49 protein-coding genes and 1 pseudogene (2 of these 50 running past the window's edge) are annotated in these 57671 nt (G+C 76.0%); 22 read left to right on the forward strand and 28 right to left on the reverse strand.

The window, feature by feature from the left end:
- The 4 genes in view from AC230_RS21710 to AC230_RS21725 are tightly spaced (at most 58 nt apart) and all read left to right on the forward strand, a layout consistent with a single transcriptional unit that may run on beyond the window.
- Positions 1-893, forward strand: the 3' portion of a protein-coding gene (locus AC230_RS21710; protein ID WP_049717989.1) for an FAD binding domain-containing protein. Its footprint begins 106 nt before the window's first position; 893 of the gene's 999 nt are visible here — the last part of the coding sequence; its start codon lies off the left edge, out of view; it ends in the stop codon at positions 891-893.
- On the forward strand, positions 890-3034 hold the full coding sequence (locus tag AC230_RS21715) for a xanthine dehydrogenase family protein molybdopterin-binding subunit (RefSeq protein WP_049717990.1): 2145 nt from the start codon (positions 890-892) through the stop codon (positions 3032-3034). The genes AC230_RS21710 and AC230_RS21715 overlap by 4 nt, the downstream gene beginning before the upstream one ends.
- Positions 3018-4157 carry an XdhC family protein gene (locus AC230_RS21720; RefSeq protein ID WP_049717991.1) on the forward strand — a complete coding sequence of 380 codons (1140 nt, stop codon included), beginning with the start codon at positions 3018-3020 and terminating at the stop codon, positions 4155-4157. The genes AC230_RS21715 and AC230_RS21720 overlap by 17 nt, the downstream gene beginning before the upstream one ends.
- A gap of 58 nt (positions 4158-4215) precedes the next feature.
- Complete coding sequence (locus AC230_RS21725) at positions 4216-4731, forward strand: GNAT family N-acetyltransferase (RefSeq protein ID WP_049718078.1); 516 nt, start codon at positions 4216-4218, stop codon at positions 4729-4731.
- 236 nt (positions 4732-4967) lie between these two features.
- Here AC230_RS21725 and AC230_RS21730 read toward each other — a convergent pair whose 3' ends face one another.
- The 3 genes from AC230_RS21730 to AC230_RS21740 form a co-directional block, all read right to left on the reverse strand.
- The gene (locus AC230_RS21730; protein ID WP_157868638.1) at positions 4968-5204 is read right to left on the reverse strand and encodes a hypothetical protein; all 237 of its coding nucleotides are present in this window, start codon (positions 5202-5204) and stop codon (positions 4968-4970) included.
- Positions 5205-5567: 363 nt separating this feature from the next.
- Entirely contained in the window at positions 5568-6638 is a 1071-nt protein-coding gene (locus AC230_RS21735; protein ID WP_049717993.1) for a cytochrome d ubiquinol oxidase subunit II, read from the reverse strand.
- A gap of 13 nt (positions 6639-6651) precedes the next feature.
- Entirely contained in the window at positions 6652-8055 is a 1404-nt protein-coding gene (locus AC230_RS21740; protein ID WP_049717994.1) for a cytochrome ubiquinol oxidase subunit I, read from the reverse strand.
- A 936-nt stretch (positions 8056-8991) separates the two neighbouring features.
- Between AC230_RS21740 and AC230_RS21745 the strand changes: the two genes are divergently transcribed.
- From AC230_RS21745 to AC230_RS21760, 4 genes are all read left to right on the forward strand, one after another.
- The gene (locus AC230_RS21745; RefSeq protein ID WP_049718079.1) at positions 8992-10407 is read left to right on the forward strand and encodes an erythromycin esterase family protein; all 1416 of its coding nucleotides are present in this window, start codon (positions 8992-8994) and stop codon (positions 10405-10407) included.
- Between the two features lie 53 nt (positions 10408-10460).
- Complete coding sequence (locus AC230_RS21750) at positions 10461-11246, forward strand: alpha/beta fold hydrolase (RefSeq protein ID WP_049717995.1); 786 nt, start codon at positions 10461-10463, stop codon at positions 11244-11246.
- Between the two features lie 695 nt (positions 11247-11941).
- Positions 11942-12133, forward strand: a complete 192-nt coding sequence (locus AC230_RS21755) for a hypothetical protein (RefSeq protein WP_049717996.1) — start codon at positions 11942-11944, stop codon at positions 12131-12133.
- Positions 12134-12329: 196 nt separating this feature from the next.
- Positions 12330-13163 carry an SAM-dependent methyltransferase gene (locus AC230_RS21760; RefSeq protein WP_049717997.1) on the forward strand — a complete coding sequence of 278 codons (834 nt, stop codon included), beginning with the start codon at positions 12330-12332 and terminating at the stop codon, positions 13161-13163.
- On the opposite strand, the gene AC230_RS21765 is transcribed toward AC230_RS21760, so the two are convergent.
- Positions 13160-14095, reverse strand: coding sequence for a helix-turn-helix domain-containing protein (locus tag AC230_RS21765; RefSeq protein ID WP_053161324.1), 936 nt, complete (start codon positions 14093-14095; stop codon positions 13160-13162). The two genes, AC230_RS21760 and AC230_RS21765, sit on opposite strands and share 4 nt — an antisense overlap.
- An 87-nt stretch (positions 14096-14182) precedes the next feature.
- Positions 14183-14416 (reverse strand): DUF397 domain-containing protein, encoded by a 234-nt coding sequence (locus AC230_RS21770; RefSeq protein WP_049717998.1) that lies wholly within the window; start codon positions 14414-14416, stop codon positions 14183-14185.
- A gap of 292 nt (positions 14417-14708) precedes the next feature.
- Here AC230_RS21770 and AC230_RS21775 point away from each other — a divergent pair, with 292 nt between their 5' ends.
- On the forward strand, positions 14709-15653 hold the full coding sequence (locus AC230_RS21775) for an NADP-dependent oxidoreductase (protein ID WP_049717999.1): 945 nt from the start codon (positions 14709-14711) through the stop codon (positions 15651-15653).
- Between the two features lie 278 nt (positions 15654-15931).
- On the opposite strand, the gene AC230_RS21780 is transcribed toward AC230_RS21775, so the two are convergent.
- Complete coding sequence (locus AC230_RS21780; protein ID WP_049718000.1) at positions 15932-16276, reverse strand: hypothetical protein; 345 nt, start codon at positions 16274-16276, stop codon at positions 15932-15934.
- Between the two features lie 434 nt (positions 16277-16710).
- The gene (locus AC230_RS21785) at positions 16711-17106 is read right to left on the reverse strand and encodes a rodlin (RefSeq protein ID WP_049718001.1); all 396 of its coding nucleotides are present in this window, start codon (positions 17104-17106) and stop codon (positions 16711-16713) included.
- Positions 17107-17339: 233 nt separating this feature from the next.
- Here AC230_RS21785 and AC230_RS21790 point away from each other — a divergent pair, with 233 nt between their 5' ends.
- The 5 genes from AC230_RS21790 to AC230_RS21810 all read left to right on the forward strand — a co-directional run bounded on the left by AC230_RS21790 (position 17340) and on the right by AC230_RS21810 (position 20931).
- Entirely contained in the window at positions 17340-18269 is a 930-nt protein-coding gene (locus AC230_RS21790) for an NAD-dependent epimerase/dehydratase family protein (RefSeq protein ID WP_049718002.1), read from the forward strand.
- Positions 18266-19111, forward strand: coding sequence for an RNA polymerase sigma factor SigJ (sigJ, locus tag AC230_RS21795; protein WP_078871475.1), 846 nt, complete (start codon positions 18266-18268; stop codon positions 19109-19111). Before AC230_RS21790 ends, sigJ begins: the two co-directional genes overlap by 4 nt.
- Before the next feature lie 147 nt (positions 19112-19258).
- The gene (locus tag AC230_RS21800) at positions 19259-19756 is read left to right on the forward strand and encodes an NUDIX domain-containing protein (protein ID WP_157868639.1); all 498 of its coding nucleotides are present in this window, start codon (positions 19259-19261) and stop codon (positions 19754-19756) included.
- Between the two features lie 70 nt (positions 19757-19826).
- On the forward strand, positions 19827-20105 hold the full coding sequence (locus AC230_RS21805) for a hypothetical protein (protein WP_049718005.1): 279 nt from the start codon (positions 19827-19829) through the stop codon (positions 20103-20105).
- 37 nt (positions 20106-20142) lie between these two features.
- Positions 20143-20931: a DNA-formamidopyrimidine glycosylase family protein gene (locus AC230_RS21810; protein ID WP_049718006.1), complete on the forward strand. Its 789-nt coding sequence runs from the start codon at positions 20143-20145 to the stop codon at positions 20929-20931.
- A gap of 23 nt (positions 20932-20954) precedes the next feature.
- Here the strand turns inward: AC230_RS21810 and AC230_RS21815 are convergent, their stop codons facing one another.
- A complete protein-coding gene (locus tag AC230_RS21815; protein ID WP_049718007.1) occupies positions 20955-21653 on the reverse strand; it encodes an alpha/beta fold hydrolase in 699 nt (232 codons plus the stop codon).
- A gap of 330 nt (positions 21654-21983) precedes the next feature.
- On the opposite strand from AC230_RS21815, the gene AC230_RS21820 reads away from it, so the two are divergent.
- Entirely contained in the window at positions 21984-22688 is a 705-nt protein-coding gene (locus AC230_RS21820; RefSeq protein WP_049718008.1) for an FAD binding domain-containing protein, read from the forward strand.
- Between the two features lie 17 nt (positions 22689-22705).
- Here the strand turns inward: AC230_RS21820 and AC230_RS21825 are convergent, their stop codons facing one another.
- Positions 22706-23272, reverse strand: coding sequence for a class I SAM-dependent methyltransferase (locus AC230_RS21825; protein WP_049718009.1), 567 nt, complete (start codon positions 23270-23272; stop codon positions 22706-22708).
- 186 nt (positions 23273-23458) lie between these two features.
- Between AC230_RS21825 and AC230_RS21830 the strand changes: the two are divergent.
- A pseudogene (locus tag AC230_RS21830) lies at positions 23459-24448 on the forward strand (serine hydrolase domain-containing protein); the annotation flags it as partial.
- A gap of 19 nt (positions 24449-24467) precedes the next feature.
- Entirely contained in the window at positions 24468-24680 is a 213-nt protein-coding gene (locus AC230_RS34720) for a hypothetical protein (protein ID WP_422125616.1), read from the forward strand.
- Here AC230_RS34720 and AC230_RS21835 read toward each other — a convergent pair.
- Together AC230_RS21835 and AC230_RS21840 are read right to left on the reverse strand one after the other, a co-directional pair.
- Positions 24677-25657 carry a 2-hydroxyacid dehydrogenase gene (locus AC230_RS21835; protein WP_049718010.1) on the reverse strand — a complete coding sequence of 327 codons (981 nt, stop codon included), beginning with the start codon at positions 25655-25657 and terminating at the stop codon, positions 24677-24679. The two genes, AC230_RS34720 and AC230_RS21835, sit on opposite strands and share 4 nt — an antisense overlap.
- Positions 25654-26829, reverse strand: a complete 1176-nt coding sequence (locus tag AC230_RS21840) for a lactate 2-monooxygenase (protein WP_049718011.1) — start codon at positions 26827-26829, stop codon at positions 25654-25656. Before AC230_RS21840 ends, AC230_RS21835 begins: the two co-directional genes overlap by 4 nt.
- A gap of 104 nt (positions 26830-26933) precedes the next feature.
- Between AC230_RS21840 and AC230_RS21845 the strand changes: the two genes are divergently transcribed.
- Both AC230_RS21845 and AC230_RS21850 read left to right on the forward strand, forming a co-directional pair.
- Positions 26934-28157, forward strand: coding sequence for a helix-turn-helix domain-containing protein (locus AC230_RS21845; protein WP_049718012.1), 1224 nt, complete (start codon positions 26934-26936; stop codon positions 28155-28157).
- Positions 28158-28171: 14 nt separating this feature from the next.
- Positions 28172-29107: an aminoglycoside phosphotransferase family protein gene (locus tag AC230_RS21850; protein ID WP_049718013.1), complete on the forward strand. Its 936-nt coding sequence runs from the start codon at positions 28172-28174 to the stop codon at positions 29105-29107.
- Here AC230_RS21850 and AC230_RS21855 read toward each other — a convergent pair.
- The gene (locus AC230_RS21855; RefSeq protein WP_049718014.1) at positions 29065-30210 is read right to left on the reverse strand and encodes a hypothetical protein; all 1146 of its coding nucleotides are present in this window, start codon (positions 30208-30210) and stop codon (positions 29065-29067) included. The genes AC230_RS21850 and AC230_RS21855 overlap by 43 nt on opposite strands.
- 60 nt (positions 30211-30270) lie before the next feature.
- Positions 30271-30813 (reverse strand): hypothetical protein, encoded by a 543-nt coding sequence (locus AC230_RS21860; RefSeq protein WP_049718081.1) that lies wholly within the window; start codon positions 30811-30813, stop codon positions 30271-30273.
- 102 nt (positions 30814-30915) lie between these two features.
- On the opposite strand from AC230_RS21860, the gene AC230_RS21865 reads away from it, so the two are divergent.
- A complete protein-coding gene (locus tag AC230_RS21865; RefSeq protein ID WP_049718015.1) occupies positions 30916-31851 on the forward strand; it encodes a hypothetical protein in 936 nt (311 codons plus the stop codon).
- Between the two features lie 31 nt (positions 31852-31882).
- Here the strand turns inward: AC230_RS21865 and AC230_RS21870 are convergent, their stop codons facing one another.
- Complete coding sequence (locus AC230_RS21870; protein ID WP_049718016.1) at positions 31883-32815, reverse strand: GNAT family N-acetyltransferase; 933 nt, start codon at positions 32813-32815, stop codon at positions 31883-31885.
- Positions 32816-32854: 39 nt separating this feature from the next.
- A complete protein-coding gene (locus AC230_RS21875; protein WP_107082207.1) occupies positions 32855-33451 on the reverse strand; it encodes a hypothetical protein in 597 nt (198 codons plus the stop codon).
- Between the two features lie 90 nt (positions 33452-33541).
- On the opposite strand from AC230_RS21875, the gene AC230_RS21880 reads away from it, so the two are divergent.
- The gene (locus AC230_RS21880) at positions 33542-33778 is read left to right on the forward strand and encodes a hypothetical protein (RefSeq protein WP_049718083.1); all 237 of its coding nucleotides are present in this window, start codon (positions 33542-33544) and stop codon (positions 33776-33778) included.
- 69 nt (positions 33779-33847) lie between these two features.
- Here the strand turns inward: AC230_RS21880 and AC230_RS21885 are convergent, their stop codons facing one another.
- The 8 genes from AC230_RS21885 to AC230_RS21925 form a co-directional block, all read right to left on the reverse strand.
- The gene (locus AC230_RS21885; RefSeq protein ID WP_049718017.1) at positions 33848-36445 is read right to left on the reverse strand and encodes a condensation domain-containing protein; all 2598 of its coding nucleotides are present in this window, start codon (positions 36443-36445) and stop codon (positions 33848-33850) included.
- Complete coding sequence (locus AC230_RS33950; RefSeq protein WP_241833327.1) at positions 36439-40176, reverse strand: amino acid adenylation domain-containing protein; 3738 nt, start codon at positions 40174-40176, stop codon at positions 36439-36441. Before AC230_RS33950 ends, AC230_RS21885 begins: the two co-directional genes overlap by 7 nt.
- Positions 40177-40254: 78 nt before the next feature.
- The gene (locus tag AC230_RS21900; protein WP_049718018.1) at positions 40255-41424 is read right to left on the reverse strand and encodes an acyl-CoA dehydrogenase family protein; all 1170 of its coding nucleotides are present in this window, start codon (positions 41422-41424) and stop codon (positions 40255-40257) included.
- Entirely contained in the window at positions 41421-44549 is a 3129-nt protein-coding gene (locus AC230_RS21905) for a non-ribosomal peptide synthetase (RefSeq protein WP_049718019.1), read from the reverse strand. Before AC230_RS21905 ends, AC230_RS21900 begins: the two co-directional genes overlap by 4 nt.
- 105 nt (positions 44550-44654) lie before the next feature.
- The gene (locus AC230_RS21910; protein ID WP_049718020.1) at positions 44655-45959 is read right to left on the reverse strand and encodes a non-ribosomal peptide synthetase; all 1305 of its coding nucleotides are present in this window, start codon (positions 45957-45959) and stop codon (positions 44655-44657) included.
- Positions 45960-46036: 77 nt separating this feature from the next.
- Complete coding sequence (locus tag AC230_RS21915) at positions 46037-47305, reverse strand: MFS transporter (RefSeq protein ID WP_049718021.1); 1269 nt, start codon at positions 47303-47305, stop codon at positions 46037-46039.
- 250 nt (positions 47306-47555) lie between these two features.
- Positions 47556-48590: a cytotoxin leucocidin gene (locus tag AC230_RS21920; protein ID WP_049718022.1), complete on the reverse strand. Its 1035-nt coding sequence runs from the start codon at positions 48588-48590 to the stop codon at positions 47556-47558.
- Positions 48591-48765: 175 nt separating this feature from the next.
- On the reverse strand, positions 48766-50088 hold the full coding sequence (locus tag AC230_RS21925; RefSeq protein WP_049718023.1) for an aminotransferase class I/II-fold pyridoxal phosphate-dependent enzyme: 1323 nt from the start codon (positions 50086-50088) through the stop codon (positions 48766-48768).
- A gap of 63 nt (positions 50089-50151) precedes the next feature.
- On the opposite strand from AC230_RS21925, the gene AC230_RS21930 reads away from it, so the two are divergent.
- The gene (locus AC230_RS21930) at positions 50152-51441 is read left to right on the forward strand and encodes an MFS transporter (RefSeq protein ID WP_277816927.1); all 1290 of its coding nucleotides are present in this window, start codon (positions 50152-50154) and stop codon (positions 51439-51441) included.
- A 219-nt stretch (positions 51442-51660) separates the two neighbouring features.
- Here AC230_RS21930 and AC230_RS21935 read toward each other — a convergent pair whose 3' ends face one another.
- The 5 genes from AC230_RS21935 to AC230_RS21955 form a co-directional block, all read right to left on the reverse strand.
- The gene (locus AC230_RS21935; protein WP_049718024.1) at positions 51661-52953 is read right to left on the reverse strand and encodes an MFS transporter; all 1293 of its coding nucleotides are present in this window, start codon (positions 52951-52953) and stop codon (positions 51661-51663) included.
- A 388-nt stretch (positions 52954-53341) separates the two neighbouring features.
- Positions 53342-54427: a macro domain-containing protein gene (locus tag AC230_RS21940; RefSeq protein WP_049718025.1), complete on the reverse strand. Its 1086-nt coding sequence runs from the start codon at positions 54425-54427 to the stop codon at positions 53342-53344.
- A gap of 62 nt (positions 54428-54489) precedes the next feature.
- Positions 54490-55155 carry an RES family NAD+ phosphorylase gene (locus AC230_RS21945; protein WP_241833328.1) on the reverse strand — a complete coding sequence of 222 codons (666 nt, stop codon included), beginning with the start codon at positions 55153-55155 and terminating at the stop codon, positions 54490-54492.
- Positions 55152-55832, reverse strand: coding sequence for a flagellar biosynthesis protein FlhF (locus tag AC230_RS21950; RefSeq protein WP_049718026.1), 681 nt, complete (start codon positions 55830-55832; stop codon positions 55152-55154). The genes AC230_RS21945 and AC230_RS21950 overlap by 4 nt, the downstream gene beginning before the upstream one ends.
- A gap of 310 nt (positions 55833-56142) precedes the next feature.
- Positions 56143-57671 carry the 3' portion of a TIGR03767 family metallophosphoesterase gene (locus AC230_RS21955; RefSeq protein WP_049718027.1) on the reverse strand. It continues 235 nt past the right edge of the window, so 1529 of the gene's 1764 nt are visible here — the last part of the coding sequence; the start codon falls outside the window, past its right edge; the stop codon is at positions 56143-56145.

The following is a 57671-nucleotide window of genomic DNA, read 5'->3' on the forward strand; positions in this document are numbered from 1 at the left end:
ACCTCATGAAGACCGGCGTCGAACGGCCCGCCCTCCTCGTCGACCTGCGCGACCTCCCCCTCGACCGCATCGAGGCCACCCCGGACGGCGGCCTGCGCATCGGCGCCACGGCCACCAACAGCGACCTCGCCGCCCACCCCGACGTGCGCCGCCGCTACCCCGCCCTGGCACAGGCCGTCCTCGCCGGCGCCTCCGGGCAGGTGCGCATCATGGCCACGGTCGGCGGCAACCTGCTCCAGCGCACCCGCTGCGGCTACTTCACCGCCCCCGCCACGACCACCGCCTGCAACAAGCGCGCCCCCGGCAGCGGTTGCGCCGCGATCGCCGGCGAACACCGCAACCACGCCGTCCTCGGAGCCACCGAGCACTGCGTCGCCGTGCACCCCTCCGACATGGCGGTCGCTCTGACCGCCTTCGACGCCACCGTCACCTACGAAACCGCCGACGGCACCGGCGAGTTGCCGCTCGCCGGCCTCTACCGGCCCGTGGGCGGCACCCCGCACCTGGAAACCGCGCTGCCCACCGGCGCGCTGATCACCGGCGTCGTCCTGCCGCCCGCCCCGGTCGCCGCCGCCTCCCGCTACCGCAAGGTCCGCGAACGCGCCTCCTACGCCTTCGCGATCGGCTCGCTCGCCGCCGCCCTCGACGTCCGGGACGGCACCGTGCGCGACGTACGCCTCGCCTTCGGCGCCGTCGCCTCCCACCCCTGGCGCGCCCGGCGGGCCGAGCGCGCCCTGACCGGAGGACCGGCCGACGCCACCGCCTTCGCGGCCGCCGCCGACGCCGAACTGGCCGCCGCCCGGCCCCTGCCCCACAACGGCCACAAACTGCCGCTGCTGCGCACCCTGGCCGTCGCCGTCCTGACGGAACTCGCCCAGGAGGCCGCCCGATGACCACCGCGACGACCCCGCCCCGCCCCGCCACCGGCGCCGTCGGCACCTCCCACATCCGCCTCGAGGGCCGCGACAAGGTCACCGGCGCCGCCCGCTACGCCGCCGACTTCCCGGCCGACGGCCTCGCCCACGGCTGGATCGTCGTCTCCACCGTCGCCCGCGGCCGCATACGCTCCGTCGCCGACACCCCCGTCCTCGCGATGCCCGGCGTCCTCGCCGTCCTGCACCACGGCAACGCCCCCCGCCTGAAGGAGGACTTCTCCGGCACCTTCGGACCCGACGCCACCACACAGATCCTCCAGCACGACCGCGTCCCGCACGCCGGCTGGCCGGTCGCCCTCGTCGTCGCCGAGACCCCCGAACAGGCCAGGGAGGCCGCCGAGTCGCTCACCGTCACCTACGCCACCGAACCGCACGACGTCGACTTCCGCCCCGGCCACCCCGCCGCCTACACCCCCGAGGCGCGGCCCGTCCGCCCCGCGGCCGCCGAGAAGGGCGACGTCGAGGCCGAACTCGCCGCCTCCGACGTCGTGGTGGACGCCCGCTACACCACCGCGGAGGAACACCACAACCCCATGGAACCACACGCCGCCCTCGCCCACTGGGACGGCGGACGGCTCGACGTCGTCGACACCACCCAGGGCGCCCACGCCACCGCCCAGGACCTCGCCCGGCTCTTCGGCCTCGACCCGGCCGCGGTGCGCCTGCGCTCCGAGCACGTCGGCGGCGGCTTCGGCTGCAAGGCCCAGGTCCGCGCGCACCTCGTCCTCGCCGTCATGGCGGCGACCCTGCTCGCCCGGCCCGTCCGCGTCGCGCTCACCCGGGCCCAGACCTTCACGCTCATCGGCCACCGCAGCGCCACCGCCCAGCGCGTCCGGCTCGGCGCCGGCGCCGACGGGCGGCTGCGCGCCCTGGAGCACACGGCGCTCAGCGCGACCTCCACGGTCCAGGAGTTCGTCGAGACCAGCGCCGCCTACGGGCGTTCCCTGTACGACGCGCGCGGCCACCGCACCGTCGACAGCGTGGTGCCCCTCGACATCCCCACCCCGACCTACATGCGCGCCCCCGGCGAGGCCCCCGGATCGTTCGCGCTGGAGTGCGCGCTCGACGAACTGGCCGAGCGCTGCGGCATCGACCCGATCGTCCTGCGCGGCCGCAACGAACCCGCCGTCGGCCCCGTCTCCGGGCTCCCGTTCGCCGGACGCCGCCTGCTCGACTGCTTCGCCGAAGGGGCCCGCCGCTTCGGGTGGGACGGGCGCGACCCGCGGCCCGGCGTCCGGCGCGACGGGCGCTGGCTCGTCGGCACCGGCACCGCGGCCGCCACCTTCTTCGCGGGCGCCTTCCCGGCGACCGCCTCCGCGACCGCCCACCCCGACGGCACCTTCACCGTGCGCATCGCCGCGGCGGACATCGGCACCGGGGCGCGCACCGCCCTGACCCAACTGGCCGCCGAAGCCCTGGAGGTGACGCCCGGCCGCGTGCGCCTGCTCATCGCCGACAGCGACTTCGGCGCCGCCTGGGTGGCCGGCGGCTCCATGGGCACCCGCTCCTGGGGCTGGGCGGTCACCCTCGCCGCCCGCGACCTGCGCGAACGCCTCGCCCTCGGCGGCGGCGTCCCGGCGGACGGGCTCACCGTGCGCTCCGACACCACACAGGCCGTCGGCGCCCTCGCCGCCCGCGAACGCCACTCCTACGGCGCGCAGTTCGCCGAGGTCGCCGTCGACCCGGGCACCGGCGAGATCCGCGTCCGGCGCATGCTCGGCGTCTTCGCCGCCGGCCGGATCGTCAACCCCCTCACCGCCCGCAGCCAGCTGACCGGCGGCATGATCTGGGGCCTGTCCATGGCCCTGCACGAGGAGGCCGTCCGCGACACCGCCTCCGGCACCCTGGTCAACGCCGACCTCGCGGGCTACCACATCGCCGCCCACGCCGACGTGCCCGCCGTCGAGGCGGACTGGCTGGACGACCCCGACCCCGAGGACCCCGTCGGCATCAAGGGCATCGGCGAGATCGGCGCCGTCGGCTCCGCCGCGGCGATCGCCAACGCCGTCTGGCACGCCACCGGCGTCCGCCACCGGAACCTGCCCATCCGGCCCGACCGGGTCCTGACGGCGGAGCGCGACCGTGCTGGACATCGCTGAGGAACTCGTCCAATGGGCCGCCGAGGGGCGGGACTTCGCCGTCGCCACCGTCGTGGCCGTGAGCGGCAGCGCCCCCCGCGGGCCCGGCGCCGCCCTCGCCGTGGACGGCGCCGGGCGGGCGGCCGGCTCGGTCTCCGGCGGCTGCATCGAAGCGGCCGTCCACGACCTGTGCGTCCGGGCCCTGGAGGACGGCACGGTCCTGCGCGAACGCTTCGGACCCAGCGACGACGACGCCTTCGCCGCCGGCCTCACCTGCGGCGGCACCATCGAGGTCGTGGCCGCGCCCTTCCCGGCGGCCGCACCGGGCCGGGACGTGCTCGTCCGCGCGCTCACGGCGGCCGCGCGCGGCGAGGCGGCCGCCCTGGCCCGGGCCGTCCGCGGCCCGGCCGGACTCCTCCACGGCGCCCTGCTCGTCCGGCCCGACGGCACGTACGACGGCGGCCTCGGCGGCCGGCCCGCCCTCGACCGCACGGCCGCGGCCGAGGCGCACGCCCTGCTCCGCGCCGGACGCACCGGCACCGTCGACCTGTCGCCGGACGGCACGCTCTGCCCCGGCGGGCTGACGCTCCTGGTCGAGTCCGTCCCCGAACCGCCCCGCCTGATCATCTTCGGCGCGGTCGACTTCACGGCGGCCCTGGTACGGATCGGCGCGTTCCTCGGCTACCACGTCACCGTCTGCGACGCGCGGCCCGTCTTCGCCACGGCCGCCCGCTTCCCCGGGGCGGACGAGGTCGTCGCCGACTGGCCGCACCGCTACCTCCGCGGCACCCCCACCGACGAACGGACCGTGCTGTGCGTCCTGACCCACGACGCCAAGTTCGACGTACCCCTGCTGCGGGTCGCCCTGCGGCTTCCCGTCGCGTTCGTCGGCGCGATGGGCTCGCGCCGCACCCACGAGGACCGGGTCCGGCGGCTGCGCGAAGCCGGCGTCGGCGACGGGGAACTGGCCCGGCTGCGCGCCCCCGTCGGCCTGGACCTCGGGGGACGCACGCCCGAGGAGACGGCCCTGTCCATCGCGGCGGAGATCGTCGCCGCCCGCCACGGCGGCACCGGCCTCCCGCTCACCGGCACCCGGACCGCGATCCACCGCACGCCCGCCGAACACCCTGCCGGGCAAAGGTAGTTGAGAGTGCTGGAAAAGTCGGATGCGCACCGCCGGGCCGCGTGGTACCCAGATGGCCATGAACGATCTTGAGACGGAAAGGCTCGTGCTCCACCCCCTGACCGCCGACGAGGCCCGGCGCCTCGTGGCCCGCCGCCCCGCGCCCGGCGACCACTGGGCGCCCGGCTACCCCACCGACGGCGACGTGGAGTCGGCCACGGACTTCCTCAACCACTGCGCCGCCACCGGCGATCCGCAGCCGTTCGGGGACTACGAGATCCGCCGGCGCCCCGACGGCCTCGTCATCGGCAGCCTCGGCTTCCACAGCCCGCCCGACGCGGACCGCACCGTGACCATCGGCTACGGCCTCGTCGAATCGGCCCGCGGCCGGGGCTACGCCACCGAGGCCCTGCGCGCCCTGCTCGCCCTCGCCCGCGACCACGGCGTCACCCGCGTCAAGGGCGACGCCGACCTCGACAACATCGCCTCCCAGCGGGTCATGGCGAGCGCGGGCATGCGGCCCGCGGGGGAGGACGACCGGGTCAAGTACTACGAGATCGCCTGGCCCGGCACCGTCCCGGCGGTCGGTGCCTGACACGCCCGCGAGCGGCCCGGGGCGCGGCACCGGGCCCCGCACCACCGCCGCGGCGGCCGGGGGCGGGCTCGGCTCGGGCCTCCCCCGCTCCGGAGCGGCGGGTTCGCCGGGGGGCGGCAGGTGCTCTGCGACGACCCCGCTCGGTGAGGCGGCGGACCGCTCGCGCGGCTCCCGCCGGGCCCGCGGCGGGAGGACGGGGCGGGCCCGGACCCGCGCCGCCCCCGGCCGGGCCGGCGTCACTTCTTCGGCGGCTTGATCCACCCCTTCTTCACCAGCTCGTCGCAGTGCCACTTCGCGTGGGCCGGCGTCTCGTGGTTCTTCTTCGCGGCGGCCAGGCAGTCCGCGTACGGGTAGGGCGGCTGGTCGCCGACCGGGGCCCGCCGGACCGGGGCCGCCGCGGCCGCCGCGACCGTCGTCGCCGCGACCGCGCCGAACGCCATCGCCGCGGCCATCATGAGCGTCGTCCAACGCACAGCATTCCTCCTGATGTGGTCGATTGATCCCTGCTCGTCCTCGTTCAACGAGCCCGGCCCGGCGAGGGAACGCCCGCGCCGCGGCCAGGTGGCCCGTCCCCGGGCCGCGCCCCCGCGCAACCGCTGTGGCGCCGCACCGACTTCGTCCCGCCCGCGGGTGCGGAGATCTACCGGCGCGCTCGAATCCCCGTGGTGCGCAAGGGCGGTTGCCCCGGTGGGGGGTGGCGGGCTCGCCGGGTCCGGCGGGCGGGACGGCCGTGCTGGGCGTGCCGGGCCCGCCGGGCGCGCGACCGTGCCGGCCGCCGGGGGAGTGCGGCGGGGGGACGTACGCGGGGACGTACGTGAGGACGTACGCACGCGGCGTCAGCCCGGCCCGTCCCGCCCGTCCCGCCCCTCCCACCCGCCCTGCTCGTCCCGCCCGCCCCCGGCGGCGCCCCTCCCCGCCCCCATGTCCTGCTGGAAGAGCCGGTACAGCCACCACAGCGACGGCACCAGCAGGAACGCGCCCACGCCCAGGCTCGCCAGACAGGCGGTCAGCACGGCCGGGTGCGAGGCCGTCGCCGCGACCGTCGTGTCCGGCACCAGCATCAGCGGATACTGCGCCGCGCCCCACGCCCACAGGACCGCCGCCACCGCCACCGCGGCACTCGCCCGCGCCACGATGTACCGCCGACGCACCAGCAGCACCATCCCCACCAGCCCGCCCACAGCACTCAACAGCACCAGCGGCAGCGCCCGGTGGGTGAGCCCGGTGAACAGCCGCGGCGCGTCCGCGTGCAGGACGGCGATGCCGGCCACCGCCACCACCCCGCAGGCGGCGCCCGAGGCCAGGGCCCGCCCGCGGAAGGCCCCGGCCAGCTCCGGCCGGCCCTCCCGCAGCGCGTCCGCGCACAGGTAGACGGCCGAGAGATGTGCACAGGCCAGCACCGCGAGCACGCCGCCGAGCGCCGAGGTGGGACTCACCCAGCTCGCCACGGGACCGCCGGCCGCCAGCCCGGGCGGGACGCGGCCCGACGCCACCGCCCCCGCCACCGTGCCCAGGAAGAACGGGGTGACGACCGACGAGACCGCGAAACACGCCCCGAACAGCCGGCGCGCCGCCAGTCCCGTACTCGCCTTGCGGAACGCGAACGCCGCGCCCCGGGCGATGATGCCCAGCGCGGTGAACGTCAACGGCAGGTACAGCGTGGAGAGGACGGCGGCGAAGACCGGGGAGAAGCCCGCCCACAGCAGCACCACCACGAAGATGATCCAGACGTGGTTGGCCTCCCAGACCGGCCCGATGACGTGTTCGATCAGCCGGCGCTGCGGCAGGCCGCGCCGGCTGCCCCCGGCCAGCAGGTCCCACAGGCCCGCCCCGAAGTCGGCCCCGCCGAAGAGCGCGTAGCACGTCAGGCCCAGCCACATCACGGCCAGCAGGGCGTCGGCGAGCATCGTCGGTCCCTCCTCACACCACCGGGTAGTCCTCGACGTCCCGCTCCTGCGGTGCGACGGGTACGGGCCGTTCGGTGGCCATCCGGCGCAGCACCACGACGGTCGCCGCCGTCATCGCCGCGTAGACCACCAGCACGAGCCACAGCCCGGTCATCAGTCCGGGCGCGGGGTTGACCGCCTCGCGGACGGTCATCAGCCCCTGGACGATCCACGGCTGGCGGCCGAGTTCGGTCACGCACCAGCCGCACTCCAGCGCGACGACGGCGGCCGGACCCGTGAGCACGGCCAGGAGCAGGAACGCCCGGCCGCCGCGCCCGGCCAGCGGGTCGCCGCCGCCCCTGCGCCGGGCCCGCCACCACGCGCACAGCAGCCAGACGCCCATGAGCAGCAGGAAGAACCCCGCCGCCACCATCAGGTCGAACGCCCAGTGCACCCCGGTCACCGCCGGCCGCCGCGCGGGCGGGACCAGGTCCAGACCGCGGACGACCGCGCCGGGGCTGTCCCCGATCAGCAGCGACAACCCGCTGGGGATCTCCAGCCCGTACCGCAGCCCGTCGGCCCCCGCCACGCCGCCCAGCGTCAGCGGCACATGGCCGCCGGTGCGGAAGACGCCCTCCATCGCGGCGAGTTTGACGGGCTGGTTGGCGGCGACGAAGCGGGCCGCCCAGTCGCCCACCACGATCTGGAACGGGGCGACGGCCGCGCCGAGCACGAAGGGCACGAGGAAACCCGCCCGCTGGTAGGCGGACCTCCGGCCGCGCAGCAGCGCGCAGGCGTGGACGCTCGCCGTCAGGAAGGCGGCGACCATCAGCGCGGCCAGGATCATGTGGACGGTCTGCGGCGGGGCCGCCGGGTTGAGCATCGCGGCCCACGGATCGACCGCGGTGATCCGCCCCGCGCGCACCGTGAAGCCGCTCGGCTGGTTCATCCAGGCGTTGGCGCAGACGACGAAGAACGCGGAGGCGACGCCCGCGACGACGACGGGCACGCCGGTCCACAGGTGGACGCGCGGCGGCAGCCGGTCCCAGGCGTACAGATAGATGCCCAGGAAGATCGCCTCGATGAAGAAGGCGATCCCCTCCAGGGCGAACGGCAGCCCGATGACCTGCCCGTAGCGCCCCATCAGCCCGGGCCACAGCAGGCCGAGTTCGAAACTGAGGATCGTGCCGGAGACGGCGCCCACCGCGAACAGCACCCCCATCGCCCGCGCCCACCGCCGGGCCAGCAGCCGCAGCACCGGATCGCCCGTGCGCAGCCCGCGCCACTCGGTGACCAGCGTCAGCAGCGGCAGCCCGACGCCCAGACACGCGACGACGATGTGCCAGGCCAGCGAGAAGCCCATCTGCGCCCGCGCCGCGGCGAGGTCGCCGGGCGACGCGGCCGCCGCGAGGAGCCGGTGAACGGCGTCGGTGAGCATGGCGCCTGAGGTACCCCGCGGGCGCGCGGCGGTAACGACGCGCCGGGCAACAGGGTGCCGCGACCGGCGCGGAAAAGGCGTCGCGGGGCCGGTGAGGCGTCCCTAGGCTGTGACGCATGGGTTCTCTGTGACAGCCGGGCGCGCAGCCGCGTCGGGCCCCCGACTCCGCCGCTGACGCCTTCCTCCACGCACCTCCGCACCCGCCGCCGATTCCCACACCACGGGTCCGGTGCCGGTTGAGTGAGATCGACTTCCGAGAACGGAACGGGCGGCCGGGGCCCCTCAGCGGACCGTTTTCGATAGCGGATCGGCCTGGCCGAGCAGCTCAGCGAGCGGAGTCCGGGCCGGTAACAGGCAACGGCTGCACCGGAGATACGTTTGCGGGACCGGCCCCGGACACAGCTGACCGGGGTGATCCCCCGCCGGGACCAGGCCCGGGCACCGCCGCGGTCGTGCCGCCTGCGGCCAGGGCCCGCGACCCCGCCGACCGAACCGTCACCGTTGCCGAGGACAGCAAAAGCCCTTGCCCGCCCTCGCCGACCATGGAAGAGCGGAATGTTGTCTGCGATCTCGCAGACCCACTCACGGTGAGGAACGACAGCCAATGATCTCGGCGTCCCGAAGCGGCCGCCGTCGGCACTGAGCAGCCCGTTGCCCAGCGGTCATCGGCCTCCTCCTGCCACGCCCGTCCCGCACGGCGGCCCCACGATGCGGTGCCCCCGCACCATCACTCTTCTCCGCCCGAGTTCAACTGGGTTCGCCTTGGGCTCACCCCGAGATCCGCGCGCGCCCGATTCACCGGCGCGCGCCTGACGCTGCGCGCCGGGCGCCCCGACACGCTCCGGGCGGCCTGACGGCCGGGGTGGGGACAACCCGAGCAAGGGGAGGGGTACGCGCCGGATGGCCCCGGCGCGTACCGCCCGGGACGCTGGGATCATGAAACAGCGACGCCTCACCGCCGCCCTGACCCTGCTGCTCTCCCTCGGCGCCACGGCCCCCGCCCTCGCCGCCCCGGCCACTGCCCCGGCCCCGGCCCCGGCGGCCGGCAGCGCCGCCCGGACCGGCGAGCGCGCCGACGACCGCGTCGTCCGCGCCGTCGAACGCGCCGCCCACCCCCTGCGCTCCACCGATCCCTCCGCCCCGGACGACGACCTGCGGGCCCTCGACCGCATGATCGGCGACGCGCGCGTGGTCGGCATCGGCGAGGCCACGCACAACTCCCGCGACTTCTTCACCCTCAAACAGCGCGCCTTCCGCCACCTCGTCCGCGACCGGGGCTTCCGGACCTACGCCCTGGAGGCCCCCTGGAGCACCGGCCTGCGGCTCAACGACTACGTCCTGCACGGCAAGGGCGACCCGCGGCGCATCATGCGCGAGGAGTTCCAGGACGCCTACCTCTTCTGGAACACCCGCGAATACCTCTCCCTCCTCACCTGGATGCGTTCCTGGAACCGCGCCCACCCGGACGACCCGGTCCGCTTCATGGGCAACGACGTCTCCTGGGCCGGCCCGGAGCTCTACGACCGCGTCCTCGACCACGTCCGCACCACCGACCCCGCCGCGCTGCCCCGCCTCGCCGAGCTCTACCGCGGCCTGCGCCCCGACGCGCCCACCGGCCCGTACATGCGCGCCTACCTCACCAAGCCGCCGGCCGAGCGGCGCGCCATGGCCGAACGGGCCGACCGCGCCCTGGAGTTGGTTCGCTCGCTGCGGCCGGGGCGCGGCCGCGCGGCCGCCGAGGCCCAGCGCTGGGCCGTGCAGAACGCCCGGGTCGTCCAGCAGAGCGCACGGCAGTACGCCTTCGACCTCACCGCGGAGAAGGACATCGCCGCCGCCATGCGCTTCCGCGACCGGACGATGGCCGCCAACACCGCCTGGTGGCAGGAGGAGACCGGCACCAAGGTCCTGCTCTCCGCCCACAACGGCCACGTCCAGTACGAGACCGACGACCCGGCCCACTACCCCCGGACGCAGGGCGCCTACCTGCGCGACCACTACGGGCCCCGCTACGTCAACGTCGGCCTCACCTTCGGCCGGGGCTCCTTCAACGCCGTGGGCGCCGACGACGCGATGCTCGACCGCAACGTCCGCCGCGTCACCGTCGGCCCGGACGCCCCCGGCAGCAACGGCGCGACCCTGGACCGCGCGCACGTCGGCGCCGGCGCCGGCTACCTGCTGGACCTGCGGACCGCCCCGGCCCCGGCCCGCGACTGGCTCCGCCAGGCCCGTCCCACGCGCAACATCGGCACCGCCTACCCCTGGCCCGAAGGCCAGGTCGCCCTCGCCCGCTCGTTCGACGTGCTGATCCATCTGCACCGGGTGGAGGCGGCGGACCGGTTGCCCTCCGACTGAGGCGGGACGGCCCGCCCCTGGCCAACGGGCCGCCCCTCCCGCAGAATCGGATCATGGAATCCACCGTGCGCGTGCGGAACGGCGAGATCTGGGCGGACGACACCGGCGGCGACGGTCCGCCCCTCGTCCTCCTCCACCCCGGAATCGCCGACTCGGGAGTCTGGGACCGGGTCGTCCCCGAACTCGCCCCGCACCACCGGGTGATCCGCTACGACGCCCGCGGATACGGCCGTTCGCCGGCGCCCACCGCCGCGTACTCCCAGGCCGAGGACCTCGCCGCGGTCCTCGACCACTTCGGGCTGGACCGCGCCGCCCTGGCCGGCACCAGCATGGGCGGCGCCACGGCGGTCAGCCTCGCCCTCGACGCCCCGGACCGCGTCACCGCCCTGGCCCTGTTCTGCCCCGGCGTCACCGGCCGCCCCGACCCCGACCCGCCCGCCCTGACACAGGAGATCGGCACCCTCGCCCGCGCCGGCGACATGGACGGCCTGGTCGCCCTCGCCCTGCGCACCTGGGCCGCCGCCGGCACCGCCCCCGACGCCAAGGCCGCCGACTTCGTCCGCCGTGCGATCCCCGCCTGGTTCACCACCCACCCCCACCAGGTGCCCGACGCCCCCGCCTACGACCGCCTCCCCGCCCTGCGTCCCCCCTGCCTCATCGCCATCACCGGCCTCGACCAGCCCGAAGTCGTCCGCTGCAACGAGCAGATGGCCGCCCGCATCCCCGACTGCCGCGTCGTGCGCCTGCCGGACTGCGATCACCTGCCGTCGCTGCGGGAGCCGGGGACGGTGGCGCGCCTGATCCTGGAGGCGTGCGCGAGGGGGCGCGGCGGCGTGTGAGGAGGGCGCCGGCCATCGCGTCGTGGTGACGTACGGCACGAAGCCGCATGGTTTGTGCGCGTGGGGGATCCGGGACGGTCCCTCTGGTCCGCGCGCAAAGGAGCACACGGGCGCGGTGACCGGTTCCCGGTGCCGGTGAGGGGCCGTGCCGAGCGGGTGCCGAAGGCGGCCGTGTGCACCTGCGATTCACTATTTTTTGCATCTGCATGTGCAGAGTCGGGTGAGGTTGGGAAAACCCCTTTCCCGCATGACCGGCGGGACGGACTGGTGCCTTGCTTTCAGCAGTCGCTGTCCACGGGTGGTGGAATGGTGAATTACTGTAGTGCCGTCGCGTATTGATCGGCCACGATCGGTTTATGCCCTGGAACTGCACGGGTTTTGCGCCCTGTTGCGCCCGAGAGGATACATACTCCGCACTTCCTTGCCTTCCTCCGGGCGGCGGGGTGGAGTGCGCCTCTCCGGCGGAAAGCCTGCGCTTGCAGGAGGAGAAAGGCGTTTTCTCTTCTTCTTGGCTGACGCGAACGCGAATTTGTTATCGTGGCGCGGTAGTTGGCAGGAGATGCCACGACGAAAGGTGGCCCCGGGCCCTACCCCGGGGCCACCTCCTCTCGTGAACGACCCCCGAAAGGATGCGCATGTCCACGAGTCATCGCCGAGGCCGTAGCAGGACGCCCTCGGCTTCACGTCAGTCAACCATGCCTCCCCCGCGGACAGGGGAGCACCTCCCCTGCCCCTGCGAGATCACCCTGCATCCGGACGGTGTCTGGCTGGTGATCCTCGCCCTGCTCCTGCTCCTCGGCCACCCGCCGTTGGCCGAGTTCCTCGCGCAGGTCCTGGGGAGTGCCTTATCGCCGGGCCGCGCTCCGGCCGTCCCGCCGCGGATCTGACTCCGGCACGGCCGCCTGCGGTGGGCGGCGGGGTGCCGTTGCCCACCGTTCGCGGGCGCGTGGCGTGCGTCCGCGTGGTGACTGAATCCACTCGCCTCCCCTCCGGCCCTCCGTCCGGGGTCTACCGCGGGGCACGGCCGCCTCCCTACCATGGGCGGCTTCATGCCGTGGCCGACAGCGACCGGAGGGGGACGGGATGGCCGGCGGAGGGCGGGGGGAAGCTCGCGCCATTGACGTGAACACACCGAGCGTGGCGCGCATGTACGACTGGTTGCTCGGGGGAGTGGAGAACTACCTCTCCGACCGGACGGCCTGTGCGGAGCTCCTGGAGATCGTGCCCAGCTCCCGGGCGCTGGCCCGCGACAACCGCTCCTTTCTGCGCCGCGTCGTCAAGAGCCTGGTCCACGACCACGGGGTCGAGCAGTTCATCGACCACGGCTCGGGCCTGCCGACCCAGGAGAACGTCCATCAGGTGGCCCAGCGCATCGAGCCGGACTGCCGCGTGGTCTACGTGGACAACGACCCGATCGTCCTCGCCCACGGCCGTACGACGCTGGACGAGAACGCCAACACCGCCGTGATCGACGCCGACATGCGTGACACGGACGAGATCTTCGACCACCCCGACACCGGCCGGCTCATCCGGCCCGGCCGCCGGACCGCCGCCCTGTTCGTGTCCGTGCTGCACTGCCTGCCGGACACCGGAGACGAGCGCGACCCCGCGGCCGTCGTCCGCCGCACGGCGGCGCGCCTGAGGGAGCTGGGCCCCGGCAACCTCATGGTGATCTGCCAGCTCGTCAGCGACGACCCCGCCGTCCGGCGGGAGGTCACGGACCTCATGGCCCGGAGCACGCACGGCAGGTGGGGGCGCGTACGCCGGCGCGACGAAGTGCGCGCGTACTTCGAGGGATTCACGGTGCTCGACCCCGGCCTGGTCGACGTCGTCGACTGGCGGCCGGAGAGCCCCCCGCCCCCGGAGCACCGCCGGCCCAAGGAATGGGCCGAGTGGGGCGGGGTGGCGCGGCTCTAGGCGTCACCGGCCGTCCCGCGTTCCAGCCTGCGGTACCGGTCGATCGCCTTCCGCAGGCGGGTCTCGCTGTCCTCCCGGTCCGCGGCCGCGCCGCTGAGACGGTTCAGCACATGGCGGTACTGATCGATCTCCTTCGGCCGCGTGAGGTAGCGCGCACTGTCGATGTGCTCGACGTAGACCAGCTCGGGCGGCCCGCCGTCGTCGAAGAACAGATGGGTGATCGGATACAGCGGCACGGCGTCGGCGGCGCGGTCGGACGGCACGATCCGGATGTTGATGTGCGGGCGCCGGCCGATCTCCAGGAGGTACTGGAACTGCTCACGCATCACCGAGGGGCTGCCGACGAGCCGGTACAGCACGGCCTCGTCCAGGAGGGCGACGACCCGGGGCCGCCCGTTGGCGAACATCGCCTTGCGGCCCTGGCGGAGGTCGACCCGCCGCTCGACGGCCGCGGCCGGCTCGCCGTGCATGGCGGCCCGGACCAGCACCCGTGTGTACTCCGGGGTCTGGAGCAGACCGGGGACCACATGCGTCTCATAGGTGTAGATCTTCTCCGCCGAACCCTCCAGGCTGATCAGCCGCTTGAGGAAGTCGGGGGTGACGTCGGTGTAGTGCTTCCACCACTCCTCGTTCCGCGTCTGCCGCAGCAAGTCCTCGGCGTGGGCGTAGAGTTCGGCGGTGACGCGGTAGTGGTGGAGCAGGTCGTGCACGTCCCGCTCCTTGGGAGGGCTCTCCCCCCGCTCCAGCCGGCTCACCTTCGACACCGAGCCCCGGATGACCGGTGCCACGTCCTTGAGGCCCAGCCCCCGCTCCTGCCGGAGCCGGCGCAGCAGGTCGCCCAACAGCCGTGGCGACGCGGCGCGTTTGGGATCGGCGGCCGGGCCGGTCACCGAAGCGCCCGGAGGCGTGCCGGGCCGGGGGACGGCGGACATCCGGACTCCCGCTCGGAGCTGACAGGGTCAGCTCCCAGGATGGGGCCTGGACGTCCGCCGATCCACCTTTGGCCTGAACTTAGGGGATCAGATGGTCAAGTGGTCGAACTCGGAGCCCTTGGCCCCCGCGAGGAAGGCGATCATTTCCTCCCGGGTGTAGACGAGCGCGGCACCGCCCGGGTGGCGGGAGTTGCGCACGGCCACCTGCCCGCCGGGCAGCTTCGCCAGCTCGACGCAGTTCCCCTGTCCCACGCTCCCGCTGCTCTTGACCCACTCCACTCCGGTGATGTCGCATGCCGGCATGCCGTTGTCGAACACCATGCGGTGACCTCTCCTTCGGTCGATTCCTTCAGTCGATGGCCGCGCACTGCGCCGGGCCGCCGTTTCCCATATGCAATTGCATGGGCCGGCGGTGCTGAGAATGCTAGGCGCCGGCCCGGGCGCGGTGGTGTCCCTCGAAAGTGTGTGGTTAGGACGCGTGTCACGGGGATCGGTCCTCCGGGAGCGCAGGCGTCACCCCTGGCACCCGCCCGTGGCCCGATCTTTGCGGACCATGGCCATCAGGCCACTACTCCCGCCCCTCCCGCCGGGCGAACCTGGGTCCATGAGCACGATGAAAGCGATCAGCCAGAACACCTACGGCGGCCCGGACGTCCTCCACGAGGTCGAGACCGACCGCCCCTCACCCGGACCCTCCGAAGTCCTCGTCCGCGTCCACGCGGCGGGCATGAACCCCACCGACTGGAAGCACCGGCGCGGAGCCGGGTTCCTCGACCGCCTCCCCCTGGTCCTGGGGTGGGACGTCTCCGGGGTCGTGGAGGCCGTCGGACCCGGTGTCACCCTGCACCGGCCCGGTGACGAGGTGTTCGGCATGCTGCCCTACCCGTACGGCGTGGGCTCCTTCGCGGAGTACGTCGTCGCCCCGGCGCGGGCCATGGTGACCAAGCCGGCGACGATCGACCACGTCCAGGCCGGCGCCATCCCGCTGGCCGCGCTGACCGCGTGGCAGGCGCTGGTGGACACCGCGCGGCTGGAGGCGGGGCAGCGCGTGCTCGTCCACGCGGCCGCCGGTGGCGTGGGGCACCTCGCCGTGCAGATCGCCAAGGCGCGCGGCGCGCACGTGGTGGGCACGGCCAGCGCGCCCAAGCACGCGGTGCTGCGCGAGCTCGGAGCCGACGAGCTCGTCGACTACCGCACCGAGGACTTCACCGCGATCGAGCCGGTGGACGTCGTCCTGGACACCCTCGGCGGCGACACCGCCGTCCGCTCCCTCGACGTCCTCAAGCCCGGCGGGCAGCTCGTCTCCATCGCCATCCGCGACTTCCCGGCCGACCTCTCCGACCGCGCCGCCGCCCGCGGCCTGAGCGCCCGCCCCCTCCTCGTCGAGGCCGACCAGGAGGGCATGCGCTCGATCCGCGACCTCGTCGTGGACGGCCGGCTCCGGGCCGTCATCGAGGCCGTGTTCCCGCTGGAGGAGGCGGCCAAGGGCCACGCCCTCGGCGACACCGGCCGGGTGACCGGGAAGGTCGTCCTCACGGTGGTGCCCGGCCGGGACTGACCGAATTCCGCCGCGGGGCCGCCCGGTTGCGGACCGGACGGCCCCGGCCCGGCACCGGGCGCGGGCCGCGCGGACGGACGCGGAATGCCCAACTCCGCACCGGCGGGGCCGCCTTCGCGTGACCGGCCCTTCCTTATACGCGCGTCCCGGACGCCGCGGTGAAGGGGACCGCCGGGCAGAAGCGGGGACGGGAGCCGGCGGGAGGGCGCTCAGCCGGCCGCGGTGCCGTCACCCCCGCGGCGGGGACGGTGGCCGGGCACCGCCCCCGCCGCCGCCCGTCAGGGGAGGGTGTACACCTTGCAGTCGGCGCACCCCTTGTGCTGCGACCGCGCGACGCCGGGGAGCCGGACCTCGATGTCCCGCGCGTGGTGCTCCCACGAACTCCAGCCCCCGGCCCAGTACACCCGTACCCAGGCGTCGCCCTGGCAGGTGCCGCCGCCCGCCTTGACGGTCCTGGCGTAGTTGTTGGCCATCCACCCCTTGTAGGTGGTGCCGCAACTGCGCTTCCAGGTCACGGAGTCCATCCGCACACCCGACGGGTCCGCGCCCGCCGAGGGCCCGACGAGCAGCGTGCCCCCGAGGGCCAGGCCGGCCGCCGCCGGGGCGAAGGTCTTCCACCGCATGATCGTTGTCCTTCCCGTCGTGTCGGGAGCATTCGCTCCGCCGCCGTACGCTGCCACCGGCGTACGGCGGCGGACACCCTTGGGACGGCCGGGCGGGACAACGCGGGACGGCCCCGCCCGTGACCTGCGTGCGGGACGGCCCGGACGAGCACGCGCGGGCCGGGTGGGGCGCGGTGGGCGCCGCCGGCCGGGGCGAGCGGCTGCGCTTCCGCCGCACCGACGGGCCGGGGGAGCGGGCCGCCGTCCTCGACGGCCAGGTCATGCGAGGGGCCGGCGGGCCCTGCGACGCCGAACCCGCCGGGACGGCGCCGGATGTGCTGCTGTTCCCCCGGAACCCGGTCCCCCGCGGACGCCTCGGCCGGCGTCCGCGCGGGACCGGGGGGAGCTCGGGCGGTCCTACGTCCTCGTCCCGCCCGTGTGAGCGCCGGACGGCGTCACTCGTTGCCGAAGCCGTTGCCCGCGACGAGGGCGATGCCGTCCGCGATGTGCGAGAGCTGGTCGTCGCCGTCGCTGATGACCGAGTTGTCGGTGCACTCCTGCATCTGCTGCGAGGTGGCGATCGGCACGTCCTGGATGCCCAGGTTGAGCAGGATGCCGATGACCGACTGGACGCCGACCTTCCCGAGGGCGATGCAGGGCTTGTTGAGCGAGCCCTCGATCGCGGTCATCTGGGGGCTCTCCTTGCCCCCGGTGACGGTGTCCCCGTAAGCGGACTTCGCGCCGTTCGCGTCGACGGTGTCCTGACCGTTCCCGACGGCCGTGGCCGGGGTGGCCGCCGCGCCCAGCGCGGTGGCCGTCATGGCTGCCGTGACCAGTACCTTCTGCAGCACGTCTGCGCCTTTCGATCGACGAGGGCTGTTGGTGGGCTCTTGCGTGGAAAGCACCGTGAGCAACTCGGGCTTTTCCGGGAAGTTCCGGAATGTCACCCTTTCGCATCAGCGGTCATTCCTGGCCCCTCGGGCCTCATGTGGCCCGGATCACCCGGGGAGTTGTCACATCCGGCGCCCCGCCCCGTCCTGTCCACGTCACACGCACCACGCACCGCACCACCGAAGGAGTCCTCATGCGTGTCCTCGTCGCCGGAGCCACCGGAGTGATCGGCCGTCAGCTCGTCCCGCTGCTCACCGCGACCGGGTACGAGGTGACCGCCCTCTCCCGCAGCGGACGGCCCGTCGGGGGCCCGGGCGTCCGCGCGGTCGCGGCCGACGCGCTCGACCGCGCGGCCCTCACCCGGGCCGTACGGGACGCCCGCCCGGACGCCGTCGTCCACCTGATCACCGCCATCCCCGCCGACATCGACCCCCGCCGCATGGCACGGGACATGGGCCCCACCGGCCGCCTCCGCCGCGAGGGCACCCGCAACCTCCTCGACGCCGCCCGGGAAGCGGGCGCCGGCCGCGTCATCACCCAGGGCGTCGCCTTCTCCTACGACCCCGGCGCGGGCCCCGGCCCGGCCGACGAGGACCAGCCCCTCTGGAACGCCCCGCCCCGGCCGATGCGCGACTCCGTCGCCGCCCTGAAGGAGCTCGAACGCCTCACCGCCCGGGCCGGCGGCCTCGTCCTGCGCTTCGGCCACCTCTACGGCCCCGGCACCGCCCTCGCCGCCGACGGCTCGACCGTCCGCCGCGTCCGCGCCCGCCGGATGCCGCTCGTCGGCCCGGGCACCGCCACCTTCTCCTTCACCCACACCCACGACGCCGCCACCGCCGTCGTCGCCGCCCTCGCCCGCCCCGCCACCGGGGCCCTCAACATCGTCGACGACGAACCCGCCCAGGTCCGGGAATGGCTCCCCGAACTGGCCGATATCCTGGGCGCTCCCGCCCCGCGGAAGATCCCCACGGCACCGGCCAGGATCGTCGCGGGGCCGGTGGGCGTCGCCTACATGACCCGGCTGCGCGGCGCCGACAACGCCCGCGCGCGGCTCGCGCTGGACTGGCGCCCCCGCTACACGACATGGCGCGACGGGTTCCGGGCCGAGCTGGGAGAGAAGTGACCGACGAGTTCGAGGCCCTGCGCCCACTGCTGCTGGGGCTGGCCTACCGGATGCTCGGCAGCATGTGGGACGCCGAGGACGTGGTGCAGGACGCCTGCCTGCGCTGGCTGCGCACCGACCGGGACGGGGTCCGCGAGCCCCGCGCCTTCCTCGCCACGGTCGTCTCCCGCCTGGCCCTGGACCGGCTCCGCTCCGCCCGGGTCGCGCGCGAGGCCTACCCCGGCCCCTGGCTCCCCGAGCCCGTCGCCACCGACTCCGCCGGCCCCCTGGACACCGCCGAGCTGCTCGACACCCTCTCCTACGCGACCCTCCACCTCATGGAGCGCCTCACCCCGCCGGAGCGCGCGGTGTTCGTCCTGCGGGACGCCTTCGAGATGCCGTACGCGCAGATCGCCGAGGTCGTCGGCGCCTCCGCGGCCACCTGCCGGCAGATCCACCGCCGTGCCCTCGGCCACCTCGCCGCGTCCCGCCACCGCGCCCGGCCCTCGGCCGAGGAGCACGAACGGCTGCTCACCCGCTTCCTCGACGCGGCCACGGGCGGTGATCTCGCCGCGCTGGAGGACGTGTTGAGCGCCGACATCACCGCCTGGAGCGACGGCGGCGGCAAGGTGAGCGCGGCCCGGCGCCCGATCACGGGCCGCGACAAGGTCACGGCCTTCGTCCTCGGCCTGACGAGCCGGCACGAGATCTCCTGGGCCCGGTTCGTCGACGCCAACGGCCGGCCGGCCGTCCTGCTGGCCTCGGGCGCCGAGCGGCAGCTCGTCCTCGCGGACACCGGCGACGGGCGCATCCACACGCTCTACGCCGTGCGCAACCCCGACAAGCTGCTGCGGGTGGGGTGAGGGACGGGCCGTCGCCTCCGCGCCGCCCGCGGGCCACCGGAAAGCCGCGTGTCCTTCACCCGTTCGGCCCTGTTGAGCAGGGGGAGGGGCGGTGTTCCCGCCGTGCCCGGTGCCCCGGCGACGCCCCCTGCGCGAAAGGTGATCACGTTGACCAAGCACCCTCTGATGCCGCGGGCCGACTGGCTCGCCACCCGGCCCCGGGTCCTCGCCTCGGCCTCGGCCGTCGTCCACGACGCGCGGCAGCGCATCCTGCTCCTGCACGCGAGCTGGGTGGACGAGTGGCAGTTCCCCGGGGGCGGGCAGGACGACGGGGAGGACCTCTGGCAGACCGCCGTGCGGGAGACGGCCGAGGAGACCGGCCTCGGCATGCCGCCGCACCCCGAACTGCTCGCCGTCGACTGGGGAGTGCACCCCGAGGGCATCGCCGAGTGCTGGGCCCTGTTCCGGGGACCGCTGGTGGACCCCGACCGCCTGGAGATCACGCTGTCCGACGAGCACGACGACTGGCGGATGCTCACCGCCGAGGAGTGGGCACCCCTCGTCCACCCCGGGCAGGCCCGCGTCCTGGCCATCGCGCGCGACGGCCTGCGCGGCGGACGGTGCGCGTACCTGCGGAACGGCAGCCACCTGGAGGACGTCCGCTGAGCACCGCCCACCGCGCGGGCTCCCGCGGCCGGTCCGTGTCGTCCCTCCGGTCCCGCTCGTTCAGGAGGGCATGAACCGGCACAGCCTGACCCGCGCCGCCCTCGGCGCGCTCCTCCTCGCCACCGGCGGCGTCGCCGCCGCGTCCGCCACCGCGCACGCCGCCGAACCCGGGGCGGCCGCCGCCCCGGAGCCCGCGGCCGCCGGCCCCTTCTCGCGGCTCGTCGGGCCCGTCGCCGACGACGTCTCCGCCGAGCGGGCCGTCTCCCTCGTCAAGGAGAATGTGAAGAGCACCGTCCCGGGAGAGGTGTCGGGCGGGGTGTCCGTCCAGACGCCCCTCTCCCGGCTCTGACGGGACACGGACCGGCCCACGCCCGAGGAGGCAGCGCGTGCCCGAGGGGGACACCGTCTGGCGCACCGCGCGCGACCTCCACCGCGGCCTGGCCGGCGCGCCGCTGACCCGGTGCGACCTGCGGGTGCCGGCCCTCGCCGCCACCGACCTCACCGGCCGCCGGGTCCTCGCGTCCGTCCCGCGCGGCAAGCACCTGCTGCTCCGCGTCGAAGGCGGCCTCACCCTCCACTCGCATCTCGGCATGGACGGCTCCTGGCGCGTCCGCCCCGCCGGGGCGACGCTGCGGACCGGTGACCACCGGATCCGCGCCGTCCTGGCCGCCGCCGGGCACACGGCCGTCGGCTACGACCTCCCGGTGCTCCAACTCCTGCGCACGGCCGACGAGTCCACCGCCGTGGGACACCTCGGCCCCGACCTCCTCGGCCCGGACTGGGACGCCGAGGAGGCCGTGCGCCGTCTCCTCGCCGACCCCGCCCGCCCGGTCGGCGAGGCGCTGCTCGACCAGCGCAACCTCGCGGGCATCGGCAATGTCTACAAGAGCGAACTCTGCTTCCTGCTGCGCGTCCCACCCTGGCTGCCGGTCTCGCGGCTGCCGTCCCCCGAGCGCCTGGTGGCCCTCGCCAAGAAGCTCCTGGAACTCAACAAGTCCCGCACCGCCCGCGTCACCACCGCCGACCCGCGCCCCGACCGGCGCCTGTGGGTCTACGGACGGGCCGGCCGCCCCTGCCGCCGCTGCGGCACCCCCGTCCGGGGCGGGGCACAGGGCCCGCCCGGGCAGCAGCGTCCCACGTACTGGTGCCCGCGCTGCCAGGAGCAGGGCGCGTAACCCGACGGCGCGGGTGCTTGCGGTCAGCCGGGCGAGGCGCCGAGGAGGATCCGCGCCAGCTCGCGCGGCCGGGAGAACATCGGCCAGTGGCCCGTGTCCAGCCCCGCCGCCCGCCACCGCTCCTCGCCCAGCAGCTCGGCCACGTCCTCACCGGGCCCCTCACCGGCGAGCCCGCACACGACGTACGTCCCCGCCAACTCACCGAGCGGCCGGACGAGCACGGCCGGTTCGGTCAGCGTGGCGCCCGGGTGCGGCGTCGAACCGCGCACGATCCGGGCGATCTGCTCGTCGGTGAGGCCGTGACCGGCGTAGTGGGACGCGGGCGGAACGGCCCAGAATCCGCCGTTCGCGTCGAGCGACGCCTTCAGCGCCGCCCCGCCGTCCGGCCACCCGGCGGCGAACGACGCGCCGTCGGCGGGGACGCCGGCGTCGACGAGGACGACGTGCTCCAGCCGGTCGCCGATCCGCCCGGCGGCCTGGCCGACCGGGATGCCCGCGTAACTGTGGCCCACCAGAATGACGTTGCGCAGATCCCGGTGCTCGATCGCGTCCACGATGTCCTGGACATGGGTCTGTTGCCCGGCCGGCATGCCCCGCTTCTCCGCGAGGCCGGACAGGGTCAGCGGATGGGCGCCGTGGCCGGCCGCGCGCAGGTGCGGCACCACCTCGTCCCACGCCCAGGATCCGAGCCGTGCGCCGGCGACCAGTACGAATTCCGTCATGACCGGATCCTAGGGCGGGCTCCGGGGCAGGCGTCGGCCGGGTCACGCCCGGGCCGTGGCCGCCGGACGCCCGGCCGGGTGCACGGTGACGTCCGAACCGAGGTGCGGCACACGGCGATCAGGGAGTACCCGGCGCGGCGGTGGGGGCCGACCGCCGTTGTCGTTCGTGGCGCGGAGTCGTTTCCTTTCACTTACGGGCAGTTGAGGGCACGCTCCGCCGGATCGGGGCTAGTCTCGGTCTCGCCCGCGCGCTTCCCGGCACCTCGGCCCCCGAAGCGCAAGCGGACGAACACCCGCCCGCCACGCACTCACGAAAGCAGGTCGGTCGCTGTGCTGTTGCGTCTGCCCACAACGGTGTCCGAAGCGCAGGAGTACCTGGCCGAGGGGGCCGTGCCGGTCGGCGGGGCCACGCTCGTGTGGGCCACCTGGCAGCGGGAGGGCTTCCCGCCGCTGGCGATGTCCCTGCGGGAACTCCCCGAAGCCAACGTCCTGGGGCGGGACACGGTCGGCGGCGCGGTCGTCCTGCACCGCGTGGACGACCGGGTCCCGGACGTGCTGCGGCTGGCGGCCGGCGCGGTCGGCACCGGGGCCGTGCGGCGGACGGCGACGGTCGGCGGCAACCTCGTCGGCAGCACGCTGCGCTGCCTGCTGCCGGCGGCGCTCGTCCTGGACGCCCGCGCGACCGTGCTGGAACCCGACGGCATACGGGAGACCGATCTGGCCGAGGTGGTGGCCAAACGCCCCGTCCTGCTCAGCCTGCACTGGCGCGAGCCGGTCGCCTGCGCCTACCGCAAACTGGACGCCGAGGCCGGCGGGCCGCCGCCCCTCGTGGTCGCCTCGGCGGTGCACGGCGACGCCGCCGGCGAGCGCCTGCGGGTCGCCGTCCGGGACGGCTACGAGGTGACCGACGGCAGCGCCCCGTGCGCCGCCGGCGCCGAGGAGGTCCTGCGCGCGCTGCGCGCGACGGCCCTCGGCGATCTGCCGGACGCCGCGTGGGAGGCCGTCCGCGCCCAGGTCACCGGCCTGCTGGGCTGAGGCGGCGGGCGACCGGGTCATCTCCGGTACGCCCGGAAGCGGAACCGCCCCTCGCGCACGCTGACCTGGGCTTCGTCGAAGCCCGCCGCCCGGAGCCGGCCGGCCAGCGTGTCCGGCGGTACGGGGACGCAGGTGTCCCCGAGGTGGAGCAGGCGGAAGCGCAGCCCGTCCACCGCGTCGCAGCCCACGAAGACCCCGCCGGGCCGCAGCACGCGGAAGGCCTCGGCGAAGAGCCGGTCCTGCCGCTCCCGCGACGGCACGTGATGCAGCATCGTGAAGCAGGCCACCGAGTCGAAACGCCCAGCCGACACCGGCAGGTTCGCCGCGTCGGCGTGCAGGATCTCCGTACGGTGGCCGAAGCGCCGGCACAGCCCCTCGATCGCCGAACGGTCGGTCTCGGCGACGCAGAGGTTCCGCACCCGGTCCAGCAGGACACGTGTGGTCACACCGGGACCGGGGCCTATCTCCAGGGCGTCCGAGCCCAGTTGAACACCGCTCAGCGTCCACGGGAGCACCTCGTCCTCCACCGTGCGGGCCCAGCGGCGGGAGCGGCAGAAGAAGCGGTGGTAACGGTTCATCGCCATCCCCCGAGGCTAGGGCAGGGGAGGGCCCGGCAGCCACGGAGCGGGGACCGGCCAGGGCCCGGCGGTCACACGGCCGCGGCCCGCACCGGCCAGCGCAGCAGCACCGCCGGACAGAGCAGCCACCCGCCCCGCGCCAAGGACGAGGTCATACCCGGGTATGCCCCATGGGCGCGCCCCGAAGTGGGCATGATCGAGCGGAGGCGATCCGAGGACCGCATTTCCAGGACCGTATTCCGGAGGAAGGGAACTGCCGTGGGAGACCACCCGATACAGGGCCGCGTGGCCGACGGATTCGAGGCCGTGCGCGAGGAGTTCGCCGCCGTCGCGGCCGAGGAGGGCGGCGACCACGCGGCCCAACTGGCCGTCTACCGGCACGGCGAACTGGTCGTCGACCTGTGGACCGGCCCGGACGTCACCGGGGACTCGCTGCTCGGCGTGTTCTCCGTGACCAAGGGCGCCGCCTACCTGGTCGTCGCCCTGCTCGTGCAGGACGGCGTCCTGGACCTGGACCGCCCGGTCAGCCACTACTGGCCCGAGTTCGCCGCCGAGGGCAAACGCGACATCACCCTGCGCCGGCTCCTGGCGCACCAGGCCGGACTGGTCGGCGCGGACGCCGGCTTCACGCTCGGCGAACTCGCCGACGACCGCGTCGTCGCCGAACGCCTCGGCGCGCAGCGCCCCTACTGGCGGCCGGGCAGCGCCTTCGGCTACCACGCGCTGGTCATCGGGGCGCTGGCCGGCGAGGTGGTGCGCCGCGCCACCGGCAGAACGCTCCAGGAGCACTTCGCCGAGCGCGTCCGCGACGCGTACGCGGTCGACGTCCACCTCGGGCTCCCCGAGGAGCAGGAGTCCCGATTCCTGGGCGTCCTGCCGATGGTGGCCACCCCGGAGCGGCTGGCCGGGCTGGCGGCCGACGCCGTCGGCCCCCGCTCGCTGCCGGGCATCGCCTTCAACTACCCCCGCCCGGACAACCCCGGCATGTGGGAGCTGCCCAACTTCCGCGTGGTCAGGGCCCTGGGCCCCGCCTCGTTCGGCGGCGTGGCCTCGGCGCGCGGCCTGGCGCGGATGTACGCGGCCGCGACCGTCCCGCCGGACGGCGCGGCGCCGCTGCTGAAGCCGGACACCGCCGCCGCGTTCGCGCAGATCCACTCCAGCGGCCACGACCTGGTCGACCCGCGAGTACCGGGCCTACGGGGTGGGCTTCGAGGCCACGGCCGAGCACTATCCGGCCCTGGGGCAGGGCGCGTTCGGGCACGGCGGGGCGGGCGGGCAGCAGGCGTTCGCCGACCCGCGCAACGGGCTGGCGTACGGCTACGGCCGCCGGCGGTTCCCGTTCCCCGTCGGCCCCGCCCCGGAGAACGCCCGCCTGATCCGCGCGGTCTGCGCCGCCGCCGCCCGCCTGGGCTAGGCCACCACGTCCCGCACGGGCCTGCCCTCCAGGTGCTCCAGGACGTTGTGGACGGCCGCCAGCGCGATCCGTACGAGCGTCTCCCGCGTCACACCGCCCACGTGCGGCGAGAGCACCACGTTCGGGGCGCCGAGCAACCGCAGGGCGGCGGTGGGCGGTTCGGGGTCGAAGACGTCCAGTCCGGCGCCGGCCAGGGTGCCGGACTCCAGCGCGTCGGCCAGCGCGTCCTGGTCGATCAGCGCGCCGCGGGCCGTGTTGACCACGAACGCCGTCGGCTTGAGCAGCGCCAGCCGCCGGGCGTCGAGGAGGTGGCGGGTCGCCTCGGTGAGCGGCGCGTGCAGCGTCACGTAGTCGCTCTCGCGCAACAGCTCGTCCAGATCGACGCGTTGGGCCCCGAGCCGCTCCTCCGTCTCCGCGGGGGCGGCCTCGGGGCCCGCGTAGAGGACGCTCATGTCGAACGCGACGGCCCGGCGGGCGACTTCCCGGCCGATCTGGCCCAGGCCCACGATGCCGAGGGTCTTCCCGGACAGTTCGGTGATGGACGACTGCAGGCGCGGCAGCGCCCAGTCGGCCGCCACCAGCGCGGTGTGCGCCGGGATCAGCTGCTTGGCCAGGGCGAGCATCAGGGCGAAGGTCTGCTCGGCCACGTTCTGCTTCTCCGCCCCCGTGGAGCCGATCGTGCAGACGGGCACGCCGCGTGCGCGGGCGGCGTCCACGTCGACGTAGTCGAAGCCGTGGCTGGCGCACTGCACCAGCTCCAGGTCCGGCGCGGCGGCGAGGTGCTCCGCCGTCACCGGCGCGAGGCCCGTGATCACGACGTGGGCCGCGCGCAGGGCCGCCGGGTCCTCGTCCGCCGACTCCACGACCGTGACGGCCGCCCGGCCCGGGAAGAGCCCGCTCAGCGCGGCGCCCGCGGACCGGCCGCCGACGTGCGGGGAGACGACGGCGAGGACGTTCTTCGCGGCGGGGGCCGTCACGCCGCCTCCCGGACGAGGTCGGCGGGGGAGAGCGAGCCCGGCCGGGCGTGCCCGGACAGCGCCAGCGTCAGGTCGAACTCGGCCAGCAGACAACGGAGGACGTGCTCCACGCCCGCCTCGCCGTCCAGCGCCAGCCCGTACGCGTACGGCCGGCCCAGCAGCACCGCACGGGCCCCCAGCGCCAGCGCCTTGACCACGTCGTCGCCCGTGCGCACCCCGCTGTCGAACAGCACCTCCAGCCGGTCGCCGGCCGCCGCCACGACGCCGGGCAGCGCGTCGGCCGCCGCGACCGACCCGGCAACCTGGCGGCCGCCGTGGTTGGAGACCACCACGCCGTCCATGCCCGCGTCCGCCGCCCGCCGCGCGTCGTCGGGATGCAGGACGCCCTTCAGGACGATCGGCCCGTCCCAGTTCTCGCGCAGGAACGCCAGGTCCGGCCAGGTGCGCCCGGGATCGGAGAACAGCCCCAGGAAGTGCCGCACCGCCGCCTCCCGGTCCTCGGCCACCGGCTTGGCCAGCCCCGCCAGGAACGCCGGGTCGCTGAAGTAGTTGGCCGTGCCGACCCCGTGCACGAACGGCAGGTACGCCTGGTCGAGATCGCGCGGCCGCCACGCCAGCATCGGCGTGTCCAGCGTGACGAACAGCGCGCTGTAGCCCGCCGCCCGGGCGCGGGACAGGAAACTCCGCGTCACCTCCCGGTCCCTGGACCAGTACAGCTGGAACCACCGCTCCCCGTCGCCCATCGCCTCGGCGACCTCCTCCATCGGCGTGCTCGACGCCGACGACAGGGTGTACGGCACGCCCCGCGCCGCCGCGGCGCGGGCCGCCGCCGGCTCGGCGCCCGGGTGCAGGATCGTCAGGATGCCGACCGGGCCCAGCGCCAGCGGCGCCGGCAGCCGGCGCCCCAGCACCTCCACGGACAGATCGCGCTCGCCCACGTCCCGCAGTATCCGCGGCACGATCCGCCACCGCCCCAGGGCCGCCCGGTTGGCGCGGGCGGTGCTGCCGTCGCCCGCGCTGCCCGCCACGTAGCCCACCGGTCCGGGCGGCAGACGGCGCTCGACGAGCCCCTCCAGCCGGGTCAGATCGGTGGGCAGCCGGGGCACCGCCCCCGCCAGGCCGCCGAGGTAGATCTCGTACTGGTAGTCCGCCCAGGGCTGATTCGTCGGCATCGGCCGGTCCGCCTCCCGTCGTCGTCACTCCCGACGATCCTCGCGACGGCGGGCCCGTCCGTCCACGGTGGTGCGCACAGGGGTGCGGCTGCGACTATCACCCCGTGACAAACACCCGCGAGCGCATACGACGGGAACTGGCCGCCGACCCCCGCGTCCTGGAGGCCGTCGTCGACGCGGTGCACACCCGGATCCCCGCCTACGCCGATCTCGACGACGAACGGCTCCGCGACGTACGCGCCATCGCCGGCTGGGCCCTGGACCGGCTGCTCCGCCTGTGGGCCGCCGACAGCGCCCTCGGCCCCGACGACCTGCGGCGCTTCCGCGGCATCGCGGCGGCCCGCGCGGCCGACGGCCGCCCGCTCCAGGCCGTGCTGCGCGCCTACCGCGTCGCGGCCGCCGTCCTCGTCGACGAGGTCGCCGCCCGCGCCCCGCGGCCCGCCGCCGCGGACGCCTTCGCCCTGACACGGCACGTGCTCACCACCCTGGACACCCTCTCCGAGGCCATGACCACCGCCTACGCGGCCGCCGGCGAACGCCTCGCCGGCGACCGCGCCCGGGCCCTGCGCCTGCTGCTCGACGACCTCATCGCCGGACGGCACGCCTCCGCCGCCGCGGCCGCCGACCGGGCGGACCGGCTCGGCGTCCGGCTCCCCGACCCCTGCGCCCTGCTGGTCGCCGAACCCGCGCCCCGCGACGCCGTCCCCCACGGGACGGCCCTCGAACTCCTCACCGCCCTCGACCCGGACGCCGCGCCCCTCGCGACCGCCCACGGCCACCGCGCCGTCCTGCTCCTGCCCGCCGCGTCCGCCGACGCCGCCGCCCCCGTCCTGCACGAGCGGGGCCGGCGCGGCTGCGCCGTCCGGTGCGAGGGCCCCGACCGCGTCGCCGTCGCCCACCGCCTCGCCGACGGCGCCCTGGACGCCGCGCCGCCGCACGCCCGCCCCTTCCTCACCGACGCCGACGCCCACGTCCTCGCCCTGCTCGGCGGCCACCCCGCCGCCGCCCCCGACCGCATCGCCCGCCTCGTCCTCGGGCCCCTCACCGCACCGGAACACCACCACCTCCTCACGGCCCTCACCGCCTACCTCGACCGCGGCTCGGCCACCGCCGCGGCCCGGCTGCTCCACCTGCATCCGCAGTCCCTGCGCTACCGCCTGCGCCGGGTGCGCGAGCTCACCGGGCTGGACGCCCGCGACCCGTGGGAACGGCTGCTGCTGGACGTGGCCCGGACGGTGCGGGCGAGGGATCTGCCCACGCCCCACGGCGGTCGACGCCGAAAGCGGTTGACGCCCGGCGGGGGGCGGCGGTCGGATGGCGTCCCATGAACACCACAGGGCAGATGCACCCCGGCCAGCGGGCCGCCGACGACGACCTCGTACGGCGGCTCGTCGCCCGGCAGTTCCCGCGCTGGGCGGGGCGGACGGTGCGGCGGTATCCGTCCGGCGGGACGGTCAACGCCCTGTACCGGCTGGGGCACGACCTGGTCGTGCGGCTGCCGTTGACACAGGGCGGCGCCGGCGACGTGGCGAGGGAACGCGCGTGGCTGCCGCGTCTCGCGCCCCTGCTGCCGGTCGCCGTGCCCGAGGTGCTCGGGGCCGGGGAGCCCGCCGAGGGGTATCCGTGGCCGTGGTCGGTGTACCGGTGGCTGCCGGGGGAGAACCCGCGGGCGGGGGCGCTCGGTGCGCCGGAAGCGCTCGCGGTGGACCTGGCCCGGTTCGTGACGGCGATGCGCGGCGTCTCCCTGCCGGGCGCGCCCGTGGCCCACCGCGGCGGACCGGTCGCCTCGCTGGACCGTGCGACGCGGGCGGCCGTCGAGGAGCTGCGCGGGATCCCCGGGGAGGCGGTGGACTGCGACGCCGCGCTCGCCGTGTGGGAGGCCGCGCTGGCGGCCCCGCCCTGGGACGGGCCGCCGGTGTGGCTGCACGCCGATCTGATGCCGGGCAACCTGCTGGTGGACGGCGGCCGGCTGACCGCCGTGATCGACTTCGGGTGCGCGGGCGCCGGCGACCCGGCCTGCGACCTGTTCCCGGCCTGGAACCTGCTGCCGTCCGGGGCGCGGGAGGTCTTCCGCGCGGCGCTCGGCGTGGACGACGCGACCTGGCTCCGCGGGCGGGGACGCACGCTCTCGCAGGCGCTGGTCGCGCTGCCGTACTACCGGACGACCAACCCCGCGATGGCGGACAACGCCCGGCACGTGATCCGGGAGGTGCTGGAGGAGCACGCCTCGGCCGGTCACCCCCGGCCGAGGGCGACGCGCACGAAGCGCGGGCGGTAGACCGACGCCTGCCGCAGGACGTCCCGCACGTCCAGGCTGTTGACGTTGTAGGAGATTACCAACTCCCGTTCGCCGTGCTCCAGTTCGGGGTGCTCGTGCGGGTTGTAGGCGATCACCCGTGGGTTGTGGTACGTGCCCTGCGGCCCGGCCTCGGGAGCGCGCCAGACGGTGCGCGGGCGGGTGAAGGGGCCGGTGGGGGAGGCCGACCAGGCCAGCTGCACCTCCGCGCCGAAGGCCACGTCCGAACGCTGGGCCACCAGGGCCCACCAGCGTCCGTGGCGCACCACGCTCAGCTCCTGCGAGACCCGCAGCGCCCGCCCGTCCGCGGCCGTCAGGCGCGCCGAGTCCCGCTCGCGCCCGCTCCAGGAACCGTCGGCGGCGCGGTAGCGCCACGGGCCGCGCAGGGCCGGGTCCAGGGTGCGGGCCACATGGAGGTGGGCGCCGCCGCCGGGCGCCTGCTCGGTGCCGTAGACGTACGTGACGTCCCCGTCCCGGGCCAGCCAGGCGCCCCAGGCGATGCCCGCGGCGGACGGCAGGGGCGTCAAGTCCCCTGTGCGCACGGGCCGTCCGGGGGTGACGCGGGCCAGGACGTTGGCGCGCCAGGCCAGGTCCAGGGGGCCGGGGCCGGTGCGGGCGTAGCGGGCGAGGACGACGGCGGCGCCGCGCCCGAGGGGGACGCCGGCCCGGGCCCAGTACCAGTCGCCGCCCGCCTCCGGCACGGCGGAGACGGGCCGCCCGGCCCGGTCGGTGCCGGTGACGGTGTGCGGCCCGGTCCCGTCCCACAGCACGAAGCTGTTGTGCACGAAGGGCGTCGGCGGCCGGGAGCCGTCCGGCCGTACCCGGCCCAGGAAGGTGTCGGAGAAGATCCACAGCTCCCCGGCGGCGGTGGGCACCGAGTAGGTGCCGTCCCCGCCCGTCCAGTGGCGCGGCGAGCGGTCCCGCTCGGCGTAGGAGGCGAACGCCCGCTCCAGGGAGGCCACGGGCCGGACGCCGGTGACGTCCGGCGGGCGGGCGGTGCCGGCGGGGGCGGGCGGGGCGGCGCAGACGGCCGCGAGCAGGGCGGCGGCCAGCGGGCGCAGCAGCGTACGCGGAGACGGCTTCATGCCCCCATCGTGTCAACGCCCCGGCGTCCGGCCGGACTTGACCCGGCCGGATGCGGCCGCTCAGCGGACCCTGATGTCGCCGTCCGGGACGTCCTCGACGGTGACCAGGGCGCGCGGCAGCCCGAGGCCGCGCGCCACGGCCTCAGCGATCCCGTCCGGGTCCGGGTGCGCGGGCGTGGGCACGTCCTCGCCCTCCCCGTACGCCTCGACGGCCTTCGTCAGATAGCCCGGATGCCAGGCGCCGACGGCGCCCCGGACCTCCACGGCAGTCGCCCGCCGGGCCCCGGTCAGCCGGCGCAGGGCCGGGAGAACCGCGTCGGAGCGGTACTCGCCGGGCACCTGGAAGAGGCTCGCGTGGGCCCCGGCCAGACCGCCGCCCCGCAGACGGACGGTGATCGTCAGACAGCTCGTCACGGACGGGTAGAGGATGCTCCCGCCGGGGGCGGCCTCCCGCACCTGGCCCTCGGCGATCCGCACCTCGGCGGACCGCGCCGCGGCGGCGGCCGGCGGGGCGTCGGCCCGGGCGGCGGCGGGCAGGGCCGGTACGGCCGCCAGAGCGGCGAGAAGGGCGACGGCCGGAACGGCCGGGCGGCGGTGGGGCATGGAGTTCCTCTCGTGGAGCGGGTCCGGGACGCCGAGCACAATAGTTCGGGTACGGTCGGCGGACGGAACCGGTCCGGATCATGAGGAAAAGAGCGGCAGCGCATGGGCATCACCGTGGAGTACCACCGCGACGCGGAGGACGCGGACGTGGACGTCCCCCTGTACGAGGAGCTCTTCGCCGGGACCGCGGTCCCCGTGCCCGACCTCTCCGGGCCCGCGGCCGGCCGGCCGGCGGCCACCGTCGTCGCCCGGCACACCGACGGCCGGCTCCTCGGCTGGGCCGAGGTCTGGGAGGAGGACGACGGGACGGGCGTCCCGCCCTTCGTCCAGTGGCTCCTCGTCGACCGCGAACGCGAGCGCATCACCACCGGCCGCCACACCGGACGCCCGGGCACCGACGAGGAACTCGAAACGGCGGTACGCCTGTTGCGCCGCGCCGCCACCGGGGCCGCGGCCGCCGGCCGCACCGCCCTGGAGTGGAACGGCGCGGGGGACGGCCTCGACGAGCGCGTCGCGGCCGAACTCGGCGCCGAGGAGAGCGAGGAGCTCGGCCGCCGCTGGGGCACGCCCCTGCCGCCGGCCGGCCCGCAGCCGCCGGCCGGCCCGCCGGAGGTCACCGTCCGCACCGTGCCCGCCGGGCCCGGCGCCGACCTGCTGGCCGAACACGCCCGGTTCTACACCGCCGTCACCGGACAGCCCTACGACCCCGAGGACGCCGCCGAACTCCTCGCCGACCTGCCGCCCGTCCCGCACGTGACGCTCGACCTGCTCGCCCCCGACGGCACCGTCGCGGCCCAGGCCACCGCGACCGCCCTCGACGACGAGGCGTTCGTCGACGTGATCTTCCGCACCCCCGGCACCGGGGCCGGCGCCCTCACCGCCTTCGTCACCGAACTCCTCGCCCGGGTGCGCCGCGAACTCCCCGCCGTCACCCGGCTGACCGTCCAGGAGCACGACGACCCCGTGACCGCCGAGGCCCTGACCGCGGCGGGCCTGCGCGTCACCGACCGGTGGTGCCGCTACCGCATGGGACTCTGAACTCCCGCCGCCCGCCGCCCCTTTCGCCGGATCACTCCCCGGCGTCGCCCCGCCAGGTCATCACGATCTCCCGCTCGAACTCGGCGTACCCGGCGCGCCGGAAGGCGTCCGCCATGGGGACGTTGGCCACGTCCGTGGCCGCCCGCACGCGGGGGACGCCCTCGTGGGCGAGGACGCGGGTGCCTTCCCCGAGGAGGTCGCCGGCGTAGCCGCGGCCGCGGTGCGCGGGCAGCACCGCGAGGTAGGAGATGATCGCGTTGTAGTCGTTGCGGGCCGGGATCACGAACCCGGCCGCCTCCCCGCCGGGCAGGGTCGCGACCCGCCACCAGCCCCGGGGGCTCGTGAAGCGTGCGAACTCGCCCTCGTAGTGGGCGACCGCCGCCTCGCGGGCCGTCATGCGCGCCAGATCGGCCCGGCTGTAGGCGTCCAGAGTCCCCTCCAGGGCCGCCGTCATGAGGTCCAGGAGCTCCTCGGCGTCCCGCACGGGACGGAAGGCGAGGCGCCCGCGCGGCGCGGGGAGCGGCGTGCCGGGGCGCCACTCCAGACGGAGGCGTTCGACGAACGGCCGGGCGCCCGCGCGGCGCGCGATCGCCATGCGGTCCTCGACGGCCCGTGCGACGGCGGGGTCGTCGCGCCAGCCGGGCGGGACGAAACGGCTGTACTCGCCCGCGCCGGGCACGGCCTCCCGTGCGGCGCGCAGGAGCCGGACGCCGACGTCGACGCGCTCGGCGGCGGGCAGGGCGTCGTCGACGTCCAGGACGTCCAGCAGCGACCCCCGCCCCCACCAGGCGGCCCTGGCCAGCAGCCGGCCGCCGCGCAGCGCCACCCACATCCGGCCGGCGCGGCGGCGGCCCCGGGCGAGGTCGTCCGCCAGTTCCCCGTTGAGGGCGTAGGGCAGACGGCAGAAGAGAGCGAGTTCGTCAGGTCCGGACAGCGGGCGGACGGTCAAGGTGTCGGCGTTCATGAAGCGTTATCCCTATCCGCTCCCCGGCCCGTCCCGCAATCAGGTTTTGCGGGACCGCCAGGCGTCGAACGCCTCGACCGTGGTGACCCCGGCGTCCAGCACCGCCCGGTACACCTCGTGACTCGGCACCCGGGCACCGCCGTTCGCGTCCCGCCCGGCCAGGACGTGCTTGATCGCCAGGATCGTCGCGCGGCGGGCGTCGGTGAGCCGGGGCGGGAGCTCGGCGAGGTGCGCGAGGTCGGGCTGGCGCCCGGGATCGTCGACGAACCAGAGGTCGAGCGTCCACGGGCGGCCGGCCGGCGAACGGCAGGTGACGCCCAGGTACAGGCCGTCGGGGTAGCGGGGATCGGTGTTCCAGGGCCCGGTGTCGTCGAGGAAGCGCACCTCGCGGACGCGGTCGTGGACCGCGAGACGGGCGCCGATGCCCGCGACGAGCACCGTGGCCGCGGCGTCCAGCACCGGGCAGACGACCGTCACGTCGAGGTCGCGCCGCACCATCAGCCCCAGCGCCGCACTCCCGACCCGCACGGCCTCGCCCGCCGGCGCCAGCAGCTCCGCCAGCCCCAGATCGGCGGCGACGGCATCGGCCTCCGCCTGGAGCAGGTCCTGGTGTCGGGTGAGGTCGTCGGGGCGCACGCCGTCCAGTATGCGCCGGGCGGGTGCAGGCCCGCCGACCCGCCCGGGGGGCGCTTGCCTCGGGCCCTCGCGCTCCGGACGATGCGGCCCATGGCACGTTGTGAGACTTGCGGCAATGACTACGACCTCGCGTTCACCGTGGAGACCCGGGACGGCGCGCGGCACGTCTTCGACTCCTTCGCCTGCGCGATCCAGCGCATGGCCCCCATCTGCGAGCACTGCGGCAGCAGGCTCATCGGACAGGGCGTCGAGGCGGACGGGCACTGGTACTGCGGGGCGCACTGCGCCCGGCAGGAGGGGAAGGTGGGCGTCGTCGACCACGTGTGAACCCCCGTGCCGTCCGCGCCGGGCGGGCCGGATCCGGCCCGCCCGGCGCCTTCGTGCGCGGGACGGCCGTCAGCCGCGCAGCATCTCCGCCAGCACCGACCGCCAGTCCTCGCCCGGCCGTTCCGCCAGCGGCCCGGCCAGGGTCTCCGCCCGGTAGCGGTGCCGGTGCAGCAGCCCGGGACCGGCCTGCGGCGAGGGGACGACGACGCTGCGGCCGCCGAGCAGCCGGACCAGCTCACCGGCCCACTCCGACCACGCCACGTGCCCGCCGACGGCGTTCACCACCCCGTCCACCGGCCGCTCCGCGCAGTGCGCGACGGCCCGCGCCAGCGCCGCCGCGTGCACCCAGGGAGCACCCGACCAGCGGTCGCCGGACGGCGGGACGGCGCCCGCCGGCGGCAGCACCACCGGCTCCCCGGCCCTGGCCGCCTGGTAGAGGGCGCCCGTCGCACCCCAGCGCAACTGGTCCCGCAGCCGCGGGTGCGCGCCCCACACGATCGGCGCGCGCACCACGCTCGCCCCGCCCCCCGGACCCGCCGCCTCCAGCAGCATCCGCTCGCACACGAGCTTGGCCCGCCCGTACGAGGACAGCGGCTCCTCCGACGGCGCGTCCTCCGCGACATCCGCCACGGACGGCACGCCGTACGCGTCGACACTGCTGACGAAGACGAACGGCCCCTCCCGGCGCGCCGACAGCAGGGCCCGCATCGCCGCCACGTCCACCTCCGGCGACGTGAACGTGCACGCCGCGTGGACGACCGCGGCCACGCCCTCGGCCGCCGCCCGCAGGCTCTCCGGATCGGCCAGGTCGCCCTCGGCGAGCTCGACGTCCACGCCCTCCGGCACCAGGTGCGCCGACTCCGGGCGCACCAGCGCCCGCACCGGGCGGCCCCGGGCGGCCAGTTCCCACAGGACGAACGCGCCGACGCCCCCGGTCGCACCGGTGACCAGCGTCGTCCCGGACCGCACCGGGCCGCCCGGCCGGCCGGAACGGCGCGCCGCCCGCCGCCGGGCGCGCTCCTCCAGCACCGCCGCGATCGTCCGCGGCGTGCGGTGCTCCAGGACCTCCAGGCCGGTGAACGGGGCGCCGAACCGCTCCCGCAGGCGCTCGGCCACCCGGACCGCGAGGAGCGAGTGCCCGCCCAGGAGGAAGAAGTCCCCGTCCGGGCCCGGCCGTTCGCCCAGCAGATCCGCGAACACCGCCTCCACGGCCTCGACCGAGTCCGCCGCGGCCCCGGCCTCCGGCGCGCGGGCCCCGCCCCGGGCCGCCGGTGCGACGGGCGCCCCGCGGGTGAGGGGACGGGCGCCGGACACCGCCGACACGGTCGTCAGCATCTCCGCGAAGCCGGTCAGCAGCTCCCGGGCCGTCCCCTCGGCCAGACGCCCGGTGTCGTACTGCACCACGCACCGCTCGGGAACGTCCCCGTACGCCTCCTCCAGGAAGAAGCCGAGACCGAACTTGGCCGTCCCCAGCGGCACGTCGACCGCCTCGGCCCTCGCGCCCCTCAGCTCCAGGACGACCGGACGGCCCGGCACGTCCGCCGTGACACCCACCAGCGCGCCGCCGCCCCCGTCCCGGGCCGCCGCGCCCAGCCGCTCCACGACCGCGTCGAAGGGCACGTGGCGGAACCGCTGCGCCCGCAGCACCTCGTCGCGCACCCGCACCAGCAGCGCGGGGAAGCCGGTGACACCGGACAGGTCCGGGCGGACGGCGAGGGTGTTGACGCACAGCCCGACCAGGCCGCGCAGCTCCGCCCGGTCGCGGTGGCTGCTCGCGCAGCCGACGACCAGGTCCTCCTCGCCCGTCGCCTCCAGCAGCGTCGCGAACGCGGCGGCGAGGACGACCGTGAACAGCGTGGCGCGGTGCGCACGGCCCACCGCCCGCAGGCCGTCGGCCGTGCCGGGCGGCAGTGGCGCGGTGAGGACGCGGCCCGCACCGCGCGGGCCCTCCGGGGCCGGGCCCGGCAGCGTCAACGGGCGGGCGCCCGCGAGCCGTTCCGTCCAGTACGCCAGGCCGGCGCCGCCGTCACCGGCCGTCGCGGCGCGCTCGCGCCGGGCGAAGTCCGTGTAGCGCGGCGCCTCCTGCGGGGGGTCACCGTCGCCGCCCTCCAGGGCCGCCGCGTAGCGGTCCGCCAGTTCCCGGGCGACGATCTCCAGCGCGCCGCCGTCCACGGCGATGTGATGGAACGTCAGGAGGACGGTGTGGTCGTCCGGGGCGTGCCGCAGGACCAGGGCCCGCAGGACGGGGCCCGCCGCGAGGTCGAACGGCCGGGCCGCCTCGTCGCGCAGCAGCCGCCGCGCCCCCTCCGCGTCGGCCGGGGCGTCCACCGTCCGCACCGGGACCGGGCCCGGCGCCGTCACCTCCTGGTACGGCTCGCCGTCGGTGTGCGGGTAACGGGTGCGCAGCACCTCGTGGCGGCGCACGAGCCCGGTCAGCGCCCGGGCGAACGCCCCGGGGGAGAAGGGGCCGCGCAGGCGGGACGCGAACGGCACGTTGTACAGGGCGCCCGCGTGGCCCAGGCGTTCGATCAGCCACATGCGGTGCTGGGCGTGGGAGAGCGGCGCCGGGCCGTCCGCCGCCGCCCGTTCGGCGCGGGGGCCCGCCGTGCGGGCGCGGGCCCGGCGCAGCAACTCCCGCTGCCGCTCGATGTCCTGGGCGGTCAGCATCGGCCGTCCTCCGCGCGGAGGGAGCCGGACAGCCCCCGCTCGACGAGCAGGGCCTGTTCCGCCAGGGTGGGCGCCGCGAAGAACGCGGCGAGGGACAGTTCCACGCCCAGGTCCTCGCGGAGGTCGTCCACGATGCCGAGCGCCAGCAGCGAATGGCCGCCCAGCGCCAGGAAGTCGGCGTCGGGCGAGACGACCTCGCGCTCCAGGGCCCGCGACCACGCGGCCGCCACCGCCTGCTCCACCGGGGTCAACTCCCGTGCACCCAAAGGCTGTGGTGTCTGTTGCCCGCCGGCCGGGGCGGCGGCCAGCGCGGCCCGGTCGACCTTGCCGTTGGCCGTCACGGGCAGGGACTCCACCACGGACCAGGCGGTCGGCACCATGTGGGGCGGCAGCAGGGCGGCGAGGTGGTCGCGCAGGGCGGCCTCCTCGGCCCCGGCGCCCCCGGCGGGCACGACGAACGCGGCCAGGCGCGCGTCCGTGCCGTCGTCGTTCCCGACGGCCGTCACCACCGCGTCCGCCACCCCGGCGTGCGAGCGCAGCGCATGCTCGATCTCGCCCGGCTCGATGCGGTAACCGCGCACCTTGACCTGGCCGTCCAGCCGGCCGTGGAACTCCAGCGTGCCGTCCGGGCGGGCCGAGACGAGGTCGCCGGTGCGGTAGACCCGGCCCCACTCCGGATGGTCGACGAAGCGCTCCGCCGTCCGCTCCGGCTGCCCCAGATAGCCCGGGGCCAGGCGGCCGCCGCCGATCAGCAGCTCGCCGCGCGTGCCGGCGGGCACGGCGGCCAGCCGGCCGTCCACGACGTGCGCCGTCGCCCCCGCGACCGGGCGGCCGATGGGCGGCGGCCCGTCGCAGTCCGCCTCGCGCACCCGGTGGACCGTGGCGACGCTGGTGGCCTCCGTCGGACCGTAGACGTTCAGCAACTCCAGCCACGGGTGCGCCCGCAGGACCGCACGAGCGTGCCGGGCCGACAGCGCCTCCCCGCCGACGAGCACACCGCGCAGGACGGAGAACAGCGCCGAGCCCCGCGCGGCGAGGTGGTGGAAGAGCGCCGTCGTCAGCAGCGCCACCGTGGCACCGAGGCGCTCCGCGTCACGGGCCAGGCCCTCCAGCGACCGCCGGTCCCCGGTGGAGACCGCCAGGGCGGCCCCGTTGGCGAGGGCGAGCCACTCCTCCATCGGGGAGGCGTCGAACGCGAGCGGCGAGTGGAACAGGACCCGGTCGCGCGGCGTCAGGGTCACGTACTCCGGATCCGTCACCAGCTCCGCCACGGCACCGTGGGGGACCGGGACGGGCTTGGGGCGCCCGGTCGAGCCCGAGGTGAACATCACGTAGGCGGTGGCGCCGGGAGCGCACGGGTGCGGCTCCGGCGCGGCGGCCTGCGGGACGTCCGGGGCGTCCTCGGCGGCGCCCGTCGCCGCCGAGACGGCCAGCGCCCGCCCGGCCGCGATGCCGGTGGCCTCCAGCAGGTCCTTCCCGCCCACGGTGAGGGCGGCCCCGGCGTCCGCCAGCATCCGCTCCGTGCGCGCCCGAGGGTACGCGGCGTCCAGCGGCACATAGTGACCGCCGGCCCACCAGACGGCGAGCTGGGCGACCACGAGACCGGGGGAGTGGGGCAGGAGCAGGCCCACGGGCGTGCCGGGGACGACACCGCGCTCGCGCAGCACACCCGCCAAGTTCCTCGCGGCGGTGGTCAGTTCGGCGTAGGTGAGCGCAGTGCCGCCGTCGGTGACGGCGAGGGCGGACGGCGTGGCGGCGGCATGGGCGAGGACGCGGGCGAGGACACCGCCGTCCGGGCCCTTGTACCCGGAGACTCCGCCCCCGGAGGGTGCGCTCCCTGCGCGGGCCGGGCCCGGTTCGGGATCCGCGGACGCGACAAGCCCCGGCGTCGTGACGGTCCGCGGTGCGCCGTCCGGCGCGTTCGCCGCCGCCCGCCGGTCCACGAGCGCCGCCAGCGCCCGCAGGTCCGGCCGGCGCAGCACCTGCGGGGCGCGCAGACGGACGCCGCGGTGCTCCTCCAGGGCCGTCAGCAGACGGGCCGCGGACAGCGAATCGCCGCCGGAGGCGAGGAAGTTGTCGTCCAAGGAGAGGTCCGGGCGGGACAGGAGGCCGCGGCAGAGGTCCAGGACGAGGTCCTCCGTGGCGGACGGCGCCGGGCCCCGCGAAGACTCCGGGGCCGGGGCCGCCGCGGCTGCGGCCAGTGCCGCCCGGTCCACCTTCCCGTTCGCGTCCAGCGGGAACGCGTCCACCCGGCGGACCACCGCCGGGACCGCCTGCTCGGGCAGCCAGGCGCGGGCCTCCGCCAGGAGGTCCGCGGCCGGCGGGGCCTCCGCGCCCGGGACCGGGCGGACGTAGGCGGTCAGCCGGGTGCCGCCGCCGGCGGCCGGCTCCGCGGCCACCACCGCGCGCAGGACGCGCGCGTCGCGCTCCAACGCGGCCTCCACCTCGGCCGGTTCGATCCGCACGCCCCGGATCTTCAGCTGCCCGTCCAGCCGCCCCAGGAACTCCAGGACGCCGTCCTCGCGCATCACCACCCGGTCCCCGGTGCGGTAGACCCGGTCCGTGCCCGTCACCCCCTCCGGCGGGGCGACGAAACGCCGCGCGGTCAGCTCCTCGTCGAGGTAGCCGAGCGCCAACGCCGCGCCGCCGACGCGCAGTTCGCCCGGCTCGCCGCGCGGCACCACCGCGCCCGCCGCGTCGGTGACGCAGACGACGACGCCCGGCAGCGGCGTGCCGATCGGCGGCGCCGGCTCGCCCTCCCCGCCGGCGGCCAGCGCGTGCGCGGTGACGAGCACCGTGCCCTCGGCCGGGCCGTAATGGTTGTCCACCCGCGCGGTCACGTCCGCGCCGGGCCGGCGGCGCAGCCGGTCGCCGCCCGTGCTCAGGTGCCGCAGCGCCAGACCGCGCGGCCACGGCCGTTCGAGCACCAGCTCGGCGAGCGGCGTCGGCAGGATGGACGCGGTCACCCCCGCCCGCCGCCACCAGCCGGTGAGGGTCTCCGGGTCCCAGCGCACGTCGTCCGGGGCGACGGCCAGCGCGGCACCCGAGGTCAGGGCCGTCCACAGCTCCATCAGGTGCGGGTCGAAGGAGACGCCGACGAGCAGGCTGTGCCGCTCCCCGGGCCCGCTGCCGGTGCGCGCGGCGTACCAGCGCAGCCGGGCCGCGAGCGCCGCCGACGACACCGCGACGGCCTTCGGCGTCCCGGTCGTGCCGGAGGTGAGCACCGCGTAGAAGGCGCCCGCGGGCGCCGGCTCGCCGTGCGCGGCGGGGAAGACGGCGACCGGTTCGCCGTCCGCGTTCGCGCCGGAGGACGGCAGCGGCAGCGGCGTCGTGCCGCCCGCCCGGTACGCCTCCGGCAGCGTGCCGGCCGTCCCGACGAGACAGGTCACCCGCAGACCGGCGGCCACCGCCGCCAGCCGCCGCTCGCCGGGGCGCGGCCCCAGCGGCAGGTAGACGGCGCCCAGCCGGGCCACCGCGACGGCGGTCGCCACCAGCGCGGCGGACCGGTCCAGGCACACGCCGACGAGGTCGCCGGGGCGCACCCGGCCGCGCAGCGCGTCGGCGGCGCGGTCGGCGAGCTCGTCCAACGCGCCGTAGCTCCACGACAGTTCGCCGTCCTCGACGGCGGGGGCGGACGGGTCCAGGCGGACCCGTTCCGCGAAGAGGGCCAGGACGTCGTCCGGGCCGGCAGGGGCGTCGGCGGGGCCGTACGCGACAGATGCAGTGGTCATGATTCCTCGTTCGCTCAGCTTCGGTCCGTGGCAGGCGGGTTCCGGCGGGAGAGCCCCGGCGGGGAGTTCCGCCGGGGGTCAGCCCAGGCCCATGGCCCGGGCGACGATCACCTTCTGGATCTCCGAGGTCCCCTCGACGATCGTCATCATCCGGACGTACCGGTACAGGAACTCCAGGGGATGCCCCCGCACCCACCCCGTCGCCCCGTGCACCCGCAGCGCCCGGTCCACCACGCGCACCGCCGTCTCCGACGCGGTCAGCTTCGCCAGCGCCGCGTTCTCCGGCGCCTCCACGCCCTCGTCCACCAGCCGCGCGCACGCCAGCGTCAGCAGCTTGGCCGCCTCGGTCTCGGCCCGGCCGGTCACCAGGTGCTCCTGGACGTGCTGGTACGCGCCGATCCGCTCCCCGAACGCACGCCGCTCCCGCGCGTACTCCACGCCCAGCCGCAGCGCGTACTCGGAGATGCCGTTGCACATCGCGGCCACCACCAGCCGGCCGCGCGAGAGGCTGTCGATGCCGTGGGCCAGGGCCGCGCCGACGCCCGCCTCGCCGCCGACGACCGCGTCGGCGGGCAACTCCACGTCGTCCAGGACGAGTTCGTACAGCTCCTCGCCCGACATCCCGGCGTAGCGCTGTCCGACGCGCAGCCGCGGGTGGTCCATGTCCACGACGAACGCCGTCGGGCCGCCGCCGCCCTCGGACTTCGCCTCGGCGATCACCAGCGCGAAGTCGGCGTGCCCGGCGTTGCTCACGAACGTCTTGCGGCCCCTGAGCACCCACCCGCCGTCCTCCCGGCGGGTCGCGGTGCTGCTCAGCCGGAACGCGTCCGACCCCGCGTCCGGCTCGGTCAGCGCCAGACAGCGCGTCGCCTCGCCGCGCACCAGCGGCACGAGGTACCGCTCGATCTGCTCGGGCGTGCCCTGCCGCAGCAGCGGGCTCGGCCCGTCCGAACCGGCCAGCGCGTAGGGCGCCAGCGGGCAGCCGCTGCGGCCGGCGGCGTGGTGCAGCAGGACGACGGCGGTGAACGGCATGCCGGAGCCGCCCAGTTCCTCGGGGTGGTCGGCGGCGTAGAAGCCCAGCCGGGCCGAGCGCCCGCGGACGTACGAGCGCAGGTCGGCCGGCGGCAGGTCGCCGTTCCCGGGGAGGTCCGCGGCCAGCGGCACCAGCTCGCGGCGGACGAACGACTCGAACGAGTCGACGATCTCCCGGTGTCCGGCCTCCAGGACGGAGGAGGGGGCGGTGGTCATCGGGTGGCCTCCGCGACGGCGCGGGCCTGTTCGGCCAGGAGGGGGTGCTGGAAGAGGATCCGCAGCGGCGGGCGGGTGCCCAGCCGGTGCTCCAGCCACGCCGCGAGCTGCGCGGCGAGCAGCGAGTGCCCGCCGACCTGGAAGAAGTGGGACGACGGGCCGAACCGGTCGTGGCCCAGCACCTCGCGCCAGCCCTCGCTCAGCAGGGCCACCGCCGGATCGGCGGCCCGGTCCGCAGCCGCCTCCTCCTCCGGCTCCGCCCAGGGCCGGGCGGTCTCCGCGAGGCGGGACAGCGCGGCCCGGTCGGGCTTGCCGCCCGGCAGCAGCGGCATGCGCTCCAGCCGGATCCAGCGGGCGGGGACGAGGGCGGCGGGCAGCCGGGCGGACAGGGCCTTGTGCAGCAGTACCTGGTCGGGCTCGGCGCCGCCGTCGAGGAAGCCGACCAGGCACGGGCCGGCGGACGAGGTCCCCAGGACGACCGCGCACGAGCGGCCGCCCAGCTCGGCGGAGGCCGCCGCCTCGATCTCCTCGGGCTCGATGCGGTATCCGCGCAGCTTGACCTGGTTGTCGTGGCGGCCCAGGAAGCGCAGCAGCCCGTCGCGGCCCCGGTAGCCCAGATCGCCCGTCAGATAGACCCGCTCGCCGCCGAGCGCCGGGACGGTCACGAACCGCGCCGCCGTGGCCTCGGCCGCCGCCTCGTCACCGACGTACCCCTCGGCCAGCCCGGCGCCCGCGACGGCCAGTTGACCGACCGCGCCGTCCGGCAGCGGACGCAGCCCCGCGCCCAGCACGTGCACCGCCATGCCCGGCAGCGCGCGGCCCAGCGGCACCTCGGCCGCCGGATCCTCCGCGAGCCGGTCGCGGGAGACCTCGTGGACCGTGGTGGTGACCGTCGCCTCGGTCACCCCGTACGCGTTGAGGACCGGTGCGTCCGTCGCCGCCAGCAGCTCCCGCAGCGCGGCCGCGGGGAACCGCTCGCCGCCCGCCACCAGCAGCCGCGGCCGCCAACGGCCGTCGCGCAGCGCCTCGGTCAGCTCCTCGCGCACCGCGAGGAGGTAACTCGTGGGCAGGTTCGCCACGGTGACGGAGCGTGACGCCAGGACGGCCGTCAGCTCCGCGCCCGTCGGCACCTCCCGCTGCGGCACCACCAGACAGGCGCCCGCCCACAGCGTCGGCAGCACCTCCTCCAGCGCCACGTCGAAGGACGGCTGGGCGAACAGCAGCACCCGGTCGTCGCCCGTCAGTCCGTAGCGCCCGGCCATGACCCTCGTGTGGTGGGCCAGCGCCGGACGGCCGACCGCGACCGCCTTCGGCAGACCGGTGGAACCCGAGGTGTGGATGACGTACGCCGTCCCCGGCATGACGCCGGCGTCGCGGGCCGCCGGGAACCCCTCGTCCAGGAGCGCGACCGGCAGTCCCTCGGCGGGCAGGGACAGCGCGCCCTCCCGGTCGGCGAGCACCAGCGCCGGGCCGAGCCGCTCCAGCAGGGTCGTGAGCCGGTCCGCCGGGTCGTTCGGCGACAGCGGGCAGTACACCGCGCCCATCCGCAGACAGGCCAGCAGGGCCACCACGCTGTCGGCGCCGCGCGGCAGCACCGCCGCCACCGGCTGCCCCGGGCGCACCCCCGCCGCCCGCAGCCGGGCGGCCAACTCGCCGGCCGCGCGCCCGAGTTCGCCGTAGGTCAGCCGCCGGGCGCCGCTCACCAGCGCGACGCGGCCCGCGTCGTGGCGCGCCACGGGGTCCAGGGCGCCGTCCGCCTCGTCCGCCGCCGGCGCCGTCCGCGCCGGGACGGGCTCCGGGGCGAGCGCCGCCAACTCGGCCGCCGGCGTGTCGAGATAGGCGCGCAGCAGGGCGAGGAAGCGGTCGGCGAGCAGCCGCGCGGTCTCCTCGTCGAACAGGTCGCGGTCGTAGTCCCACACCAGCGTCATCCCGGCCGGCCCCCGGCGCGGGCCGACCGTGCGCCGGTCGTCGGGGATGAGCACCAGGTCCAGGTCGAAACGGGTCGTCCCGGTGTTGAAGCCCTCGAACAGCGACACCTCCAGGCCCGGCACCTCCGTCCCGGGCAGCGCCGCGTCGTGGGCGCTGAACATCACGGAGAACAGCGGGTTGTCGGCGCCCGTGGTGTGCAGGCCCAGCTCGCGCGTCAACTCCTGGACCGGCACCTCCTGATGGGGCAGCGCCCGGATCAGCGCGTCGGTGACCTCGTCCACCATCTCGTCCGCGCCCGCCCCGGGGTCCAGGCGCAGGCGCAGCGGAAGGGTGTTGACGAACATGCCGACCGTCTCCTCGAAGCCGGCCGGGCGGTTGCCGACCGCCGTGCCGACGACCAGGTCGGCGCGGCCGCTGTGCCGCCGCAGCAGCTCGGCGAACAGGCCCAGGAGCGTCGAGAACGGGGTATGGCCCATCGCGCGGCTGTGCTCGCGCAGCCGCTCCGCCAGCTCCGCGTCCACGGACTGCCGCAGCTGGGCGCCCGCGTGCCGGCGCCGGACCCCCGGCCGGGCCAGGCCGGGCAGCGGCAGGCCGAAGGAGGCGCCGGCCAGCTCGCGCCGCCAGTGCGCCAGGCTCGCCCCGCGCCGCTCCGCGCGGCCGGCGGCGTCGGCCGCGACGTGCTCGGCGTACGACGGCGCGGCGGGCAGCGCCACGGGCTCGCCCAGGACCCGCGCCCGGTAGACGGCGAACACGTCGCGCAGCAGGATCGCGAACGAGTGCCCGTCGTGGACGAGATGGTGCTCGACGTGGATCAGCCGGTGGTGGTCCTCGGCCAGGCGCACCAGGCACCAGCGCAGCAGCGGCGCCTCGTGGACGTCCAGCGGCGCCTCGGCCTCCGCGCGCAGCAGCCGGCCGAACGCCGCCCCGGGATCCTCCTCCCCCGAGAGGTCCACGCTCCGCAGCCGTGGCGCGCAGCCCTCGCGGACGCGCTGGAGCGGCAACGCGCCTGGCCTGTCGACGAGTTCGAGGCGCAGAGCCGGATGGCGCTCCAGCGCGGCGGCGAGACCGGCCCGCAGCGCGTCCTCGTCGAGCACGCCGCGCAGGTCCACGGTGGCGGTGAAGTTGTAGGCGCGGCTGCCGGGGAGCATCTGCTCGTGCAGCCAGACGATCTCCTGGGATGCGGAGAGTCCGAACATGATCAACCCTTCCTTGTCGGGTGGTTGTCGCGCGTAGATCGTGCGGGCGGGCCGGCGGCGCCGTACGCCGGTCGGGCGGGCGGCGCGTGCCGGGGAGCGGCGGGGTCAGGGCCGGTCGGGCCGGACCCCCGCCGAGCCGGAGAGCGTGGCGACGAGGCGGGCGAAGGCTCTTTCCGCCCGGTCGCCGGGGAGCGCCGTGCGCTGCCAGTCCATGCGGACCAGCAGGTCCCGGCCGTAGGAGACGGTGACGGCGAAGGGCCCGGGCAGGGGGCGGCCGTCGAGGTGCGTCTCGTGCCCGGTGGCGTCGCCGAGCCGCAGCGGCGGACGCCGGTCCAGGTCCTCGAAGGTCAGCAGGCCGTCGAGCCGTCCGGCCCAGGGCACACCGGCGGCCCGCGCCGCGTGCACCACCTCGTCGAACGGGGCGTCGGCATGGTCCAGATCGTCCCACCACGCGGCGGTGCGCGCCTCCCGGCCGGCGCCGTCGGCCGGGTGCGCGACGGTGTTGAGGAAGCAGCCCAGGACCGGCCCGGCCCCTGCCGGCCGCCCGCCCCAGGGGTAGCCCAGCGCCGGCACGTACGCCTCGCCGTACACCGCGCGGGCGGCCTCGGCACAGGCGTCGAGCGCGGCCGGGAAGGCCACGGCGCGGGCCCCGCCCTCCGGCAGCGGCAGCCGGCGTTCGGCGCTGCCCGTGCCCGCCGCGTCCGGCTCTCCGGCGGGTGCGGGCGGCGGGCGCAGGGCGGACAGCCGCCCGGCCCAGTAGGCGAGGGAGCCGGGCGCCGACGCCCGCTCCTCGGCGGCGAGCTGGAGCCGGACGGCCTCGCCGTAGGCGGCCGCCTCGCCGGCGGCCCGCGGCGCGGGCACGTCCTGCGGGCCGAGCCCCTCGCCGTAGGCGAGCGACAGATCGGCGGTGATCCGGCCCAGCGACCGCTCGTCGCACACCGTGTGGTCCAGCACGAGCGCGAGCAGCTCCCGGGGCCCGGCGGGCCCGCCGTCCGCCGCCAGGAACAGCCGCAGCGGCGGCCCGTCGGGGGACCAGCCGGCCAGCGCCCGGCGCAGCGCGTCCTCCGCCGTCCGCCCCGGCGGCACCGGCAGTCGCCGCACCAGGCCCTCGGCGGCGGCCAGTCGCTGGACGGGCACGCCGCGCCGCACCTCGACGCGGGACCGCAACGCCGGGTGCAGGGCCGCCAGATGACACGCGGCCGCGTGCAACCGGGCCACGTCCACCGCGCCCGCGGGGAACGAGAAGAACAGCGGGACGAGATCGGGCCGGCCGGTGGGCCGCATCCGGCGGGCGAGGACGAAACGGCGCTGCGCTCCCGTGAGGGGGAGCAACGCCTCGGTGTCCGGGGCCTGTTCGGCGACGTGCCGGTAGCGGCCGAGATAGGACGAGGTGATGCTGCGGGACTGCACGCTGACCTCCCGCGCGCCCCGGGGCGCGACGGTTCACGGGGACGACGGACGATGACGTGTGGGGGGAGGTGGGGGCCTCAGCCCGCGACGGGGCCGGGCGCGTGCGCGGCGGCCGGCACGGGCAGGTCGCGCAGCCGCCGCAGGGGGGAGAACAGGAGCGGAAGGGGCACCAGCAGGAAGCCGGCCGCGCACGTCCAGACCGCCGCACGGGGGCCGGCGGCGTCGGCCACGGCCCCGCCGGCCAGGGCGCCGAAGGGCATCGTGCCCCAGACCAGGAAGCGCAGGGTCGCGTTCATCCGCCCCGACAGCTCCGGCGGGCAGAGGAGTTGGCGGAAGGACACCTGGGCGACGTTGTAGACCACGGCGCCGAAGAAGACGGCGGCCGAGGCGACGGCGAACCACAGCGCCGCGGCGCCGCGCCCCGCCAGCGGCCACAGGACGGCGAACGGGCCGGTGGCCAGCGGCGCGAGCCAGATCACGCGGGCTCTTCCCACCGCCCGCGCGAGGGCGCCCGCGCACAGCGCCCCGGCCAGGCCGCCGACGGCGGAGGCGGACATCATCAGGCCGACGACACCGGCGGGCAGCTGGAGGACGCGGACGAGGAAGACGGTCTGCACGGCGACGAGCATCGCGCCGAAGAAGTTGGCGACCGCCGTCGAGCAGGCGATCATGCGCAGGGACGGGTGCCGGAAGACGAAGGCCAGTCCCTCTCCGACCTGGGCGCGCAGCGAGGCCCCCGTCGCGGGCGCCGGGGGTGGTTCGGGGGTGCGGATGCCGCGCAGGAAGAGCGCGGACAGCAGATAGCCGGCGGCGTCCGCGACGAGCGCGAACGGCGCCCCGACGGCCTGGACGAGGGCCCCGCCCAGCCCGGGCCCGGCCACCTGGGCCGACGAACGCACCGTCTCCAGCGCCCCGTTGCCGGACACGAGCTGCTCGCGGGGGAGCAGCGAGGGCAGATAGCTCTGGTGCGCGACGTCGAAGAAGACCGTCGCCACCCCGGTGACCAGGGCGACCAGATAGAGCTGGGGCATGGTCAGCACCCCGGCCCAGGCGGCCAGCGGCAGACAGGCCATGGCCACGGCCCGTACGACGTCCGCGCGGACGAGCACGGGCAGCCGCCGCATGCGGTCCACCCAGGCACCGGCGGGCAGACCGACGAGCAGGAACGCGGCGGTCTCGGCCGCGGTGAGCAGCCCCGTGCCGAACGGCGAGGCGTCCAGCTCCACCACGGCGACCAGCGGCAGGGCCACCAGGGTCACCTGGGCGCCGACCTGGCCGGTCGCCGCGCCGGCCAGCAGCAGCCGGAAGTCACGGTGGCGTAAGGGGCCGCCGCCGTCGGAGGTCATTGACAACATTTGACAGACATTTGGCTACTGCGGTGCGTTCAGTCAAAAGAAGCGACCGTATCCGGCCACCCCTGTCCGCATTACGGACAACCAGGTGTGCACGGCGCGGCAAACGGTTCCGTACCGTCAGATGAACGTCACCCCATGTGAGAGCGGGTGACGGGCGGTACGCGGGCGACTGCGGAACGCTCCCGTGGATGTCCGGAATTCGGTGCCCCGGACATCCACGGAGCTCCGCCGGAGGCCGGCGTCAGCGGCCGGGCACCACGACCTTCCGGCCCGCCGTGCTCAGCGGCACCGGGATCGTCCGCTCGACCGGCGCCGCACTGCTCCTGGCCCGCCCGTCGAGCGGCTTCTGCACGGCGTTGACGCTGAGCGAGACGCCCTGCCCGCCGGAGAACGTGCCGCTCGCGAAGGCGTTCACCCCGTCGCCCGTGATCTCGTAGCCGGACGTGTCGGCGATCCCGTTGGCCCGGCAGTCGCGGAAGACCTCCTCGATCGGGACGAACCACAGCCAGTGGCGGTCCCCGTCGTGGTTGAGGTCCACCTTCTCCTCGAACCAGACGGCCACGCTGCCGGTGAGGCCGACCGTCGCCGTCCAGTCGATGTCGTACTTCTGCGTCCCGACCACCAGCGACGCCTCGACCACCGACTTCGCCGGGATCTTCAGCGGCAGGTCGACGCTCCAGTTCTGCGTCTCCTTGTGCGAGAACTCCTGCGTGGACGACAGCGTCGCCTCGATCGACGTCGTCTCGCTCACCTTCGCGACGGCCGGCACCTCCGCCGACACCTGCACCGTCACCCCCGCCTTCAGCGACTCCGTCACCGAGATCCGCAGGTCCTGCTCGGTCGTCCGGCTCTGCTTGTAGGTGACGGTCTGCTCGACGTCCGTGCCGTTGCGGTAGGTGGTGACGACGGAGGTGACCTGGCCCGGGACGGGGGAGGGGGCGTTGGGGTCGTAGACGATCCCGCTGTACTTCGCGCGGACCTGGTACTGGTGGTAGCTCCCCAGGGCGCTCTGCCTGCCGTAGTCCGTCGAGGCCGTGAACCGGCACCCGTTGGACTGCGGGAACCGCTCCTTGGCCATCCACCGGCCCCAGGCGTCGGTTATCTCCTGGAGCGGACGGGAGGAGACGCCCTTGCCCTTCGCGCCCCTCCCGGCGGCCTGGACGCGGGTGGCCGCCGAGGCGGCGGGCGCGGCGAGGAGGCCCCCGGCGGGGACGGCGGCGGCGACGCCGACGGCGGGGGCGAGGGTCAGAAGGCGCCGTCTGGAGACATGACTCATTGAATTCCGTACTTTCGAGCGGGGGATTGGGGGGACGGCGACCGAAGTCGCTTGAGAGGCAATGCAATCGGCATCGTGTTCCCGTGGGTAGGGACTTTGGTCCCGAGCCGGGCGCCGGACCTGCGGCTTTCCCTCCGCCTCCGCCTGACGGCATGTCAGCGGCCGCTCCCCGGGCTCACCCTCCGTACGTCGCCTCCGCCTCGCCCAGCACCGCCGCGAAGTCCCCGGCCAGCCGCACCGCCTCCGCCTCCGTGAGGTCCGCCGTCGTGATCCGCACACCCGGCCCCGACGCCACGCGGAACCGGGCCCCCGCCGCCACCCACCAGCCGCGCGTGCGCAACCCGTTGACCACCGCGGACTCGTCGGCGACGGGCACCCACACGTTCATCCCGCTCCGGCCGTGGGCGGTGACGCCCCGCTCCGCGAGCGCCGCCACCAGGGCGCCGCGCCGCCGCGCGTACACCGCGCCCGCCCGACCGACCAGGTCCCTCGTGCCCGGATCGGTCAACAGCGCCAGGACGGTGGCCTGGAGGAGATGGCTGACCCAGCCCGAGGTCAGCAGCAGGCGCCCGTCGTGCCGGGCGAGCGTCGTCGCGTCGCACGCGGCCGCGGCCCATCTCAGGTCCGCGCCCAGCGACTTGGTGACCGTCCGCACATGCGCCCACCGGGCCGGGCCCGCCGCGCACAGCGAGTGCAGCGGGGCGCCGGCGATGCCCCACGCGTAGTCGTTCTCGACCACGAGCACGTCGGACGCCCCGCGCACCAGCGCGGCCAGGGCGTCCCGGCGGGCGGGGGAGAGGCAGCCGCCGTACGGGTTCTGGGCGCGCGGGCTGAGCACCACGGCCCGTACGCCGTCCTCCCGCAGCGCGGCGCACAGCGCCTCGGGCCGCATCCCCTCCTCGTCCACGGCCACCGGCACCGTGCGCAGCCCCAGGGCGGTGACCAGATCGAGCAGGTGGTGGTAGCCGGGGTCCTCGACGGCGACCGCGTCACCGGGCCGCAGCTCGACCGACAGCAGGCGGCCCACCAGGTCGAGCGCCCCGTGCGCGAAGGTGACATGCCCGGCGGGCACGCCGTCGCGCTCCAGCCACCCCCGCACCGCCTCCTCCAGCTCCGGCAGCCGGGGCGCCGCCCGGTGCGACCGGGACACCGGCAACGCCCGTACGCCCGGCGCCGCGTCGGGCAGCAGCGCGGGGTCGGGACGGCCGCCCGCCAGATTGCGCAGCCCCTCCGGGACCTTCGGCGGACGGCGCGACGCGGCGGCGGGCGCCTCCGCGACGACCGTGCCGCCCCGGCCACGGGTCACGACGATGCCCCGGCGGCGCAGCTCCTGGTAGGCCGCCGCCACCGTGCCGGGGCTCACCCCGAGCCGCTCGGCGAGGCGGCGCACCGGGGGCAGGGTGGCCCCCGCCCCCAACGCGCCCGCCGACACGGCGCGTTCCGCCGACGCCGAAATCTCCTTGGCCGTCGTCCCGTTGATCGCATATTGTATCGCCACGTAATCAACTATGTACCAGTACAAAGTGGTTGGCAAGGCCGCGACAGCACGGGGGGACGCGCAATGACCACGAGAGTCCGAACAGCGGTGCACCGCATACCCGGCGGCCGCGACGGCCGCCGCATGCTGCTGGTCGCCCTGGTGGACCGGACCGGCAGCGGACTGTGGGCCGCCACCTCCGTCCTGTACTTCACCCACGTCGCCCACCTGTCCGTGGGCCGGGTCGGCGCCCTCGCCGCCGTCGCCGGATGCGCCGGCCTCGCGGGCGCGCCGGCCGGCGGACGCCTCGCCGACCGGTTCCCCGTCACCCGCGTCCTCCTCGCCTTCCAACTGCTGCGCGCCGCCGCCTCCCTGGGCATGCTGACCGGCGACGCCTTCTGGCCGCTGCTGGTCTGCTCGGCGGCCGGAGGATTCGGCGACCGGGCGGCGAGCGTGCTCACCAAGCTCTACGCCTCCCGCGTCGCCGGCGCCGACCGGGTGCGCTACCAGGCCGTCAACCGCACCGTCGCCAACGTCGGCTGGACCGTCGGCGGCCTCGGCGCGGCCGCCGCCCTCGCCGCCGGGACGACCGCCGTCTACCGCCTCCTCCTGCTCGGCGACGCCCTGTCGTTCGCGGCCGCCGCCCTCCTCACCGCCCGCTGCGCCGAGCTCCCCGCCGCCGCCCCGACCCCCGCCGCCGCCCCGGACGGCGCCGGACCCGCGGGCCCCTGGCGCGACCGCACCTATCTCGCCTACGTCGTGACGGACGCGGTGCTGTTCCTCGACGACGCCGTCTTCAAGGTCGGACTGCCGCTGTGGGCGGTGCACGCCACCGCCGCCCCCGACGGAGCCGTTCCGCTGCTCCTCATGGTCAACACCGTGATGGTCGTGGCCCTCCAGGTCCCCCTCGCCCGCTTCGGCACCACGACCGCCGCCGCCCGCCGGCTGCTCCTGCCGCTCTCCCTCGCCTTCGCCGCCGGGGGCGTCGCGCTCGCGGCCTCCGCCGTGCGGGGCGCCGCCCTCGCGACCGTGTGCCTCGCCCTCGGCGCGGCGGCCTTCACCCTCGCCGAGATGCTGCACGCCGTCGTCTCCTGGGAGCTGTCGATCGCCCTCGCCCCCGACCGCGCCCAGGGCGCCTACCTGGGCGTCCACGGACTGGCCCAGGCGAGCCAGCGCGCGGCCGGCCCGCTCGCCGTCACCGCCGCCGTCGCCACCGGCCCCCTCGGCTGGGGACTCTTCGGCACCGCCATCGCCCTCTCCTGCCTCCTCCAGCACCGCCTCGTCCGCGACCGGCTCGCCACCGGGCCGAGCGCACCGGACCGGGGGAGCCCGGCCGCGATGCACCGACCCGCGGACGGCGTACGGACCGGCTGACGCCGCGTCGCCGCCGACGGGGCCCCGTGGACGGCCGATGCCCTTCGCGACGGACGGATCGGCGTCCGCCCAAGGGCAGTTGAGCGCCGGGGCCGTCCCGCAGGGCGCGGTTCGACGGTCGCCCGGACCGTCGGCAGGTCCCCAACCGGCTGCCGCTCCAGGGCGTTGACGGCCACGGCCGCCCCGCGCGGTGCCGCCCGCGATCCGACCGGCCGCCCTTCACAACGGCCGGCGCTCCGCCGCGCCCTCTCCCCACGCCCCCCGGGCGTCGGGAAAGGGCCCCCGCGCCGCCGGTACCGCGCCCGCGCCCGGCGCGCTGCCGCGCCGGACGAGCGGGCGGGACAGGAGCGCCGCCCCCGCGGCGAGGCCGGTCACCACCGTGCCGGCCGTGACGAAGGCCCCCGGGGGCGAGAGGTCGGCGAGCGGCGGCAGGAGCAGTATCGCGGTGACGCTGCCCGCGCGGGTGGCCGTGTGCTCGACGGACATCAGGCGCAGCCGTTCGGCGGGCGGGAACGCGCCCAGGCGGGCCCGGAGGGTGACGGTCCCCAGCGGGGCGGCCAGGCCGACCAGGACGGAGAGGAGTTCGAGGACGGGCACGTGGTCGGTCAGGCCCATGCACGCGGTCGCCACCCCGTCCGTCGCCCACGCCGCACAGCACACCAGGAGCCAGGCCCGCGGCCGCCAGGCACCCGCCACCGGGTTGCCGATGAGCGCGCCGACGCCGACGGCGGCGGTGATCAGCCCGTAGACGCCGGCGCCCGCGCCGTGCCGGGCGGCCAGCAGCGCGGGCATCGCCACCGTGGTCGCGGCGGCCGTGAACGGCAGCGCGCCGTGTGCGAGGATGCCGAGGCCCACCCGGGGATGCTCCCTGAGCAGCTCCGGGGCGCGCGCGGCCGCGGGACGGCCGCCGGGCGCCGCCGGGACCACCGGACCGTGCCGGCGGGCCGTCGCGGCCAGCGCCGCCGAGGACACCGCGAAGGCCGCCCCGACGAAGGCGAAGAGCTCCACCTTGGAGAACGCCAGCAACAGCAGGGCCGCACAGGCGTGTCCGGTCGTGCGGGCGATGCGGCCGGTGAGGTCGAACAGCCCGGTCACCGCCTGGACGCGCCACGGTTCGACGAGCGTGGGGACGAGCGCCTCCAGATTGGGGTCGAAGAGCGCCCCGAGCGTCCCGAGCACGAGGACGCCCGCCAGGACGACGGCCGTGCCCGGCACGTCGGGCGACCACAGGAACGGCAGGGCCGTGGCGACGGCCGCCCGCGCGGCCTCCACCCGGGCCAGGGCCCCGTACGAGGCGAAGCGCGCCACCACGCGCCGCCCCGCCGCGCCCAGCACCACGTAGGGCGCCGACTCGAGGATCGCCACCAGACCCGTCAGCGAGGCCGAGCCCGTCCCCGCCCACACGCTCCACATCACCGCGACCGTGTGGAGACGGTCGCCCAGGACGGACAACGCCCGCGCCAGCCACAGCAGCAGCACGGGCCCCCGCCGCAACAGCCGCAGATACTCCATCCGCCCTCCCGGCCCGCCCGCACCTGCGGTCAACCTAGACGGCAGACAAGGACGGCACGGGCGTTTCGGGACGACAACACCCTTGAGGGCGCACGGCGATGAAGGGAAGGCAAGGGGTGTTCGATCCAAAAGCCACAAAGGCCATAAGAGGCACAAGAAGCAGTAAGAAGCAGTAAGGAGCATAAGAGGCCGGCGAGAGGTCATGAACAGGTCATGAAGAGGCCATGGCCGCCGCCCGGCCGGCTCCGGGTCCGGCCGACCCGGTGCCGCCGGCCCGGCGGCGACCCGCTCCGGGCCCCCACGACCGGAGCACCGGCCCGGGCCGCTCGGCGGACGTACCCCGACGCCCTCCCCCGATTCCCTGAGCGGCCCGGCCCGGTACCTCCAGTCAACCGGACCCGCTGGTCGCCGGGCGGTCGCCCGCCGGGCGGTTCCCGGCGACGAGGGTCGCCAGGAGCGCCGCGGCCGCCGGCCGGCGCATCACGAAGTGCACGTCCCAGTCGGCGCCGCGCGCCAGTTCGGCCTCCACCGCCGCCCACAGCGCCCCGACGCTCGTCCCGTACGGCAGCCCGCCGCGCCCCGACCCCAGCAGTGGGAAGCACACCGACCGCAGGGGCGGGTCGAACAGGTCGCGCTCCTCGGCCATGACCGCGAAGACCCGGGCCGCGGTGCGGGTGACGTCCGAGGGCAGGACGTCGTAGTCGTTGGTGCCGGGCCGGGGGATGGCGACGGCCGAGTGGTAGATCCGGCGGATGCCCTGGGCCGCCAGCGCCCCCGCCCCCGTCGCGGCCACCGTGCCGGACGGCACCGGCCGCCCCGCCGCCCCGTTGTCCTTCGCCCAGGCGCGCAGCGCCTCGTGGACGCAGTCCTCCAGGATGTCGCCGTTGACGCCGCGCACCGCGCCGGCGCGGCGCAGCGACGCGGAGACGGACGACTTGTAGGGCTCGGGCAGGGCGAGGTGCGTGTTGGTGGGGGAGACCACCACGTCCACGTCGCGCAGCAGGTCCACCGGGTGGACGTGGACGGTGAAACGGGCGGTGCGCCGGGCGACGGGGACGTGCAGGACCCGGTGCGTGGCGGTGGTCTGCCAGCTCGTGGCCCCGGGCCCGTACGTCCGGCCGATCACCTCGGTGACCTGCCCGAGCACCATCAACTCCTGGTCCTTGCGGAACCGTTCGACGCTCACCCCGTACAACTCGGCCGCGCGCCGCCGCCGGTCGGCGCCCGGCCAGTCGCGGGTGCCCTGCGCCAGGCCGAGCACGTACTCGGCGGCCGTGCGCAGGGTGCCCTCGTCGAGCCGCGCCACCGAGAGCCTCAGCAGGCTCTCGACGGTGCCGTCGGGGGTCTGGGCCGCCGCCATCTCCAGGGCGGGCAGGCGCAGGGAGCGCAGCCGGGTCAGGCCCGCCCTCCTGACCTCCCTCAGCTCCCGGAGAATGGCGGGGAATTCATCATCCAGCGGTGGGTCGGACGGCATGGCTCCGCCAATCGGGGTCGGACGAGCGGGTGGGGACGGACGGTGCGGTGGGGCCGGTGGGTTCACTGCGGCCACGGGGGGACGATGGCCGCGCGCAGCGGGGCGAGGAGGAGATTCGCCTCGGCGATGCCCCGGGGGGAACCCAGGTCCCGGTAGGCGTGGACGCGCACGGGGGAGACCGCCGGGTCCGGGCAGCGGTCCTCGAAGAGCACCGCGGACAGCCGAGGCCGGTGGCGGCGCGACTGCCACACCAGTCCCATGGCGTCGGGGGTCTGCGTCCGCATCGCGCTCGCCCAGCGCCGCGTCGTGGCATAGTGCTCCCCCTCCGCCTCCAGGAGCCACGAGTCCTGGCACACCGCCGCCAGGTCCTCCTCGGTGATCAGCGAGATCAGGCGCAGTTCCGCCGCCGTGACCAGCATGCTCAGGGCCCGTCCGGCGACCGCCGCGTAGGGGATGAGGCGCATCCCGGACTCCACGTCGAAGTCCACCGAGCGCAGGAGCGTTTCGGCCAGGGCGGTGGCCGGGTCCGAGGCCATGTAGAGGGAGCCGTACGGGTCGAGGGGCGTGCCGTCGAACCGGTTGCCGCAGAAGCGGGCGCCGGGGGCGGCGGGCTTGAACTGGCCGGGGCCCCGCCGGGCGGTGTGCACCCGCCACCACCGCCGGCCGGCCGGGACGACGTAGGTGTGCGGACGCATCGTGTAGGTGGCCGGGGAGACGTTGCCGGTCATTCCTCCCCCTTCACCAGCGCCCGTGCGGCACTGGCCAGGACTTCGTCCGGCAACTCCCCGAGGAAGGAGGCGGGCGGGCCGCCCAGCCAGGTGTTGCCGCTCAACCACCAGTCCGCGGCGCCCCAGGGGTCGACCTCCGCGAGCAGCAGCTGGTTGACCGAACGGACGACGGAGACGGGCCCGCCGGTTTCACCGGCGAACTGGAAGGCGGGGTACCGGTCGCCGCGGACCGGGTCCGCCAGCCGTATCAGATCGCCGGGCAGCGGTTCCTCGGCGCACCGGTCGCGCACCTCGGCCGCGGAGAGCGAAGGGGCGGCCAGCAGCCGCCGCTTGACCGCCGCGATGATCCCCGCGGTGCGGCGCGTCGCCGGGCGGCCCGCCATCAGCTGGACGAGCAGCGGCCACGCCCGTGCGGCCGGGCCGGGCCGCGGATGCCCCGGCGCGGCCGGGGCCCCGGGCGGTCTGCGGGCGGGGGAGGCGGGGTGGCCGGCCGGCAGCGGGGCCAGCGCGCGCTCGACGTCCCGTTCCGCGCGGGCCGTCGCCGCGCCGTCGCCGTCCGCGCAGGTGAGGTCGCGCAGGGCGGACAGGAGCAGGTCGTACTGGTCGTCGTCCAGGCACGAGCGGATGCTGTCCGCGTGCTGCCCGATCAGGCGGAGCAGTTCCTCCGCGGGCGTCATGCGGACCTCCTCCCGGGCACCGGGCGCAGCGCTTCCCCCCGATGCCCGGCCCCACGGGTCCGCGGGGGCGTGCGACGTGCGTCTCGCCTCATCACCGTTCACGGACCGAAGGTAGCGGCTCGAACGCCCCTTCGTGCACCGGAATCGCTGCCCGCCCCGTCCGGCACCACGGCCGCACGGGCACCACGGATCCAGGAGAGACGTGCCCCGACCCCGGTGCCGTCATCCTACGGCGCCGCCACCGCCCGGACCACGGGTCATTCCGCACCGGTTGCGGAAGCGGGCGGCAGGGGCGCGGCGGCGGGCCGTCTCAGCGCGCGCCCGGCCGTGCCAGCACCAGCTCCGTGTTGTGGTCCCGGGCCGAGCCCAGCTTCTTCGCCGGGGTGGCGTACGGGTCGTTGTAGGACAACTCCCGGTACAGCGCGGCCAGTCCGGCCTCCGAGGTGTCGGCCGCGTCGGCCCGGTACGGCGCCGCGGACTCGACGAGCGTGGTGAACAGCGACAGCGTGCCGTCGCCGTTGTCGGTCAGCTCGATCACCCGCGCGTGCTGCGGATAGTCGATGTGGGACGCGGTGTTGACCTCCCAGAAGGCCCGCTCGGGCACGGCGTGGCCGTGCGGGGTGATCCGGTTCTCGTGGCTGTGGCCGTTCACCCAGGCGACCACGTTCGGGAAGCGCTGCAGGAGCGCGGCCAGCGCGCCGCCGTCGTGCCGCTTCTCGAAGGGGCGGTACGGATCGGGCAGCAGGTTGCCCATCGAGGTGCTGGTGTGGTGGCTGAAGACGACGACCGGCTCGTCCGCCCCCCGCCCGCGCACCACACGGCCGTCCTCGTCGTACCAGTGGCCGCTGTGCGACCTGAGCACCGACTCCAGCCATCTCAGCTGGGCCGTCCCGATCGAACCGTCCGCGAAACCGGCCCGGTTGGTGGTGTCCAGGCTCACGCCCAGGACCCCGGGCGCGACCGGGAAGGTGTAGTACAGCCGCCCCTGCTCCACGGCCGACGGCGTGAAGCCGTGGCCCGCCGGCCCGGCCCCGGTGTACCGCGGGTCGAGGTGGGCCTTGGCGAACTCGGCCGGGGTGAAGGGGGCGCGGCGCGGGTCGGGGGTGACGCGGCGCACGGGACCGGCCGTCCGCAGCAGGTGGGCCACGCGCTCGACGGCCTTCCCGGGATCGGTGCGCAGGGCGTCGGCCAGCGCCGCCGCCTCGGCGCTGTCGCAGCCCTCCAGCTTGCGGTCGCCCGTGTACAGGGAGCGCAGCAGCCCGAGGTCGGGCAGGGTGCCCTCGACGCTGTCGTCGTGGTTGCCGACCGTGGTGTACCACGGGGTGCGCAGCCCCGGCGCGGTGAACGGGCGGCCCGCGGCCGTCAGGAAGCCGGGGATCCGGGGGAATCCCCGGGCCTTGTAGACGTCGTTCGCCGCCGACTCGGGCTGCCAGAACTCGGCGTTGCCGGAGTTCTGCACGCCCTCGTAACGGGCCGGGTCGCCACTGCTCGGAGTGATCCGGCCGCCGCTCATCACCGAGAGGTACCAGTCGAGTTCGATCCTCTCGTGGTTGTCGGTGTTGTCGCCGGTGGCCATCACCAGGGAGAACGGCGCGCCCGTATAGGGGCCGCGGCCCAGCGCGTTGACGCGCTCCACGAGCGACGAGGCGCCGCGCACGGTGAGCGTCTCGTGGGGACGGTGCGCGCTGTCGACGAGGCGGGCCAGGTACTCGAACCGCACGGGCGACTCGGTGTCGGCCAGGTGCAGATCGGTGAACTGCACGAAGCAGGCCAGCGCGGTGCGCCCGCCGTCGCGGGCCGCGGCCCGGCGGACGCCGCGGGGCGCGAGCTCGTCCCGCA

The organism is Streptomyces caatingaensis (assembly GCF_001187435.1).
GTDB classification, from domain to species: domain Bacteria; phylum Actinomycetota; class Actinomycetes; order Streptomycetales; family Streptomycetaceae; genus Streptomyces; species Streptomyces caatingaensis.

Coding starts and splice junctions, on each gene's coding strand:
- AC230_RS21900 (WP_049718018.1), bottom strand. CDS start 41,424: ATGACCACCGCCCCCTCCTCCGTCCTGGAGGCCGGACACCGGGAGATC.
- AC230_RS21770 (WP_049717998.1), bottom strand. CDS start 14,416: ATGGTGTTCGACAACGGCATGCCGGCATGCGACATCACCGGAGTGGAG.
- AC230_RS21735 (WP_049717993.1), bottom strand. CDS start 6,638: ATGCTCGCCGACGCCCTGCTGGCCGTGATGTGGCTGGGCCTGACGTGC.
- AC230_RS21815 (WP_049718007.1), bottom strand. CDS start 21,653: ATGACGGAATTCGTACTGGTCGCCGGCGCACGGCTCGGATCCTGGGCG.
- AC230_RS21840 (WP_049718011.1), bottom strand. CDS start 26,829: ATGCCGACGAATCAGCCCTGGGCGGACTACCAGTACGAGATCTACCTC.
- AC230_RS21880 (WP_049718083.1), top strand. CDS start 33,542: ATGGCACGTTGTGAGACTTGCGGCAATGACTACGACCTCGCGTTCACC.
- AC230_RS21940 (WP_049718025.1), bottom strand. CDS start 54,427: ATGCCGTCCGACCCACCGCTGGATGATGAATTCCCCGCCATTCTCCGG.
- AC230_RS21825 (WP_049718009.1), bottom strand. CDS start 23,272: ATGGCGATGAACCGTTACCACCGCTTCTTCTGCCGCTCCCGCCGCTGG.
- AC230_RS21945 (WP_241833328.1), bottom strand. CDS start 55,155: ATGACCGGCAACGTCTCCCCGGCCACCTACACGATGCGTCCGCACACC.
- AC230_RS21950 (WP_049718026.1), bottom strand. CDS start 55,832: ATGACGCCCGCGGAGGAACTGCTCCGCCTGATCGGGCAGCACGCGGAC.
- AC230_RS21805 (WP_049718005.1), top strand. CDS start 19,827: ATGAACCGGCACAGCCTGACCCGCGCCGCCCTCGGCGCGCTCCTCCTC.
- AC230_RS21780 (WP_049718000.1), bottom strand. CDS start 16,276: ATGCGGTGGAAGACCTTCGCCCCGGCGGCGGCCGGCCTGGCCCTCGGG.
- AC230_RS21740 (WP_049717994.1), bottom strand. CDS start 8,055: ATGCTCACCGACGCCGTTCACCGGCTCCTCGCGGCGGCCGCGTCGCCC.
- AC230_RS21765 (WP_053161324.1), bottom strand. CDS start 14,095: ATGTCCGCCGTCCCCCGGCCCGGCACGCCTCCGGGCGCTTCGGTGACC.
- AC230_RS21855 (WP_049718014.1), bottom strand. CDS start 30,210: ATGAAGCCGTCTCCGCGTACGCTGCTGCGCCCGCTGGCCGCCGCCCTG.
- AC230_RS21755 (WP_049717996.1), top strand. CDS start 11,942: ATGCCTCCCCCGCGGACAGGGGAGCACCTCCCCTGCCCCTGCGAGATC.
- AC230_RS21935 (WP_049718024.1), bottom strand. CDS start 52,953: ATGGAGTATCTGCGGCTGTTGCGGCGGGGGCCCGTGCTGCTGCTGTGG.
- AC230_RS21865 (WP_049718015.1), top strand. CDS start 30,916: ATGGGCATCACCGTGGAGTACCACCGCGACGCGGAGGACGCGGACGTG.
- AC230_RS21885 (WP_049718017.1), bottom strand. CDS start 36,445: ATGCTGACCGCCCAGGACATCGAGCGGCAGCGGGAGTTGCTGCGCCGG.
- AC230_RS21915 (WP_049718021.1), bottom strand. CDS start 47,305: ATGACCTCCGACGGCGGCGGCCCCTTACGCCACCGTGACTTCCGGCTG.
- AC230_RS21745 (WP_049718079.1), top strand. CDS start 8,992: ATGAAACAGCGACGCCTCACCGCCGCCCTGACCCTGCTGCTCTCCCTC.
- AC230_RS21750 (WP_049717995.1), top strand. CDS start 10,461: ATGGAATCCACCGTGCGCGTGCGGAACGGCGAGATCTGGGCGGACGAC.
- AC230_RS21920 (WP_049718022.1), bottom strand. CDS start 48,590: ATGAGTCATGTCTCCAGACGGCGCCTTCTGACCCTCGCCCCCGCCGTC.
- AC230_RS21760 (WP_049717997.1), top strand. CDS start 12,330: ATGGCCGGCGGAGGGCGGGGGGAAGCTCGCGCCATTGACGTGAACACA.
- AC230_RS33950 (WP_241833327.1), bottom strand. CDS start 40,176: ATGACCACTGCATCTGTCGCGTACGGCCCCGCCGACGCCCCTGCCGGC.
- AC230_RS21860 (WP_049718081.1), bottom strand. CDS start 30,813: ATGCCCCACCGCCGCCCGGCCGTTCCGGCCGTCGCCCTTCTCGCCGCT.
- AC230_RS21725 (WP_049718078.1), top strand. CDS start 4,216: ATGAACGATCTTGAGACGGAAAGGCTCGTGCTCCACCCCCTGACCGCC.
- AC230_RS21905 (WP_049718019.1), bottom strand. CDS start 44,549: ATGTTCGGACTCTCCGCATCCCAGGAGATCGTCTGGCTGCACGAGCAG.
- AC230_RS21790 (WP_049718002.1), top strand. CDS start 17,340: ATGCGTGTCCTCGTCGCCGGAGCCACCGGAGTGATCGGCCGTCAGCTC.
- AC230_RS21775 (WP_049717999.1), top strand. CDS start 14,709: ATGAAAGCGATCAGCCAGAACACCTACGGCGGCCCGGACGTCCTCCAC.
- AC230_RS21930 (WP_277816927.1), top strand. CDS start 50,152: ATGACCACGAGAGTCCGAACAGCGGTGCACCGCATACCCGGCGGCCGC.
- AC230_RS21850 (WP_049718013.1), top strand. CDS start 28,172: ATGCACCCCGGCCAGCGGGCCGCCGACGACGACCTCGTACGGCGGCTC.
- AC230_RS21715 (WP_049717990.1), top strand. CDS start 890: ATGACCACCGCGACGACCCCGCCCCGCCCCGCCACCGGCGCCGTCGGC.
- AC230_RS21870 (WP_049718016.1), bottom strand. CDS start 32,815: ATGAACGCCGACACCTTGACCGTCCGCCCGCTGTCCGGACCTGACGAA.